The 50,179-nt window shown below is 67.9% G+C and carries 42 protein-coding genes and 1 tRNA gene; 17 read left to right on the forward strand and 26 right to left on the reverse strand.

The window, feature by feature from the left end; translation table 11 throughout:
- Positions 1-524 precede the first annotated feature (524 nt).
- The 6 genes from FMQ63_RS25130 to FMQ63_RS25155 all read right to left on the reverse strand — a co-directional run bounded on the left by FMQ63_RS25130 (position 525) and on the right by FMQ63_RS25155 (position 8,230).
- Positions 525-3,518, reverse strand: a complete 2,994-nt coding sequence (locus FMQ63_RS25130) for a CHAT domain-containing protein (protein WP_026114023.1) — start codon at positions 3,516-3,518, stop codon at positions 525-527.
- Positions 3,518-4,120 (reverse strand): RNA polymerase sigma factor, encoded by a 603-nt coding sequence (locus tag FMQ63_RS25135; protein ID WP_011554965.1) that lies wholly within the window; start codon positions 4,118-4,120, stop codon positions 3,518-3,520. The genes FMQ63_RS25130 and FMQ63_RS25135 overlap by 1 nt, the downstream gene beginning before the upstream one ends.
- A gap of 140 nt (positions 4,121-4,260) precedes the next feature.
- Positions 4,261-5,868 carry a sensor histidine kinase gene (locus tag FMQ63_RS25140; protein ID WP_011554966.1) on the reverse strand — a complete coding sequence of 536 codons (1,608 nt, stop codon included), beginning with the start codon at positions 5,866-5,868 and terminating at the stop codon, positions 4,261-4,263.
- Between the two features lie 17 nt (positions 5,869-5,885).
- Positions 5,886-6,758 (reverse strand): alpha/beta fold hydrolase, encoded by an 873-nt coding sequence (locus FMQ63_RS25145; RefSeq protein WP_011554967.1) that lies wholly within the window; start codon positions 6,756-6,758, stop codon positions 5,886-5,888.
- Between the two features lie 111 nt (positions 6,759-6,869).
- On the reverse strand, positions 6,870-7,436 hold the full coding sequence (locus FMQ63_RS25150) for a TetR/AcrR family transcriptional regulator (RefSeq protein WP_011554968.1): 567 nt from the start codon (positions 7,434-7,436) through the stop codon (positions 6,870-6,872).
- A 35-nt stretch (positions 7,437-7,471) separates the two neighbouring features.
- Positions 7,472-8,230: an alpha/beta fold hydrolase gene (locus FMQ63_RS25155; RefSeq protein WP_011554969.1), complete on the reverse strand. Its 759-nt coding sequence runs from the start codon at positions 8,228-8,230 to the stop codon at positions 7,472-7,474.
- Positions 8,231-8,317: 87 nt separating this feature from the next.
- Here FMQ63_RS25155 and FMQ63_RS25160 point away from each other — a divergent pair, with 87 nt between their 5' ends.
- The 4 genes from FMQ63_RS25160 (at position 8,318) to FMQ63_RS25175 (ending at position 11,205) form a co-directional block, all read left to right on the forward strand.
- Positions 8,318-9,049, forward strand: a complete 732-nt coding sequence (locus FMQ63_RS25160) for a YafY family protein (RefSeq protein WP_011554970.1) — start codon at positions 8,318-8,320, stop codon at positions 9,047-9,049.
- Positions 9,050-9,107: 58 nt separating this feature from the next.
- Positions 9,108-9,974 carry a DMT family transporter gene (locus FMQ63_RS25165; RefSeq protein WP_171452320.1) on the forward strand — a complete coding sequence of 289 codons (867 nt, stop codon included), beginning with the start codon at positions 9,108-9,110 and terminating at the stop codon, positions 9,972-9,974.
- A 101-nt stretch (positions 9,975-10,075) separates the two neighbouring features.
- Positions 10,076-10,624 (forward strand): hypothetical protein, encoded by a 549-nt coding sequence (locus tag FMQ63_RS25170; protein ID WP_020478680.1) that lies wholly within the window; start codon positions 10,076-10,078, stop codon positions 10,622-10,624.
- A complete protein-coding gene (locus FMQ63_RS25175) occupies positions 10,621-11,205 on the forward strand; it encodes a tRNA-uridine aminocarboxypropyltransferase (RefSeq protein ID WP_011554973.1) in 585 nt (194 codons plus the stop codon). The genes FMQ63_RS25170 and FMQ63_RS25175 overlap by 4 nt, the downstream gene beginning before the upstream one ends.
- Positions 11,206-11,303: 98 nt before the next feature.
- Here FMQ63_RS25175 and FMQ63_RS25180 read toward each other — a convergent pair whose 3' ends face one another.
- Entirely contained in the window at positions 11,304-12,353 is a 1,050-nt protein-coding gene (locus tag FMQ63_RS25180) for a hypothetical protein (protein WP_020478679.1), read from the reverse strand.
- Positions 12,350-13,249, reverse strand: coding sequence for a VanW family protein (locus tag FMQ63_RS25185; protein ID WP_225909382.1), 900 nt, complete (start codon positions 13,247-13,249; stop codon positions 12,350-12,352). Before FMQ63_RS25185 ends, FMQ63_RS25180 begins: the two co-directional genes overlap by 4 nt.
- A 150-nt stretch (positions 13,250-13,399) precedes the next feature.
- Between FMQ63_RS25185 and FMQ63_RS25190 the strand changes: the two genes are divergently transcribed.
- Positions 13,400-13,828, forward strand: a complete 429-nt coding sequence (locus FMQ63_RS25190) for a thiol-disulfide oxidoreductase DCC family protein (RefSeq protein WP_011554976.1) — start codon at positions 13,400-13,402, stop codon at positions 13,826-13,828.
- 19 nt (positions 13,829-13,847) lie between these two features.
- Here FMQ63_RS25190 and FMQ63_RS25195 read toward each other — a convergent pair whose 3' ends face one another.
- Complete coding sequence (locus FMQ63_RS25195) at positions 13,848-15,290, reverse strand: protein-disulfide reductase DsbD (RefSeq protein WP_026114024.1); 1,443 nt, start codon at positions 15,288-15,290, stop codon at positions 13,848-13,850.
- 58 nt (positions 15,291-15,348) lie between these two features.
- Positions 15,349-17,250 carry an SPFH domain-containing protein gene (locus tag FMQ63_RS25200; protein ID WP_216609211.1) on the reverse strand — a complete coding sequence of 634 codons (1,902 nt, stop codon included), beginning with the start codon at positions 17,248-17,250 and terminating at the stop codon, positions 15,349-15,351.
- A gap of 347 nt (positions 17,251-17,597) precedes the next feature.
- On the opposite strand from FMQ63_RS25200, the gene FMQ63_RS25205 reads away from it, so the two are divergent.
- From FMQ63_RS25205 to FMQ63_RS25235, 7 genes are all read left to right on the forward strand, one after another.
- On the forward strand, positions 17,598-18,959 hold the full coding sequence (locus FMQ63_RS25205; RefSeq protein ID WP_225909986.1) for an IscS subfamily cysteine desulfurase: 1,362 nt from the start codon (positions 17,598-17,600) through the stop codon (positions 18,957-18,959).
- Positions 18,960-19,055: 96 nt separating this feature from the next.
- Positions 19,056-19,457: a Fe-S cluster assembly scaffold IscU gene (gene iscU / locus FMQ63_RS25210; protein WP_002634235.1), complete on the forward strand. Its 402-nt coding sequence runs from the start codon at positions 19,056-19,058 to the stop codon at positions 19,455-19,457.
- Between the two features lie 25 nt (positions 19,458-19,482).
- Positions 19,483-19,881 carry an iron-sulfur cluster assembly accessory protein gene (locus tag FMQ63_RS25215; RefSeq protein ID WP_020478678.1) on the forward strand — a complete coding sequence of 133 codons (399 nt, stop codon included), beginning with the start codon at positions 19,483-19,485 and terminating at the stop codon, positions 19,879-19,881.
- 108 nt (positions 19,882-19,989) lie between these two features.
- Positions 19,990-20,547, forward strand: coding sequence for a Fe-S protein assembly co-chaperone HscB (gene hscB, locus FMQ63_RS25220; RefSeq protein ID WP_026114026.1), 558 nt, complete (start codon positions 19,990-19,992; stop codon positions 20,545-20,547).
- On the forward strand, positions 20,544-22,391 hold the full coding sequence (gene hscA, locus FMQ63_RS25225; protein ID WP_011554982.1) for a Fe-S protein assembly chaperone HscA: 1,848 nt from the start codon (positions 20,544-20,546) through the stop codon (positions 22,389-22,391). Before hscB ends, hscA begins: the two co-directional genes overlap by 4 nt.
- A 1-nt stretch (position 22,392) precedes the next feature.
- Positions 22,393-22,770, forward strand: coding sequence for a 2Fe-2S iron-sulfur cluster-binding protein (locus FMQ63_RS25230; protein WP_011554983.1), 378 nt, complete (start codon positions 22,393-22,395; stop codon positions 22,768-22,770).
- 83 nt (positions 22,771-22,853) lie between these two features.
- Positions 22,854-22,937: transfer RNA gene (locus FMQ63_RS25235), tRNA-Leu, on the forward strand.
- Between the two features lie 56 nt (positions 22,938-22,993).
- Here the strand turns inward: FMQ63_RS25235 and FMQ63_RS25240 are convergent.
- From FMQ63_RS25240 to FMQ63_RS25255, 4 genes are all read right to left on the reverse strand, one after another.
- Positions 22,994-24,082, reverse strand: a complete 1,089-nt coding sequence (locus tag FMQ63_RS25240) for a lysylphosphatidylglycerol synthase transmembrane domain-containing protein (protein WP_011554984.1) — start codon at positions 24,080-24,082, stop codon at positions 22,994-22,996.
- On the reverse strand, positions 24,079-25,926 hold the full coding sequence (locus FMQ63_RS25245; protein ID WP_011554985.1) for an alkaline phosphatase family protein: 1,848 nt from the start codon (positions 25,924-25,926) through the stop codon (positions 24,079-24,081). The genes FMQ63_RS25240 and FMQ63_RS25245 overlap by 4 nt, the downstream gene beginning before the upstream one ends.
- Positions 25,927-25,947: 21 nt before the next feature.
- Positions 25,948-27,636, reverse strand: a complete 1,689-nt coding sequence (locus tag FMQ63_RS25250; protein WP_011554986.1) for an FG-GAP-like repeat-containing protein — start codon at positions 27,634-27,636, stop codon at positions 25,948-25,950.
- 164 nt (positions 27,637-27,800) lie between these two features.
- Positions 27,801-29,162 (reverse strand): serine protease, encoded by a 1,362-nt coding sequence (locus FMQ63_RS25255; RefSeq protein WP_026114028.1) that lies wholly within the window; start codon positions 29,160-29,162, stop codon positions 27,801-27,803.
- Between the two features lie 532 nt (positions 29,163-29,694).
- Between FMQ63_RS25255 and FMQ63_RS25260 the strand changes: the two genes are divergently transcribed.
- Positions 29,695-31,965 carry a pyridoxal-dependent decarboxylase gene (locus FMQ63_RS25260; protein ID WP_225909383.1) on the forward strand — a complete coding sequence of 757 codons (2,271 nt, stop codon included), beginning with the start codon at positions 29,695-29,697 and terminating at the stop codon, positions 31,963-31,965.
- 273 nt (positions 31,966-32,238) lie between these two features.
- Here FMQ63_RS25260 and FMQ63_RS25265 read toward each other — a convergent pair whose 3' ends face one another.
- The 3 genes from FMQ63_RS25265 to FMQ63_RS25275 all read right to left on the reverse strand — a co-directional run bounded on the left by FMQ63_RS25265 (position 32,239) and on the right by FMQ63_RS25275 (position 34,733).
- Entirely contained in the window at positions 32,239-33,843 is a 1,605-nt protein-coding gene (locus FMQ63_RS25265) for a hypothetical protein (protein ID WP_225909384.1), read from the reverse strand.
- Positions 33,844-34,182: 339 nt separating this feature from the next.
- Positions 34,183-34,572, reverse strand: a complete 390-nt coding sequence (locus FMQ63_RS25270; RefSeq protein WP_020478675.1) for a hypothetical protein — start codon at positions 34,570-34,572, stop codon at positions 34,183-34,185.
- Positions 34,569-34,733 (reverse strand): hypothetical protein, encoded by a 165-nt coding sequence (locus tag FMQ63_RS25275; protein WP_225909385.1) that lies wholly within the window; start codon positions 34,731-34,733, stop codon positions 34,569-34,571. Before FMQ63_RS25275 ends, FMQ63_RS25270 begins: the two co-directional genes overlap by 4 nt.
- A 299-nt stretch (positions 34,734-35,032) precedes the next feature.
- Here FMQ63_RS25275 and FMQ63_RS25280 point away from each other — a divergent pair, with 299 nt between their 5' ends.
- Positions 35,033-35,368 carry a hypothetical protein gene (locus FMQ63_RS25280; protein ID WP_141276754.1) on the forward strand — a complete coding sequence of 112 codons (336 nt, stop codon included), beginning with the start codon at positions 35,033-35,035 and terminating at the stop codon, positions 35,366-35,368.
- Positions 35,369-35,652: 284 nt separating this feature from the next.
- Here the strand turns inward: FMQ63_RS25280 and FMQ63_RS25285 are convergent, their stop codons facing one another.
- The 7 genes from FMQ63_RS25285 to fni form a co-directional block, all read right to left on the reverse strand.
- Complete coding sequence (locus tag FMQ63_RS25285; protein WP_020478673.1) at positions 35,653-36,141, reverse strand: DUF2247 family protein; 489 nt, start codon at positions 36,139-36,141, stop codon at positions 35,653-35,655.
- Between the two features lie 282 nt (positions 36,142-36,423).
- Positions 36,424-37,071, reverse strand: a complete 648-nt coding sequence (locus tag FMQ63_RS25290) for a hypothetical protein (RefSeq protein WP_194866447.1) — start codon at positions 37,069-37,071, stop codon at positions 36,424-36,426.
- 85 nt (positions 37,072-37,156) lie between these two features.
- Positions 37,157-38,236, reverse strand: coding sequence for a mevalonate kinase (locus FMQ63_RS25295; RefSeq protein WP_011554993.1), 1,080 nt, complete (start codon positions 38,234-38,236; stop codon positions 37,157-37,159).
- Entirely contained in the window at positions 38,236-39,222 is a 987-nt protein-coding gene (mvaD, locus tag FMQ63_RS25300; protein WP_026114029.1) for a diphosphomevalonate decarboxylase, read from the reverse strand. Before mvaD ends, FMQ63_RS25295 begins: the two co-directional genes overlap by 1 nt.
- Before the next feature lie 8 nt (positions 39,223-39,230).
- Entirely contained in the window at positions 39,231-40,163 is a 933-nt protein-coding gene (gene mvk / locus FMQ63_RS25305; RefSeq protein ID WP_011554995.1) for a mevalonate kinase, read from the reverse strand.
- A 4-nt stretch (positions 40,164-40,167) separates the two neighbouring features.
- Complete coding sequence (locus FMQ63_RS25310; protein WP_011554996.1) at positions 40,168-41,496, reverse strand: hydroxymethylglutaryl-CoA reductase, degradative; 1,329 nt, start codon at positions 41,494-41,496, stop codon at positions 40,168-40,170.
- Positions 41,497-41,529: 33 nt separating this feature from the next.
- A complete protein-coding gene (gene fni / locus FMQ63_RS25315; protein WP_011554997.1) occupies positions 41,530-42,588 on the reverse strand; it encodes a type 2 isopentenyl-diphosphate Delta-isomerase in 1,059 nt (352 codons plus the stop codon).
- Between the two features lie 161 nt (positions 42,589-42,749).
- Here fni and FMQ63_RS25320 point away from each other — a divergent pair, with 161 nt between their 5' ends.
- Positions 42,750-43,157, forward strand: a complete 408-nt coding sequence (locus tag FMQ63_RS25320; RefSeq protein WP_225887899.1) for a hypothetical protein — start codon at positions 42,750-42,752, stop codon at positions 43,155-43,157.
- Positions 43,158-43,190: 33 nt separating this feature from the next.
- Here FMQ63_RS25320 and FMQ63_RS25325 read toward each other — a convergent pair whose 3' ends face one another.
- Both FMQ63_RS25325 and FMQ63_RS25330 read right to left on the reverse strand, forming a co-directional pair.
- On the reverse strand, positions 43,191-45,623 hold the full coding sequence (locus FMQ63_RS25325; protein WP_020478671.1) for a TonB-dependent receptor: 2,433 nt from the start codon (positions 45,621-45,623) through the stop codon (positions 43,191-43,193).
- Positions 45,624-45,746: 123 nt separating this feature from the next.
- Positions 45,747-47,228, reverse strand: a complete 1,482-nt coding sequence (locus FMQ63_RS25330; RefSeq protein ID WP_011555000.1) for a hypothetical protein — start codon at positions 47,226-47,228, stop codon at positions 45,747-45,749.
- Between the two features lie 187 nt (positions 47,229-47,415).
- Here FMQ63_RS25330 and FMQ63_RS25335 point away from each other — a divergent pair, with 187 nt between their 5' ends.
- Positions 47,416-48,654, forward strand: coding sequence for an imelysin family protein (locus tag FMQ63_RS25335; RefSeq protein ID WP_216609213.1), 1,239 nt, complete (start codon positions 47,416-47,418; stop codon positions 48,652-48,654).
- Entirely contained in the window at positions 48,647-50,101 is a 1,455-nt protein-coding gene (locus FMQ63_RS25340; protein ID WP_020478670.1) for an HTTM domain-containing protein, read from the forward strand. Before FMQ63_RS25335 ends, FMQ63_RS25340 begins: the two co-directional genes overlap by 8 nt.
- The last annotated feature ends 78 nt before the right edge of the window (positions 50,102-50,179 follow it).

Below are 50,179 nucleotides of genomic sequence, written 5' to 3' on the forward strand. Positions count from 1 at the left end.
CCCCACGCCCCTCCTCAGGTGCCCAGAAACCGCTCGCATCCCCTTGGCCCCGCGCGTCACCACGAAACATCTCTCCCCCTCTTCTCGGGGGCTCGCGACCAACGCCCCCTCAATCTCAGATACGGACCCAGCCTTTTTTATTGTGCATTCTGTTCAAAAAAATCCGGGGCGCCCCGAGCGGAGGCGCCCCGTAAAACCTGTATCGCCAGCGCGATTCAGGACAATCCGGAAAACTGTCACTTATTTACGACATGCATTGTCCGAGCCGTCCGGATGAGACGCCGTATTCACGGACGGGACGACGGACATCCTCGCCGAGAACGGCGGGTGCGCCGTCAGACCCGGGGTGGGCTCCGGCGGTGGGTCATGCGGGTTGATGCTCACCACCGTCCCATCGCGCTTCGACTTTTTCGAAAGCTTCTTCACCATCGCATCCCCCTGTGCGCGGCACCGGCGGGGCCCAGCGGCATGCCATCTCCCCGCCTCCGCCTTGGTACTACGCACCAGGTCGGATTCCTTGGCCATCATTCGAAGAGGAGGATGCCGTGAACCCAGTCCGAGGAGGGATGGGCCGCCAGCCACGTGCGCCGCGCGTCGCGGAGCGCGAGGGCCGCCGGCGCGCCGCTCCGGATGCGCTCACGCACCGCTTCGAAGAAGCGCCCCGCCGAGTCGGGGATTTCCACCGTGGAGGCCAGCACCGTGGCCGCGCCTGCTTCGATGAAGGCCACCGGCAGGCTGAAGGACTCATGAAGGAAAGGCGTGGCTCGGGCCGCACTGCACGTGGCCAGAAGCACGAGCGGCGCGCGCTCCAGCTTCAGCGCGCGGACCTGAGGGGCGGACAGCGCGTATCGGCCATCGGGTTCAGGCGCCAGCACCACCAGCGAGGCGTCTGACATCTCGGGGCTGAAGGCGCCGTGCGCGTGGATTTCCACCTCACTGGCCTGCGCCATGGCCGCCAGCACCCGGGTTGGCGTGGCTTGCATGCCCGACAGCTCGATTCGCTGCGGGTCCGGTGCGAGCGGTGGCTCCAGTGGAAGCAACCGCGGGAGGCCCAGCGCCGCGGGAGCCTCAACCCCATTGACGACCAGGTGCGGCCCGCTGCCACGAGCCGGCACGGGAGACGCGCCTCCGGGCCGCCCCACGCGGTAGCTCCAGGCGAGCTCCGCGGGCAGCAGCCCCCGCAGGCCATGCACCGGCGGCAGCGCGAGCACGTCCACCCGCTCGCAGCCCTTCAAGGCGGCCTGGAGCGACGGCGGAACCAGCCCGGAGGCGTCCCGCCCCAGGGGCTCCGCGCGGCTGGCGTCGAAGTGTCCCTGCAGTTCACCCGTAGCGCCCCGCAGCGCGACCACCGAGCGCTCGTAGTCCACGGCGACGCCCAGCACACATCGCGCAGGGACCTCGACCTGAAGCGCGGCGCCCATGAGCGCCAGGGCCTCACCTGGGGCGTCCGTGCGGCCTGCCTCGTGCGCCAGGACGTTGTAGGCCCCCATGCGCGTCTTGCGCGCGTCCACATCGTTGGGAAGGGACTCCGCCAGTTGGATGGCGCCGCGAAGCAGCTCCAGCCCAGCCACGCGGTCGCGCTCCAGCACGAACTGCCCCTCGGCGAAGCGCATCTGCGCGAGCTTGCCCGGGGAGGGCTGCCCCCGGTGCAGCTCGGCCAGGGTGCGGCGCAACAGGTCCGCGTCCTGGCTGTCCGCGCCGAAGCGCGCCAGGTATGACAACAACAGCGCGCCGGGCAACCCCAGTGGCCGGCCACACTCCTGCGCCAGCTCCAGCTCGTTCCGCGCCTCGTGCGCGTCGAACTCCAGCCACGACAGGTAGGCCAGGTTGCGGTGCACGTAGGTGCGCTGCTCACAGGCATCGGGCGTTCGCGCCAGGGACTCGCGCAGGTAGGCGCGCGCGCTGGTGACGTCCAAGCGGTAGCGCGCGATGTGCGCCAGTTCCTGGAGGAACTGTTGCTCCAGCTCCCATTCCTCCTGCTCCCGGGACGCCAGCCAGCCACTCCAGGCCTGCTCGAAAGCCTCCGCCGGGCGGTTGAGCGCGAGATAGAGGTCCGACAGCCGCTTCTTCAGCGTGGCGCAGCGGTAGGACAGCCCCTTGCCCTGACAGGCCCCCACGGCCGCGCGAAGCCGCGCCTCCGCCTTCCACCATTCGCCCGCGCGCTCCTCGGCGCCCGCCAACTCCCGCTCGGCCAGCAGCGACAACCAGGGGTCCTCGGCCGCACGGGCCAGCCGCGTGAAATCCTCCAGGTGGCGCGCGCCTGCCGTCTGATTGATGAGCCCGCCCAGGTACAGGTCGTCCTCGCCCGAACGCCGCAGCGTCTCCAGGAAGCGCGCTGGCGAGGACAGCTCGCCCCGCACGAGCTTCGCGTAGTCCGCCGCCAGGGGTGCACGGCGGCTGAAGTCCCGCTCCGCCACACGCAGCACGTAGCCGCGAAGCACCTCGCCGCCCTGGACGCCGTCCAACACGTCCGCCAACGGAAGCAGGCGCAGGGTCCACTCCCGCGACGGCGCGGCCCTCACCGCGTCGTAGAACGCCAGCCGGACGATGCCAGGAAAGCGCTTCGCCTCCTCCAGCGGGAGCCTCGCCTGCGCGTCCACCATCAGGTCCCGCACCGCCGCGCGAGCCCCCTTCCAGGCCCGCCCACGCGCCTGCGTCTGCTGCCGGAGCGCTCGCGCGCGGATCCGCGCCTCCTCGCTCCAGCCCGGCTCCCCGCGCTTCACCACCGCGTCGAACGCCTCCGCGGCCAGCAGCGTCAGCCCCATCTCCCGCAGCACCAGCGCCCGGTTCCACTGCGCCTGGGCGTGCTCGGGCGCTTGTCGTAATACCCCGTCCAGCAGCGCCAGCGCCTGTTCCGGATGCCCCTGCTCCAACGCGACGATGGCCAGGTCGCTGTCCCGGTCCGGTGACGGCGACATCCGATGGAGGAAGTCGGAGGCTTGCCGCAGGTCCTTGCGGACCAGGTACGCGGCGGCAATGCCATGCAGGTCCCCCTGGTCCTCCAGATCCGCCAACGCCCGGAGCGGCAATGCCGAGCCAGCCCCGCCCGGAGGGCCACTGACACCCGCACGTAGGGGCTCATAGGGCCGGTGTCCGTCGGCGCGTGCATAGGCAACCCTCGCCTCGATGAGGCGCGACGACGTCTGCGCGAGCCAGACCTCCTGCTGGGAACCCCGCACACCGGCGCTCTTGACGACGAGCACCAGGACGATGGCCGCCGCCACCGCGCCCACCGCGAACGGGGCCCAGCGCCAATAAGGGCGCCGCGGCACTTCGGCCGTGTCACGTGTCGTGGGCGCATCGGACGCCATCCAGGTTTCGGGCGCGTCCTCCTGCTCGTGCGCCAACACCCGCGGGTCCCCCATCACATGGAAGCCCAGCAGCTCCAACTGCATGGCTTCGTGCAGGCCGGACGCGCAGGGGTCACAGCGAGCGAGGTGATGCCGGAAGTTCTCCTCGTCCACGGGCGGCAGCTCGCCATCGAGGAAGAGGGACAGCCTGTTACAGAGCGTCCCCATCACGCGCTGCCTCCTCCGTCGCTCCCGGTGAGCGGCAGCAGAAGCGCCTTCAACTCCTTGCGGGCCTGATAGAGCCAGCTCCCCACGGTGCCTTCGGGGACGCCCATGCGCAGGGCGATGGCGCGGTAGCGCAGCCCCGAGGCATGCAGCGAATACGCCTCACGCACCCTGGGATTCGACAACTGGGCGATGGCCGCCTTGAAGTCCTTCGCCGAGATGTGCTCCCAGACCTCCATGGCCTCCGGCTCGGGGGCCGCCACTCCCTCGCGCACCAGCCGCAGCTCCGGACGGTCCTGCTCCAGCAACTCCGAGCGCCGCTTGCGGCACTGGTCGAGGAAATGATTGGTCATCGCCCGACACAACCACGCCCTGTAGACGGGCTCCGGCTGCGCAGCGAGTGCCCCGTGATGCAGCAGTCCGCGCGTGAGCGCCTCCTGCACCAGGTCTTCCGGATCGATGCCCCCCTGACCGCACAACCGTCTCGCCAGGGCCAACAGCATGGGCCTGACACGATGCGCGAACTCCTCGAACCCGTCGGGATGCACATCCGTACTGTAGGCCACAGGAATGCGAATGACTGTGGCAATGCGTTGGCCGCTCATCGACCCGGACTCCTTCCACGCCTATCGAAACGAAGTCCGGGGCAATCCTTGGAAGGCCGTCGTGAAGCAGACTCAATCGCATCAAATTGCGCCCGCTCACCGACATCCCTGCCGTCCCGCGGGCCAGGGACAGGCCGGCGTCAGGCCAGCGCGGCGGAAATCGAGGCAGGCTGCGCCACGGGTAATTCCAACGTCAACGCCGCGCCCCCCAGGGCTTCCGAGCGTCCCGCACTCAAACGTCCGCCATGCCGTTCGACGATGCCTCGTGCGATGGCCAGCCCCAAGCCTGTCCCCGGCCGAGGTCCCTCGCGCTTGCGGCCCGTCACGAAAGGCTGGAAGAGCCGGGGCAGCAGTTCCGGTGGAATGCCAGGCCCGCTGTCCTCCACCCGGACGAGCAACCGGCCGCTCGCCTGCTCAATGGATGTCCTCAACCGCGGTGCGGGCACGTCTCTCAGGGCGAGCAAGGCATTCTCCAACAGGATGACCATTACCTGTGAGAGCTGGGACTGGTCGGCCTCCACGGTGAGCGACGCGTCCTCCTCGGACTCGAAGGCGACATCGGGCGCGAGCGAGCCAAGTCCCTGCCGCGCGGTGGAGTACGCCAGCGCGACGGTGGCTGAGACATCCACGCGGCGCAGGTCCAGCGGGCGCGGGCGTCCATAGCGCAGCAGTTCGTCCACGAAGTGACTGGCGCGGTCGATCTGCTCCCGCATGGCCGCCACCGTGTCCGGGTCCCCGCCCCTTCGCTCCAGCAGCTTGAGGTGCGCGGCGAGCACGCCCAACGGATTGCGGACCTCGTGGGCCACTGCGGACGTGAATTGTCCCAACTCCGCCAACCGCGCGGATTGGTCCGCGCGCGCCTCCTCGCGAGCGAGCGCCACGGCCAGTTCGTCACTGGTGGCCCGGCCCTTGAGGAGCCGGCGCCCCAGCCAGGCCTGAAGCGCCTGACGCACGGGCTCGAACGCGAGCGCGGCCAGGGCCAGGAGGAAGAAGGCACCTACGCGGTACTCGGTGAGGAACGGCTGCCCGCTGCCCGACAGCAGCGTCAATACGCCAAAGAGGAAGCCCGCGGACAACACCGCCGCCACCGCGGAGTAGACGAGGCTGCGTTCGAGCAGCCGTCGGTCCGCGGCTGGCTGATGGGCATTGATGACATGCACCAGCACCAGCAGCGCCGCCAGCACCAGGTACATCCCGAACGGCAACGCGTACCCGCCCGACAGCAACAGGGCGTTGCCGATACTGCCCAGGTACGCGAGCAGCCCGGCGATGCCCAGACTGAGGAGGATGGGCCGTCGCTCGGGAGCTTCGCCCCGGTACGCGCGCGACAGATGCACCAGCGGCACGCCCGCCGCCGCCACGGCGAGCATCATGGTGGGCCAGAACAGGGGGCCTCGCCCCATCGCCAGCGGCCCGTGCAGGACGTTGGGAAGGAACGCGCCAATGCCCGTCACCACCACCGCCACGCAGTACGCGAGCACCACCAGCCGATAGGAGCGCTGCCGGGTCACGTCATAGGCGGAGTGCAGGTATGCCGCCGCGACGAAGGCCCCACCCGCCACGAAGCGCTCCCCCACCCACGCCATGGACGGGATGCAGAGCAGCAGCAGCGCGCCCGTCCACCCTGCGGTCGCCAGACAGTAGAGCGTCAGGCCTCGCGCGTTGTGCCCCCGAAGCACGGCCGTGAAGAACAGCAGCAGCGACACGGAGAGGACAGGCACGAGGCTGTAGGCGAACAAGGGCCCCATGCCCGTACTGTGACAGATCAGCGAGCGCCGTGAGGCGGACTCGCCGCCGAGGTATGGGCGGTGATGGCCCGGGTCATCGTCTCCCAGTCATCCGGGTGCAGGTCATGCCCCGCGTCGTGCAGTGTCACCAGGCACGCGCCCTTGACGGCACGGCTCAAGGCCACGCCATGCGCATGGTCGATGACCGGGTCCACCGAGCCGTGGATGACCAGCAGCGGCGCTTCAATCTCACGCGTCCGGCCGTACCACTCCAGGCCACCGGACAGCCCCGCGTGGTTCAACGCGCATTGAGGCGCGAGCGCGCGCCGGTAGTCCTGTACTGCTCGCGCCCGCACCCGAGCCTCGTCGAACGACCTTCGCGCACGGCCCACGCACAACCGTGAGAGTTCGACCTGGAAACCGATGGCCTCGGCCTCGTCGGACCAGTTCAGCGTGGCGGCCCGCTGGAAGTGCGCGAGCACCGCCGGGTCCATACCCGGGTCCTCGAAATCAGGCTCCGAGAAAATCTGGGCGCTGATGAGCGTCAGCGAGAGGACGCGCTCCGGGTACTTCAACGCCACGAGCTGGCAGAGCAGGCCCCCCAATGACATCCCCACGAGGTGCGCGCGCTCGATGCCGTATCCATCCAGCACGGAGATGACATCGGCGGCGAGGTCGTCCAGCGTGTAGGGCGTGGCTCCTGGCACACCGTGCGAGGAGCGCCCCGTGTCGCGGTGGTCGTAGCGGATGACGAAGCGCCCCGCCCTCGCGAGCTGCTCCATGAGCCCATCAGGCCACCCCAGCATCGAGCTGGCCGCCCCCATCAACATCAGCACGGGGGCGTCGCCCTCACGCCCGAAGCCCTCGGTACAGAGCCGAATGTCGCCCGATTCGATGATGCGCTCGGACATCCAGGAACCCCTTTCGACAGCCAGGAACTGGCGCGGATGACGAATTAATAACCGACGCGTCGGTTATATTCAACCCACACATCTTGGTTGCCCCTCCAAGCGACACAACCTTCAGTCGAAGGACTCTCGTGGGAACACGCACCCGAGCAACGTGCGCAAGCGAGCGAGGACGTACTCCGTCAACGGCGGCGTCCGCTCCACCAACCACTGCATCGTCGCACCCGCGATGACGTCTTGAAGCAGGGCGGACACCGCGCCACGGTCGACGCTGGGAGGAAGCCGGACGGCGATGGCGTCGCGCACGAGCAGATTCCGCTCATGTGCCATCCGCCTCAACGTGGGGTCTCTCACGTCCTCCCAGGCCAGGAGCAGGTGTGCGTCGAGCGCCTCGCCCTCCCCCATCACCGAGACCAGGGTCTTCAGGAAACGCCAGAGACCCTGTGCTCCGACTTCCACGGGCAGACCGGCGAAATACTCGCGCTTCTGCTCGGCGGTCCGCTCCATGAGCCGGAAGTAGAGGTGCTCCTTGTTCTTGAAGCGCTGGATGAGCGCCGCGCGGGACATGCCCACCGCGACGGCCACGTCATTCAGCGTGAATGCGCCCGGCCCGTTCCGAAGCAACACGAACATGGCGGCGTCGAGGATGGCTTCGTCGCTGTGCAGCTTGGGCCGGGGCACGGGCCGTAGATAACACGCGCGGCGAACGCGCGCGCTCAGCGCACCGTGGCGAGAAAGCCGTCCAGCAGCCGGTTCACCTCGTCCGGAGCGTCGAGCTGCACCCAGTGCCCCGTGCCCTCCACCTTCGCGTGCGGCAGCTCCGGCACCAGGTGGTGATACGAGCCCGGTTCCTCATTGAAGGCCGTCACGACCGACAGACGCGGCCCCGAGTAGCGCCGCAGCGGCGTCACGGGGTCGAAGTCCAGCAGGGCCCCCAGTCCGCCCCGGACGCCCTCTTGGGACGTGGCGCGCATCTCGGAGAGAATGCGCTCGCGCACCTCCGGCCGGGACGGCGCCAACATGGGGGACCAGGCCTCCTCCACCACCGCGCTCCAGGCCTCGGTCGCCAGCACCGCCATCAAGCCCCGGGCCTGCTCCGCTGGCATCGAGCGTCCATCCGAGGCCGGGTCGAGGAGGAACAACCCCGCGACGCGGTCCGGCTGCGCCCCCGCGTAGGCCACGCAGACGGCCCCGCCCAGGCTGTGCCCCACCAGCACGAAGCGCTGAAGCCCCAGCCCATCCACCACCGTCCCCACGTCCCGCGCGAAGTCCTCCACGGCGAAGCCGCCGTCCCGTGGCAGCTCGGACTTCCCGTGGCCACGCAGGTCCAGTGCCAAGGCCCGGCGGCGCTCGCGCAGGTACGACAGCTGCGCGGCCCAGTGCGTGGTGTTGCCGGCGCTGGAATGGACGAACACCACCGGCAGTCCACCCACGCCCCCATCGTCGACATTCAGCATTCCCGTGGACCCCATCATGACGGCCTCCTCTGGCCTCGAAGCGCGCAGTCGTGCGCGACGTGATGCTTGTGGAGTACGGCCCATCCCTGACAGAAACTGTCAGCAATGGCACGAGTCGACCGGGTAATGCGGCTGCTGGACTTCCTGCGGGGACGGGATGGGACGACGGTGGCGGAGATCTCCGAGGCGCTCGAAGTGAGCGCACGCACTGTCCACCGGGACCTGGCGACGCTGCGGGAACAGGGCATTCCCCTGAGCAGCGACACAGGCCCTGGGGGCGGCGTCCGGCTGGAACGGGACCGGGGCGTGGCGGCCGTCCACCTGTCGCAGGAGGAAGTAGTGGCGCTCTGGCTGGCCGCCAACCTGTCCGCGACGGGCAGCACGTTGCCCTGGGGCGGCGCGGCGCGCTCGGGGCTCCAGAAGCTCTTCGCCAGTGTCCCCAAGGAGCGGGCCCGGGGAATGCGCGAGCTCTGCCGCCGCGTGGTCGTGGGACGACCCGCGAGCGCCCGCGTGCTGAAGGACGTCGGCACACCGCCCGAGGAGCTGCTCGCCGTCTTCGAGCGGGCCTTCCGCGAGCAGGTCTGCCTCTCCTTCGAGTACCGCGACCGGCACGGCAAGGCGACTCGCCGCATCGTGGAGCCGCACGGGCTGCTGGTGGAGTCGCCCGTCTGGTACGTGCTGGCCCGGGACGTGGAGAAGGCCGCGGCGCGCATGTTCCGCATGGATCGCATCCGCCGGGCCCGCCTCGTCCCCGACCGCCCCTTCACGCCCGACATGGAGGGCTTGCGAGCCCAGGCCGATGCCCAGCGCGCGAACGGTACGCGAGCCCCAGGCTGAGGTAGGCTGCGCGCCCGCCGGAGCCGGAGTGCGCGCCGGAGTCACCAGGAGTCACACGGTGCGGTACTTCGCCATGGTCGCGGCCGGGGCCACCCTCTGGGGGTGCTGGGCGCTCTTCTTCCGTCCAGCGGGGCTCGCCGGGCCGCAGAACGCATTCCTCGTGCTCCTGGCCATGTCGCTCCCGGCGCCCTTCCTGTTCCGGCGCGATGCCCTGCGCGACCGCCGGGCCACCCTGGCGATGCTCGTCGTGGCGCTGGCGGACGCTGCGAACACGGCCCTCTTCTTCGCCGCCATGGAGCGCGGGCCGGTGTCCATCGCCGTGCTGACGCACTACCTGGCGCCCTTGCTGCTGGCGCTGCTGGCCCCCTGGGTGCTGGGCGAGGAGCGCTCCACCCGGGCCCTGATAGGCGGCCCCGTGACGCTGGTGGGCCTGGCCCTGCTCATCGGCCGGCCCGACGGCGACTTCTCAGGGCTGACGGCGCTGCTGGGCGCGGGCAGCGCCTGCTTCTACGCCATCATCGTCCTGGCCGCGAAACAGGCGGCGCGGGCCTATTCACCCATGGCCGTGACATCACTGCATGCCCCCATCTCCGCGGGCGTGCTGCTGCTCTGTTTCGGAGACCGGGTACTGCCACCCACGGTGGATGGAGGCACGCTCCTCGTGCTCGTGGGCGGCATCGTTTGCGGCCTCATTGGAAACATCCTCTTCCATACCGGTCTGCGGCACGTTCCCACGGCGGCCACGGCGGCGCTCACGTACCTGGAACCGCTCACCGCTTCACTGGTGGGCTGGGCCTTCTTCTCGGAGACGCTGACGCCCGTTGCCCTGGGCGGAGGCCTGTTGGTGCTGGTGGCCGGCGCATGGGTGGCGGCCGAGCGACGCGCCACCCTCCAGGCCGTGCCGCTGCGCGCCGCGGCACGTTGAACGCGTGCGCCAAATCACCCCTTGCATGCTTGGGGAGTCCTTTGGTCCTCTTGGGCCCCCGCACACACTCTTCCCTCCGTTCCTGGCGACGCCGTATGCCTATGGAAACCGCAGCCGACAGCCGTGAGTATCGCGTCGTCTTCTTCTGTCCCGCGTCGAGCGCCCGGCTCGAGCGGATGGAAGTGCCCGTGCGACGGCTGCTCACGCGCATCCACGCGCCGCCCGCGGAGCTGGCGCCGCTCCAGGAAGCCGGCGCGATTACCGAAGCCGGCTGGCAGGTGTTCCTGGTCCGCTCGCTGACGGAGCGCTCCGCGGCGCAGGCCATGGCCGCCTACGTCAGCGAGGCCACGTGCGCGCTGGCCGCGGAGCTGGACGCGGAGGTGCTGGGGCTCTACGTGGACGTGTCCGGTGACACGGCGCGCATCTGCCGCTGCGGCCCCGAAGACGGGCCGGAGACATTCGCGGGCCGCCGTCAGGCCGCGCTCAACCGCACCGCCGAATGGTTGGAAGTGACGCCCGTCAGCCTCTCCGCCCTCTTCCACCTCGACCTGCCCGACGCGGAGTACGAGCCGGACGCGGATGACCGCTTCGTCGAGGAGAAGCTGCGCGAGGCCCGGACCCTCATGGAGCGATACCGCCAGGGCAAATGAGGTCTCGAACGCCCGAGGACCTCGCGGGTCGCTGCCCGCGCTGCTTCCTCCCCGCTGCCCTGTGTCTATGCGCCGAGGTGCCGTGCGTCTCCACGCGCACGGAGTTGCTCATCGTCCGGCACCACAAGGAGACGCTCAAATCCACCAACACCGCGCGCATGGCGGCGCTCGCCATTCCCCGGTGCAACATCGTCTCCTATGGCTCGCCGGGCGTCCCCTTCGACGCCTCCATCCTGGAGGGCGATGACACGTGGCTGCTGTTCCCGGACGCACACCACGAGCCCGCGCCCGGTGCGGCCTTTCCCAGCAGGCTCATCATCCTGGATGGGAGCTGGGGACAAGCACGCCGCATGGTTCAGCGAGTCCCCGCGCTGCGGCGGCTGCCCGGCTTGAAGCTGCCACCGCCCGCGCCGGACTCGCGGCGCCTGCGTCGCCCACCCCACCCGGATGGCATGTCCACGCTGGAGGCCATCGCCGGTGCGCTTGCGTATCTGGAGGGCGAACACATCGCCCAACCGCTCCATGCACTGCACGAGCAGATGATTGACCGCGTCCTCGCGAGCCGGGGACGGAACACCTAGCGCGCTCGACGCCGTCCAGGGGCCGCGCCCCGGCCGGTGCTTCGCGATGGCCACGAACAGCCCACTCAGGAGGGAGTTGGCGCCAACAGGCGTGGGCTTCAGCGCGCGGTCAGCGCGTCCAGTTCGGCGATGAGGGCGGGCACATCGCCGCGAGGAATCGCCCGACAGGGCCAGAAGCCCGCGGCGCGATCCGTGGCGATGATGGGGATGCCTTGCTCCCGCGCCTGCGCCAGCTCGCCCAGATGGCTCTCACACCATGCTGGCGCGAGCACCACGTCCACCTGCTGGAGCGTGCGCTGGACCTGAGCCGTCACCCTCCGCACTCGCGGGTGGTTCAGGTGTCGTGGGTCCGTGCCTTCTGCGGGGCGCACCCAGAGGTTCCACTGGGGCCGCTCGTCGAGCACCGCCAAGGCTTCTCGCAGTCCGCCGCGCGCGAGAGCGGGCCCGGCGAGGAGGGCCACGTGCGGGCCGTGGCCCTGGGGCAAACGGGGCGCCGGGGGCGATTCGCGGTCCGATGGAAAATGCAGCCTGCGGAGCTTCTCCGGGGCGTGTCCGGCCAGCCGCAGCCGCTCGAGGGCGAGCTCGCCTCGCACCCAGATTTCATCCGCGAGGACGCGCTCCGCATCCTGCCGCGCGACGTCCTCCGCGGAGGCGCGGTGGTTGCGAAGGAAGGCCTCCTCCGGGTGTCTCGCGGCCGCGGCGTCCAGGTCCGCGTGCAGTGCCCTCAAGGAGGGCAGGTCCTCCACCAGCACGCAGCGCGCGCCCCGGCGGCGGGCCATCGCGAAGACCTCCCGGGCACCGAGCGCTGGCGCGAGCACCGTCTCCACCGACGCCGGAAGCAGCGCCGAGGCTGCCTGCGCCCACCGCTTGCGCAGGGTGAAGCGGGCCTGGAGTGTCGCCGCCGTCGAGCGCGCCGCGACTCGCATCCCGGCCTCCACGGCCCCCCAGCCTGGCAGGCCCCAGACGCGGAAGCCCTCGGGCACCGGCAACGTCCGGCGGGTCCAGGCCTGACGCAGGCGGGTGGGGAGTGGTCCCCAATCGGGCAGCCTCGGCAGCGCCCAGGGGGCCAGCACCTCCGCCTCGCGCGTGAGCAGCGACGCGAGATGGGAGAGCCAGGGGGCGGGCTCCGGTGCGAGAACCAGGTTCATGGCGCCCGGACCTCCGACCGTGGGACTTCGACGCGGGCGTGGCATGCGGTCTCCCCGCACGTCAGGCACGTCCGCTTCCGCGCCTCGGGGTTCAGCAGGCGGCGCCGGTTCTCGGCGATGGTGCGCTCCTCGAGCACGGCGCCAGAACTGGTGTCTTCGACTCGGCGCACGACGCGGTTGATGCGCAGGGTTCCCTCGGCGAGCTCGAGAAGGGACTCGTCCTCGGACCACAGCCGTGAGCGTGTCCGGGGGGCCTCCGCCCCATGGATGGAGAGCCGCAGCTTCCCGTCCGAGACGCGGGCTCCGAGCCGCACCGCTCCCTCACGAGGCGCCATCACCAGGTCCACATAGGGCCAGGCCACCGTGGCATCCATTCCCCACAGCGCGCCTGGCGGCGGGGGTACCGCCTCCATCGTGTGCCCCCAGCGCTCCAGGATGTGCCAGCCCTGGCGTGCGCCGAACTCGAAGAGCGCATTGGCCAGAAGGCAGATGCCGCCCCCGATGGACGGGGTGAGACAGCCACCGCTCAGCGCCAGCCCATGCCGGTAGCCCTTGCGCTCCGTCAGCCGGCCCAGCGTGCGCCAGAAAGAGAGGGGCCTGTCCGGAGCGAGGAGGAGGCCATCGAATGCCGGCGCCGCCAGACGCACGTTGTGCTGCTTGCCCGCTTCGAGCACGGGGTCCGCGTCCGAGTCCGAGCGCTCCAGATTCACGGTGTGCGAGCCGAGGAGCACGCCCTTCTCGTGAGTGGGTGCCAGGAGCGGGCGCGGCCAGCGCTCGGGGGTCGCGGACCACCGCACCAGCCGGTTCGCCTGGAGCATCCACTGCTTGCTTCGCCTCCACAGCAGGGCGTGGGCGGATAACTCCAGGAGTCGGGGAGCGATGGGCGGCGAGGGCATGTCCGAACATTCTGCAAGGGCGGCGCCAGGGAAGGAAACACCAGGGTCTGACACCACTCATGCACGGGCGCGGCCGCGGGGACACCCGTCTGGAGTTCCCCCGCCGCTTCGGCGTCACCCGGCGGAGTGGGCTGTTAGACTTGCCGCATCATGTCCCGCGCCCAGCCCCCGGACACCGTGGTCCTCTTCGACGGCGTGTGCAACCTGTGCAACGGCACGGTCCTCTTCATCATCGACCGGGACCCCGAGGCGCGCATCCGCTTCACCGCCCTGCAGTCCCAGCGAGCCGCCGCGCTGCTGGCGCCCCATGGCGTCGTGCCCAAGGAGGAACCGGACAGCTTCGTCCTCCTGCAGGACGGCAAGCTGTACGAGCGGTCCACGGCCGCGCTCCGCGTCGCGCGGATGCTGAAGGGGCCGTGGCGGTTTCTCTACGCTTTCATCGTGGTGCCCCGGCCGCTGCGCGACCTCGTCTACCGAATCATCGCGCGCAACCGCTACCGCTGGTTCGGCCGGGAAGCTCAGTGCCGCATCCCCACGCCCGAGCTGCGAGCCCGCTTCCTCCCGGAGACCACTCCGTAGCCAGGCGTCGCCCACCGAATCAGCAGGCGTTGGCGTCCGTGCAGCGCGCCTTCTTCATCTCCGTGGCGAAGGGGCTGGGCGCCAGGAAGCCGGTGACACGTGGCTGGGTGAGCACCTTGCCCTCCGGCGAGATGAACGCCACGGTGGGCAAGCCCTCCACCCCGAAGCGCTCCAGCAGCGCGTCCAGCGAGTCCTCGCTGTTCGTCGCGTCAATCTTGATGTTGAGGAAGCGCCCCTCGTCGGACTCGGAGATGACCTGCTGCGCCGGGTAGGTGTCGCGGTCCAGTTCCTTGCAGGCCGCACACCAGTCCGCGAAGAAGTCGATGAGCACCGGCCGGCCCTCCGCCTTCGCCTGTGCGAGCACCTGGTCGAAGGCCTCCGGGGAGAAGGTGGCCTGCTTCGCCGGCATGACGTGGTGCCACTGCCAGGCCGGTGCGCGCGCCGGCTCGGCGAGCCCCAGGCTCACCCACAACGTGCCCACCGGGCCCCCGTCCAGCGCCCCGCCGCGCAGCACCAGCGCCGCGACGACGAGCGCCACGCCCAGCGCCTTGAACGAGAACTCCCGCGCGCCTTCCTTGAACGAGCGGTGCACCGCGCCCAGGGCCACGCCCACCGCCACCAGCAGCGCGGCGATGACGGCTCCCGGCACCCGGCCCACGTGGAGGCCCAGCCCCTTCACCACGTCCCGCGCCCAGGGGAAGGCGTCCTTGAGGTAGCTGAAGGCCAGGGCCACTAGCATGATGCCCAGCACGCTCTTCACCCACTCCATCCACACGCCGCCGCGCGGCAGCCGGACGGTGAAGACGCCGATGAGGAAGAACGGCACGCCGATGCCCAGCGCGTAGACGAACAGCAGCGACGCGCCCAGCGTGGTGTTGGCCGACTTCGCCACGAAGGCCAGGAGGCCCGTCAGCACCGGGCCGGTGCACGGCGCCGCCAGGAAGCCGGACACGCTGCCCATCAGGAACGCGCCCGCCACACCCGCGCCCCCCACCGCGTTGAGCTTCGTCTGGAACGACGACGGCAGCGCCAGTTCGAACGCGCCGAACATGGACGTGGCCAGCAGTAGCAGAAACACCGCCAGGCCCGTCACCACCGCCGGGTGCCCCAGCATCGACCCGAACGCCTGGCCCGTCTTCGCCGCCAGCACGCCCAGTGCGCTGAACACCACGCCCATGCCCACGATGTAGGAGGACGTCAGGAGCAGCGCGCGGCCCCGGCCCTCCGTCTTGCGCGCGCCGAAGACGGACACGGTGATGGGGATGAGCGGATAGACACACGGCGTCAGCGCGGTGAGCAACCCACCCGCGAACACCACCGCCGCGCCCACCGCGAGGCTGCCGGCTTCGAGGAACCGGGCCGCATCCAGATTGGCGTTGGGACCCGTGGGCAGCAGCCATGGCACCACGGCCACCGCCACTCCGGCCAGCACCGCCATCACTCCGAGTTTCTTCGCATCCATGCGCGCGTGACTCCGTGCTCCCAGGCCCCCCTTGTATACGCAGGCCGGGGGCCACGGGCTACTGCGCTGGAGGGGCAAGCGGGGAAGCAGGCGTCTTCAGTCCGGCGGAACGTGCCAGCCCCATGACGCCCTCCACCGCGGCGGCGATGTAACCAAACGGATTGGCCCCATCCACCGCGGTGACGTGCACCTCGCCCATCTTCTGCTGGAAGGCCGCGGCCACCTGCGGGAGCTGCTGCGCCAGGGCCATCTGGATGACCTCCGGGCTAACGCTGTTCTCGATGTCGCGCAGCGCGCGCGCCTTGCCCAGCTCCAGGTCCTGCTGCGCCCGGTCCTTGCGCACACTCAGCTCGGCGATGACTACCTCTGTCTCCACGATGGACCGCCGGGCCTGCACCACCTGGAGCTCCGCGTGGAGCCGTTCGGCCTCCTGCTGGTGCGCGGCCATCTGCACCTCGTGCCACACGGTGGCCTGTTCGTGCTCGCGGCGCAGGCGCTCCAGCTCCAGCTGCGCCTTGGCGCCGGCCTCCTCCTGCTCGCGGCGCAGCTTCGCCAGCTCCACCTCCTGCTCGTGCCGCTGGCGTGACAGCTCCAGCGCCTGTTCACGCTGCTGCCGCGCCAGCTCCATCTGCGCCTTGGCGTTCTCCGCCTCCTGCGCGCGCTGGAGCCGCACCAGCTCGATTTTCGCCTGCGCGGCCTCGGACTCCTGCGCCAGCTTCAGCTTCTCCAGCTCCAGTTTCGCGCGACCGGCCTCCGTGTCCTGCTCGCGCTTGAGCTTCTCCAGGGCCACGCGCTGGCGCGCGACCTCCGCGTCCTGTTCGCGCTGGAGCTTCTCCATCTCCACCTGAGCGCGGCTGACGGCCAGCGCCCGCTCGGAGACGATTTTCGCGTCGGCCAGGCGGGACTCCGCGGCCAGCGCATCCAACTTCGCCTGTTCGTCGGCCACCTGCTTCTTCTGGCGGACCTCCTGCTCAGCGGCCATCTTCGCCAGCGCCACCTCGCGCTCCACGGTGGCCTGCTCCTGCTTCAGCGTGCGCTCCTGGGCGAGCTTCGCCTCGGCCACGCGCGCCTCCACCGCCAGCGCCTCCAGCCGGGCCTGCTCCTCCGCTGTCTGCTTCTTCTGGCGCACCTCCTCCTCGGCCGCCAGCCGCTGGAGGCTCAGCTGACGCTCGGCTTCCGTCTCCTCGCGGTGGACGAAGCGCTCCTTGGCCAGCTCCGCCTCACGCGCCTGCCGCTCCTGTTCATGGCGGAAGCGCGCCTGCATGTTGGCGAAGACGGTGGAGGACAGGACGCGCACGTCCTGGATTTCAATCGTGTCCAGGATGACGCCCCAGCCCGCGTCCGTCTGGTCCTCCAGGCGGCCTCGGCCGGAGAGCACGGGCGCGATTTCGCGCACCAGCTCCGCGGCGATGCCCTCCTTGCGCTTGGAGAGGCACTCCTCCACGGACATGTTCGCCACCAGCCGCCGCGCGGCGCCGACGAACATCTCCCGCAGCAGCTCGGCCAGCTTCTCCTGCGCGCGCTCCGGGAAGGAGAAGTTGAGCATGCGGAAGGCCACCAGCGGGTCTGAAATCCGGTACACCGCCAGCCCCGTCACCTGCACGCCCACCTTCTCGTGCGTCACCTGGTCCGCGGTGAACTGAAGTCGCTGGATGCTGGTGGGGACAATGGCCACCGAGTCCCCCGGCAGCTTGAAACAACTGGCGCCCTGGCCGCTGACCTCCCGCACCCGGCCGCGCCGCATGTGGACCAGGAACTCACTGGGCCGCGCGGTGACGAGCCCCCAGCGCTTCATCTTCTCCGGGTCCTCCGCGGGCTTGCCGGCACGCCACCCGTCCACATAGCGCGGCTGTTCCAGCTTGCCTCCGCCCCCGCCGTCCATCCGGACCAGGTGCGTCCTCCCGCCGCCCTCCCCCGTCTCCTGCGCCTCCTTCGTGCGGGCCGTCTGCTTCGCGCTCATGTGCGTGCCTCCCTGTGGTGGCCCCCACCCGTGCAGGCGGCCGGCCAGCGAGGGGCCTGCCGGGAAATCAAGCGGTTGGCCGGAGGGTGTGCGCCATTCTGGGGCGCCTCGTCCCAGGACGGCGCGCCCGGACTGATCCACGATGGCGCGGCGTTCACTTAAGACGTCCTATTGGGAGCACGCACCCACACCCGCGGCGCGCCTGATGTTCGCTTGACCCGAAGGCGCCCCTTTTTATATTTGACCAGTCCGGTCCACATTCAGGTGTGACGGTGTAGGTTCCCCTGCGGCAAAGGCGCTCCGAGGCGCCGGTCGACGTCCCCTCCAGGAAGGTGTTGGAAGCAATGGTGAAGCTGCCGATCTACATGGACAACCACGCCACCACCCCGCTGGACCCGCGGGTGCTGGAGGCGATGCTGCCCTACCTGCGAGAGGACTTCGGTAACGCGGCCAGCCGCAATCACGTGTTCGGCTGGAAGGCCGAGGCGGCGGTGAACAAGGCCCGGCAGCAGGTGGCCGAGCTCATCGGCGCGGCCGAGCAGGAGATCGTCTTCACCTCGGGCGCCACCGAGTCCGACAACCTGGCCATCAAGGGCGTCATCGAGTTCTACAAGTCCAAGGGTGACCACATCATCACCCTCAAGACGGAGCACAAGGCCATCCTGGACACCTGCAAGCGCCTGGAGCGCGTGCGGCAGGAGCGGTTGGACGAGCTGAAGCTGCTGCGGCTGGCGCAGTTGGCGGGCCAGGACGTCACCGAGGACAACCAGTCGGAGCTGCTGTCGAAGTACGACGTGGACTCCGACGAGACGTACCGTAAGTGGGCCGAGCTGCCCACCGGCGGCGCGCGCGTCACCTACCTGGACGTGGAGCCCGACGGCCGGGTGAGCCTGGAGAAGCTGGCCGCGGCGATGACGCCGAAGACGGTGCTGGTCTCCATCATGTTCGCCAACAACGAGATTGGTGTGGTGCAGCCCATCGCGGAGATTGGCGCGCTGTGCCGCTCCAAGGGCGTGCTCTTCCACTGCGACGCGGTGCAGGGCATCGGCAAGGTGCCCTTCGACGTGGAGGCCATGAAGGTGGACCTGGCCTCCATCACCTCGCACAAGATGTACGGCCCCAAGGGCATTGGCGCGCTGTACGTGCGCCGCCGGCCGCGCGTGCGCATCGCGCCCAGCATCGACGGCGGCGGTCATGAGCGCGGCATGCGCTCCGGCACGCTGAACGTGGCGGCCATCGTCGGCTTTGGCGTGGCTGCCGAGCTGGCTCGCAAGGAGCTGCCCGAGGAGTCGGCGCGCCTCCTTCGCTTGCGTGAAAAGCTGCGCAAGGGCCTCACGGACGCGCTGGACATGACCGTCATCAACGGCTCGCTGGAGCACCGGCTGCCCGGCAACCTCAACATCTCCTTCGCCCACGCGGAGGGAGAGTCCCTGATGATGGGCATCAAGGACGTGGCGGTGTCCTCCGGCTCGGCGTGTACGTCCGCCTCCCTGGAGCCCTCCTACGTGCTGCGCGCGCTGGGCGTGGACGAGGAGCTGGCGCACAGCTCCATCCGCTTCGGCCTGGGCCGCTTCACCACGGAAGAGGAAGTCGACTACGTGGTGAACCTCGTAGTGGACAAGGTCCGCAAGCTGCGCGACATGAGCCCGCTCTACGAGATGGCCAAGGAAGGCATCGACCTCAAGAGCATCGAGTGGACGGCGCACTAGCGCCTTCTCAGGTAGACAGGGGGGCGCGAGCCCCCTCGCCCGGAGGGTGTTGCCCGCCGGAACCTTTGGTGAGAAGCATCCGTTGAAGGAGCAGGCATGGCTTACAGCGACAAGGTCATCGAGCACTACGAGAACCCCCGGAACGTCGGGACGCTCGACAAGGAAGACCCGAACGTGGGCACCGGCCTGGTGGGCGCGCCCGCCTGCGGCGACGTGATGCGCCTGCAGCTCAAGATTTCCGAGGACGGGCTCATCGAGGACGCCCGCTTCAAGACGTTCGGCTGCGGGTCGGCCATTGCCTCGTCGTCGCTCGTCACCGAATGGGTGAAGGGCAAGACGGTGGACCAGGCGATGACCATCTCCAACAAGGACGTGGCCCGCGAGCTGTCGCTGCCGCCGGTGAAGATTCACTGCTCCGTGCTGGCCGAGGACGCCATCAAGGCGGCCATCGAGGACTTCAAGAAGAAGCGCGCCGCGCGTCAGGCCAAGGCGTCCTGACGTTCGGGAAAGGGAGAGGCGAACCATGAGCGAACAGGCGACCCAGGAGACGACGCAGCGCCAGGCGCCTGCCACCGCGCCCGTGGCCAAGCCCCCCAAGGGCATCACCATTGCCGACAGCGCGGTGGCCCGGCTGAAGGAGCTGCTGGAGCAGCGGCAGACGCCCGAGGCGGGCTTGCGGCTGGCCGTGAAGGGCGGCGGGTGCTCGGGCCTCCAGTACTCCATGGAGTGGTCGGAGAAGTCCCGCGAGCGCGACAAGATTTTCGAGAAGGACGGCGTGCGCGTCTTCGTGGACCCAAAGAGCTACCTGTACCTCATCGGTACCGAGCTGGTGTTCGAGCAGACGCTCATGGCCTCCGGCTTCAAGCTGGACAACCCCAACATCAAGGCGGCCTGCGGCTGCGGAGAGAGCTTCTCCGTCTGACGCGGCAGCACGCGCTCCGCCCCCTTCTGGGCGGAGCCGCCGCCACGCGGGCCCGGCCAGCCGCCGGGCCCTTTTCGTTTGTCCCCTCCCCGCATTGGAGAGCCCCCTTTGAGGACCCACTTCGACGTCTTCGGCCTGAAGCGCGCCTATGACGTGGACGTGCCGGCGCTGGAGAAGCAGTACCGCGAGCTGTCGTTGCAGCTCCACCCGGACCGCGTGGCACAGGCCAGCGCGCGCGAGCGCCTGCAGGCCCTGGAGGGCACCACCGCCCTCAACGAGGCCTTCAAGACGTTGAAGGACCCGGTGCGCCGCGCCTTCTACCTGCTCAAGCTGCACGGCATCGACCTGGACCGCGAGGACGCGGGCGCGCAGAAGGACATGCCCCTTGCCTTCCTGGAGGAGGTCATGGACCTGCGCGAGTCGCTGGACACCGCCATGGCGAAGAAGGACCTGGGCCGCGCCCGGGCCATGGCGGACGACGTGGAGGCCCGGAAGAAGGCGGCCCTCACCGAGGCGGCGGAGTCGCTTCGCACCCTGGAGGCAGGCGAGCCGGGGGACGGCGGGCAGGAACAAGTGAGAAAGGCATCGCACGCGCTGGGGCGGGTGCGCTACTTCACGCGCTTCCTCGAGCAGGTGGACGCGTTCGAGGAGGAGATTCAGGCGTGAGCAAGAACGGCTACCTTCAGATTCACGACCCGCTGAAGCCCAAGGGGCAGGCGGTGGGCATCGACCTGGGCACGACGAACTCGCTGGTGGCGGCGGTGGTGAAGGACCAGCCCGTCTGCGTCCCAGTGGACGAAGGCGACGCGCTGTTCCTCCCCTCCGTGGTGCACTACGCGAAGGACGGCGGTGTGGTGGTGGGCGCCCGGGCTCGGAAGCTGGCGTCCGAGCACGCCACCGACACCATCGCCTCCGTGAAGCGCTTCATGGGGCGCAGCCCAGACGACGCGGAGACGCGCAAGCTGGGGCACTACAAGTTCGCGCCCGGCGCCAAGGTGGTGCGCTTCGACGTGGCGGGCGGCACGCCGGTCACGCCCATCGAAGTCTCCGGTGAGGTGCTGCGCGCCCTCAAGCGCCGCGCGGAAGCGCACTTCTCCACCAAGGTGGAGCAGGCCGTCATCACCGTGCCCGCCTACTTCGACGACGCCCAGCGGCAGGCCACCAAGGACGCGGGCCGGCTGGCCGGGCTGGAGGTGCTGCGGCTGCTCAACGAGCCCACCGCCGCCGCGCTGGCCTACGGTCTGGACAAGGGCAGCCAGGGCACCTTCGTCGTCTACGATTTGGGCGGCGGCACCTTCGACATCTCCATCCTCAAGCTGGTGGACGGTGTGTTCGAGGTGAAGTCCACCGGCGGCGACTCCGCGCTGGGTGGCGATGACTTCGACCGGGCGATTGCCCAGCGCGTGCTGGAGACGCTGGGCGCGTCCGAGGCGCCGGCTCCCGCCCTGGTAGCGGAGGTGCTGGCGGCCTCGCGCAAGGCCAAGGAAGCGCTCACCGACGCGGCTTCGGTGGAGTTCTCCGCGGGCGGGCAGACGCACTCAGTGAAGCGCGAGGACTTCGACGCCTGGGTTCAGCCCTTCGTGCAGAAGACGGGCACGGTGTGCCGGCGGGCGATGAAGGACGCGGGCGTGACGGCCGGGGAGCTGGACGGCGTCATCCTGGTCGGCGGCGCCACGCGCGTGCCGGCGGTGCGCCGCTACGTGGCGGAGCTGTTCGGCCGTGAGCCGCTGGGCGACATCGACCCGGACCAGGTGGTGGCGCTGGGCGCCGCGGTGCTGGCCAACCTGCTCACCACGGCGGACCGGCAGGACGACGTGCTGCTGCTGGACGTGATTCCCCTCTCCCTGGGTTTGGAGACGATGGGCGGCATCGTGGAGAAGCTGATTCAGCGCAACTCCACCATCCCCACCACCGCGGGCCAGGTGTTCACCACCTTCAAGGATGGGCAGACGGGCCTGGACGTCCACGTGCTCCAGGGCGAGCGCGAGCTGGTGGAGGACAACCGCAGCCTGGCGCGCTTCACCCTGTCCGGCATTCCGCCCATGGCCGCTGGCATGGCCCGGGTGGAGGTCCGCTTCCAGGTGGACGCCGACGGCATCCTCTCCGTCAGCGCGCAGGAGCAGAGCACCGGCGTCAGCCAGTCGATTACCGTGAAGCCCAGCCACGGCCTCACGGACGAGGAGATTGAGCAGATGCTGCTCGACTCCATCGACTACGCCGAGGACGACATCCAGGCCCGGCAGGTCCGCGAGCAGCGGGTGGACGCCGAGCGCGTCCTGGCCGAGGCGGACCGGCAGTTGGGCGAGCACGGCTCGCTGCTCCAGGAGGGGGAGCGCGCCACCATTGATTCCGCCATCGCCCGCGTGCGCGAGCTGATGAAGGGCGAGGACCACCTGAAGCTGAAGGAGGCCGTGCACGCGCTGGACGAGGCGTCCCGCCCCTTCATCGAACGGGTGATGAATCAGGCCATCACCCAGGTGGTGGCTGGCCACTCCGTGGAGGACTACTGACATGCCCAAGGTGACTTTCAAGAGCCCCCTGGCCGAGGTCAGCGCCGACGTGCCCACCGGCACCACCCTGCTGGACGCCGCCGAGGCCTGCGGCGCCCAGGTGGGGCATAGCTGTGGCGGGGTCTGCGGCTGCTCCACCTGCCACATCTGGGTCCGCAAGGGCCTCGACTCGCTGAGCGAGCAGACGGACGCGGAGGCGGACCGCTTGGACATGGGCTTCGACGTCCGCCCCTATTCCCGGTTGAGCTGCCAGACGGAGCTGGGCGCCGAGGACATCCTGGTCGAAATCACCGAGGAGTCCCTCACCGCCTTCATGGACGAGAACCCCGTCCTGCGCCGTTCGCTCGAGGCCGAAGGAAAATGGCCGCTGAAGAAGTGAGGCTGTTACGTAGTGCTTGACGGGGCCGGGCAGTAGCTCTATACGTCCGGCCCATCGCAGCGCCGCACCGCGATGCCCCACCTGCCCAGGTGGTGGAATTGGTAGACACACTAGATTCAGGGTCTAGCGCCTGCAAGGGCATGGAGGTTCGAGTCCTCTCCTGGGCACAAAGTTGAGAAGGGGCCCCGGTTTCAAACCGGGGCCCCTTTTCGCTTTTCAGGGGTCAGGAACGCGCGGGCTCCACGGCATCGTGCGCCACGTGGCTCGCGGCCTCCCGCGCGAGGCTCCCGCCCTTGCGCAAGTCGCGGATGCGAATCTTCCGCAGATGGACGGAGACGGCTCCCACGGCCACCTGGCTGATGACGGTGCCCAGGTGCGTGAGCGTGGCGAAGGCCGCCGCGTCCTCCGGCGAGGCCCCGAGGCTGCGGGCCGCCCAGCTCGTCACGAAGTAGTAGATGCCCATGCCCGCGGGGACACCCGGGAGCGACTGCCCCAGGGAGATGGCCCCCAGCACCACCGCCCCGGCGAAGAGTCCGCCGGAGATGCCGATGCCGTGGAGTGCCAGGCCGTAGGCCAGCGCGGAGGCCAGCACTGGCGCCACCGAGAAGACGAACACCTTCGCCATGCCCGTGAAGGAGCGCGCGGTGCCCAGGCCCTCGCTGACGTGGTGGAGGAAGCCCTCCACCCTCGGGAGCTTGTGGCGACGGTGGAGGGCGAAGGCGAGCGGACCGGACCAGTGCGCTAGAAACACCACCAGCGCAACAAGCCCCACACAGAGTAACACGGCAACTTTCAGCTCCCCCTCGAAGCGGGACAGCGTCCGGCCGAAGGGGCCCAGCAACGACAGCATGACAAGCAGCATCAGCGCTGCGAACTCCATCAGCTTGCAGACGCCCACGGTGCCCAGGCACCGGAGAAAGGGGATGCGCTGCGTCCTCGACAGGAGGAACGAGCGCATGACGTCGCCCAGCTTTCCCGGCAGCGCGTTGTGGACGAAGGCGCCAATGGCCACCAGGTGGTAGCGCTCCTTGAGGGGCACATGCCGACGGAGGGTGCGCTGCCACTGCACCGCGCGCAGCGGGATGATGGAGGCCTGGAGCAGCATGAAGGGCACCAGCCACACGAGGTGGCGGGGCAAGTCCCTTACGAAGTCCCCCAGCGGGAAGCGCGGCTGGAGCAGCGGCCCCGTGCCGCTCAGGTTCCACTTGAAGAAGGCAGTGGACAGCAGGACGACGGACAGCACGAGCCCGAAGACGGCGAGCAGCGCCTTGAGCAGCGCCCGGCCTCCGGCGTGCCTCGCCCTCCCCTTCACGGCACCAACCGGAGTCGTGGGGTGTTGTCGAGAAAGACCGCCGCGAGCCGCTCATGGAGCTGTACGCAGTGAGAAAGGCCGGACAGGTCCACGGGCGCCTTCGCGGGCCAGCACACCAGGCTGTTGGCCTCCGTGCGAGTCAGTCCTCCGTGCGAGCCGAACTCCCAGGCGAAGCCCACGGTGCCACCGCGCTGCACGGCTTCGCCGAAGAGGACCAGGTCGCCCGCGGTGGACATGGTCGGGAGTACGCGGAGGAAGTCTGCCACCGCGCGCTTGCTGAATTCGGCGGACAGTGGGGCACGGTCCAGCGTGTCCACGGTGTAGACGCCGTCGCGCACGAGCGCGACCGCGCTGTTGCCTCGTCTCAGTGTGACAAGGCCAATGTCTGGACTCCGCGTCACCCGGGCCAGTACCTCGGGGTGGCGCTCGAGCAGGGCCATGGCTTCCAGCGGCTTGGACTCACCAGACAGGTACACATGGGCGAAGTTGCCGCAGTCGATGGCCACGGGCGTGAATGGCGCTCGAGGCTGGGTGTCCAGCTCCGGGTGAGCCCTCCCGTCGCATAGTCCGCGGACTGCGTCGTCGGAGAGAGGTCCGTCACCGTGGGGCGCCGTCAACCACTGCGCCAGGGGCTGGCCCTTCCGCTGCTCCCAGGGCAGACAGTCCACGTGTCCGTGGTCGGAGAGGAAGACGACGTCGTAGGGCTGCTCCACCGCGCCCGCCACAGCGTATAGCTCCGCGAGGTACGAATCCACGCGGTGCAGCTCGGCGCGAGCCTGTTCGGAGCGCGGCCCCCGGCGGTGGGCCACCTCATCATAGTTGCCGTAGACCAGATAGATGACGGGGACACCCCGCGCCATGTCCACCAAGGACTTGGTGAAGGCGAAGCTCCAACCCAGCCGCTGGAGGAAGACGTGGCTGAAGAGGAAGGCCGGCTCGTGGCGCCAATCGTGAAGCGCACGAGCCCAGTGGGCGACTTCGCGCGCTGCGGCCCAGGTGTCCATGCCCAGCGAGCGCAGGTAGTCCCAGATGCCGCGAGTGCGCGCGGTGAGCAACCCCAGCATCTCGTAGGAGAACGCGCGCGACATCTGCTCGAAGCTGGCCAGCGTGCTCATGCTCAGCGCGTTCTCTGCTCCCGCTCGGAACAGGGAGAAATACCCGTGGCCCCCACCCTCGAGCAGACTGGTGCGGCCCGCACCGCGCAGGCGCTGATCGATGGCCAGCGCATCCGCCGGGGTGTTCATCTGGACCTTGCGGCCCAGCTCACGGTCGAACCACGAGTAGGCCGGCAGGTTGGAATGGCGCATGCCGTAGAGCAGGCCTGCCTGGAAGAAAGGCGTTGACGTGGGCGCTCCCCAAAAGGCCTCGTCCAGATGGAAGGCCCCCGAGCGGACGAGCCGCGATAGAAAGGGCATGCGCCCCGCGACGAGCGCTTCATCCAGCAGGCTCTTGGGGACGCCATCCAGGTGGACGAGGAGCAGCTTCCTCGCCCTGCGTCCCGGCGCGGGTGGCACCTTCTCCCGGACCCGGCGCACGAGGCTGTGAGCCCATAGATGCATCGCTGGTGGAAGCACAGCGCTCACGGGTGTCGCCTCCCCTCCTCCGGCAGCCAAGATGAGCACTTGAGAGAACAGCCGCCCCGGGGTGTGAGCCGCCTTCCAGGAGAGCGGGCGGGCAGCCGCCGACGTTTCCTGGGAGAGGCCGCCCCTGGACAAGAACGGAAGCAAGCGGGCGGGCGCCGTGAGCCCCCCCCTACTGTCGCGTAAACCTACACGCGGCAGCCACCCGGCCATGGTTGTGACTGGACGTGTGGCGCAGCGCCGCATCCCCCGCGTCAGGAGCACGAAGCACGCGGATCATCTGGCTCAGCGCAGCTTCACGTACTCACCCAGGTCGCCAAAACCGATGAGGTCGGCTCGGTCATCGTTGTTGATGTCCACGGCGAAGCGAGGGTGCCTGTTCACGCGCCAGTCTCCGACACCGTAGACAAAATCCGGCGACATGAGCGTGGACGCAGAGAAGCTGGAGCCCGTCGACAGGGCGGCGCGGGTCTCTTTCTCTCCAAACCCAACAATGTCGGCCTTGCCATCACCATCGACGTCCGCGACGGTGCGCACATGGCGATCCACACGCCATCCCTGGTCCCAGGTGAACTCAGAAGTCCATTGCTGGGTGGGATTGAAGCCAGTGCCCGTGTTGTTGGCCAGCGCGACGTATACGCCACTCTTGGAGAAGCCAACGATGTCCGCCCTGCCATCGCCGTTGACGTCCGCGACGGCGCGCACGGTATAGGGCACAAACCACTGCTGGTTTACGCCAAAATCTCCCAACCAGAGCCTCGAAGCACCGAACGAAGAGCCCGTGGAAAGAGAAACATATACACCCGCATCACCAAACCCAACGACATCTGCCTTACCATCACCATTGACATCCGCGACGGTGCGCACATGGCTCTCCACTCGCCATTGACCGACATTGTAGCCAAAATCCCCCACCCAGAACTGGGGCGAACCAAAGCCGAAGCCATTCGACAGCGCGACGTGTACGCCAGCGTCATGGAAGCCAATGAGATCCGCCTTGCCATCGCCATTGACGTCCGCGACGGTACGTGGGTGCCGGTCCACGCGCCAGTTCTGAGCATAGCCGAAAGCTTGAAGATGGAGCAGCGAGGGAGCGAAGTAACCGGCATCTAAAGATGGGGGCACGTACACGGTCCGGGAGACAAACACGCCCGCATAGCCGAAGCCGACGATGTCAGGGAGTCCATCCCCAGTGACATCCCCCATGACACGCTCGTGGTAGCCCACCTCCCACCCCCCAGCGCTTTGGTCAGCTCCAAACTGGCGCCCCCACATCGAGTCACCGTAGAGCAGGGTGGCACCCTTGATATCATACTGACTCAACCGACCGCCCCGACGCCAGCGACTGTCGCCACATTCATACATGACCGAATCGGAATCTACTTCTTCCCCGAACACCGTGTCGGCGTCGTCAGCCCCCCTCCCCCGACAACTGGACGAACTGATTCTCGCCTCCTCATTAGCGAAGCCGAGCGCATGACCGAATTCGTGAACCGCCATGGCACGAATGCAGCGCTCTCGCGTGTCCTGACAGTTCTGCATCCAATGCTGGAAAGTGAGGTTGAGCACCATGGCATCAGAGAGCGCCTCATTGTTCCACCCCAAGCCATACGTAAAGGAGCCATCGGAGGTATCTTCGATGAGGATGCGGATGCTCCCCGGATTCCAGAGACACGCCCCCCAGCCAGTGAAGTCGAGCGGCGTGATCAGGCCCCAGGTGCCCTCGACCGCGCTCCGCACCCATTCTCGTTCGACATCGCCAGCGGCCGATGGGTTCTCCCAGCAGACGGAGATGGTTCGAGAATCCCAAATGTACGCCGAGGCGGCGTAAAGCCCTGCCGAGTCAGCATCGACGGTCGCCTCTTGTTCGAATGATGTCAGCGCATCGTCGGATCCACCACAACCCGTGATGAGAAGGCCACCCACGAACATCAGGATGAGAGGCAGAGCATGGAAGGTCAGGGTTCGCCGCACGAGGCTCTCACTTGTCTGGACGGGGACCGTCCGGCTCCGGAATGGGTTATCAACGGCGGAAACAATGGATAGACGGGCAGATGACCGGGACCATGATCCTGCTCATGAGCCCCCGGAATCGACATTGAAGCGCGAAGGAGGGACACACACCTGCTGCCCAACCCCTAACGGATGATATACGACACCCTTCCAGCACAGGCGCTGTCCCGAGCACAGCCAACGCGAATCCGGTACGTACCCGCGACCTTCGCCGTGTACCGGATGTAGGAGAGGCTGTCATAGGCATCGTCGTTGTTCGCGACCCCGGTATACGTATTGGTGCTGGTCTCGTATCGATCCAGGCGCAAGTACGTGTCCCCCCTGGCTGTGGCGTACATCACCATGGCGGTCCCCACATAGAGGGTCTCTCCCGCCGACAACGTGACATTCTGGGCGACAGTGTTACGCGTCGCATTGTTGGTGCCGCTGGTCGCGAAATCAAACGTCACCGGTGTCGCTGGTCCTTGACCAGGACACAGCCGCGTGTTGGTCGCCACAGCGCAATACGCATCGATGGCGGGCCGCACGTAGTTGATGGCTTCAGCGCTGCAAATGGCATCCGTGCAACTACCGATGGACGTGATGACATTGACGACATAGCATTCGCCCGCCGGTCCGATGCGCTTGACGTAGTCCTTGTTGCCACGCACGAGGATACCAGCCAGCAAATAGCTGCCGTCGATTTTCGCATAGACGCCCGACCCTGAGTTGCCTCCGAAGGTATCCGTGTCGCCGACGAAAAAGTCCAACGTGGAAGCACGCGAGGCAAGCACCTTGCCCCCCGAATCAATCTTGAAGGGGATGCCGCTACCCGAGCCGATCACAGCCAACTGGGTCGTCGTCGACAGCGCCACGCTGTCCATGCGAACAGGCGCTGGAACAGCGCGCAATGCACTGACAGGGCGGTCCAACTGGACGATGGCATAGTCCAACTGACGGCCACCCACCGTGGATGCGTTGCGCACGACGACGCGACTGCACCTGAAGACGTCTTCCGACGTCACCGGTTCCAGGGTGGTCGCTCCCGTTCGGTAATATTTGAAGACGAAGCGCGTGGATGCACACGACAGCGGCCCCTTCACACAGTGGCCCGCGGTGAGCACCAGGTCGTTATCAATGAGCGTGCCCGAACAAAAAGCAGCCGTCGGGTCATTCAAGAACCTCTGGTCGGAACAAAGGCCCTGGGCTTCCTGTAGCGTCTGCGAGAAGAAGCCGATACTCGAGGGGTTGCTCGTGTCGAGGTCCGCGACGTCCACCAACGCCACGGTCGATTCCCGGGTGAACTTCTTCAGAGTCGCATCGGAGTGCGCGTAATAGTCCTTGCGGTCATCAACACCGTAAACCACGCCCTGTCGCAGCGTGTCCGTGGGGGCGGACGTGTCGCCTCCCTTTGTCACGGGGCCGGAGTCCTGCACGCACGCTACTGAAAGGGAACAGAGCAGCACGCCGAAAAGCTTCCGTCGCACGTGAGTGAGAATGACCTGCATGGAGGGCGGCCCCTGCTGGAGTTGAGAACCTGGAATGTCGAGCAGCAAACATTTCCGGAATTACCAGCATTCACTGAGAGTCCGCAAGCAACTTTGAACGAATTTCAGCCTGAACCTGGACCTCAATTCGAGTTGCAGCACGCGGACTTCCACTACTACCAAAGAAAACAACTTGATACACGGAGCTCCCAAGCCCCCGTATGCCATCAGCGCCCGTTCAGCGAAATGTGCGCGGCGCCAGAAGTCGGCACGGAAATATGCGCGTAGAGTCATTGCATCTGGCTATCAACCGCGCCAGCAATGACGGTTGGCAGTCATCGAAGAGCGCGGATTTCTGGCCATGACCGGCCAGACGTTCCGAATGAGCGCAATTGCGGCCTGCCTGCCCTGAAGGGCAGGAAACTGTCATCTACAGACAACAGCGCAACATGCCCAAAGGGGTTGAGAACGCATCAGGTATATCTGAGCGCCCCGTGGCTGAGTACGCTCCCCGCGTCCGGCCATGGCCCGTCCCCGCCGCAAGGAGCCCCACATGGCCCACAAGTCCCAGCCGGACTACTCCAGTCATGCCCTTGATGGATTGAAACAAGCTTTGCGCGAGCGCCTGAAGACCAACCAACTCGCGCACAGAGAGTTGCTGTGGGAATCAACCCACGGCAGGGAGGCACCGCTCGAGAACGAGCGGGACGTCGAGGCCTGGTTCCTGGGCCCCCGCGCGGAGAACGCGGACATCTTCGAGCAACTGGTGCTGGAGGCCCTGAGAGACCACTCCTTCTGGCGCCGGAACTTCCACCCGATGGACCCACCGGCCATCACCCAGAGCATCAAGAGAGACCCGGGCTACCTCCGGGCGCTCGACACACTGCACACCGAGTTCGACAACCTCCTGGCCGAGCTGAAGAAGTCCGCGCCGTTCTTCAGCATGCGCTACCAGGGCCACATGACGTGGGAGCAGACGCTCCCGGGCATGGCCGGCTACTTCGCGGCCATGCTCTACAATCAGAACAACGTCGCGCTGGAGGCCTCACCGCTGACGACGGTCCTGGAGGTCCGTGCTGGCGAGGACCTGTGCCGGATGGTGGGCTACACCCAGCAGAACGGCATCCGGCCCTGGAGCCATCTGACCAGCGGTGGCACCACCGCCAACATCGAGGCGATGTGGGCCGCGCGAAACTTGAAGTTCTATCCCCTGTCCCTGCGCGAGGCCCTTCAGCGGGAGTCCACGCTTTCCGCCGCGAAGGCCCTCAAGGTAACGCTGCCCTCGGGAACCCAGGCACGTCTGGTTGACCTGGATGCGTGGCAAGCGTTGAACCTGGATGTGGACGAGGTGCTGGGCCTCCCCACCCGCATCCATGAGGAGTTCAAAATCCCGCCGGAGACCCTGACGGCGAACGTGAGCAACTACATGCTCCAGGATTTAGGGCTCGTGGAGTTCACCCGCCGCTACCTGGGAGACCTCCCGGCGCCCGTGTTCATGGTCCCAGGCTCGAAGCACTACTCGCTGCCCAAGGCGGCGGCGATTCTGGGCATCGGCGCGGACCACATGTTCAGCATTCCTCTGGATGAAGAGGGGCGCATGGACGTGTCGGCCCTGGAGGCGCGGCTGGACCAATGCATGAAGGACAAGCAGCCCGTCATCGCGGTGACGGCCGTGATGGGGACGACGGAGGAAGGGTTGGTGGACCCGCTCGCGTCCGTGCTGGCGCTTCGCCGGCAGAAGTACCATCCGCAGGGGATGTCGTTCTGCGTGCACGCCGACGCGGCCTGGGGCGGGTACTTCGCCTCACTCCTCCGCGCGCCGCCGAGTTCAAACAAGCGCCTCGCGGGGCCTCCCGCCCCCGTGCTGTCACTGAGCCGCTATGTCACGGAGCAGTTCGAGGCCCTCCCGGAGGCGGACACCATCACCGTGGATCCGCACAAGACGGGCTATCTGCCCTACCCCGCCGGTGCGCTGTGCTACCGCAATCAGTCCATGCGCAGCTTGGTGGCCTTCGAGGCGCCCTACATCAACACAGCGGGGAGCCAGGAGGACCTCACCGTGGGCAAGTACGGCATCGAGGGATCCAAGCCCGGTGCCGCGGCGGCGGGCGTGTACCTCAGTCATGCCGTCGTGCCACCCGACCAACGTGGCTACGGGAAGATCCTCGGAAGGGCGCTCTACAACTGCAAGCTCTTCCATGCCCGGCTACTGACGATGAACACCGTGGCGAGCGACTTCGTCGTGGTACCGGGTCCGCGATTCAAGCTCTCCGATTCCCTCAAGCGCAAGTACGGCGGAGAGAAGCAGGCGCTGGAGTTCCTGCGTCAGCAAATCCAGGGCATGCGTCAGGAGCAGCTCCTTAGCGCCTCGAGTGAGGAGGAACTGGAGCTGCTGCGCGAAACGGGCGCGGACCTCAACATCCTCACCTACGCCTTCAACTTCAAGACCGAGCAGGGACTCAACACGAGCCTGGAGGAGGCAAACACCTTCAACCGTATGATCTACGAGCGCCTGGGCGTCAAAGCCGATGGCCGTGACATCTACGGCTACCGGCTGCTGGTGAGCACCACGGACTTCATCGAGGAGGACTACGGCAAGAAGTTCTTCGACGACTACAAGACGCGCTTGTTGGGGAGTGGCACGGCGTCGGGACGTGGCGAGGAGGGCCGCATCACCGTGCTGCGCTCCGTCATCATGGACCCCTGGATTACCGAAGACCTCCAGGGTCGGCCGTTCCTCGACACCATCATCGAGGAGCTGCGAGCGGCCGTGATGGACGCGCTCAACGAGATGCGCGGCACCTCATCGAAGTGCTCGCGCTGACGCGCTTCAGGGAGCTCTGTCAGCGACGAGGTTGTTGAGCCCGTGAGGCATTGGATTTCTCAAGGCCTGGCAACCTCGTCGTCTTCGGAAAACCCCATCTGCATCCGTGATTGGGGGCGCACCGGCCCAGGCGGGAGGTGACCATGGCGCTCGAGGCGCTGACCGGGGAGAGCAGGTGAGGGGAAAAGCGCCCCGCTCTCGCGGCGCAGCATACCGCCGCGAGAGACGAGGTGCTGGTGCTCAGCACGCACCGGTTTCAGTCACGGACTGCCCCTACCGCCTGATGCGCAGCGTGACGGAGGAGAACACCTCGATGCGCTTTCCGTCTTCCTGGATGAAATGGCTGGTGTAGGCCACCGGCTTGACGAAGATGCCGGTCGCTTCGTGTTCGTTGTTCGATTTGGCGCTGAACCGCGCCAACTGAAGCGTTCCCAGGCAGATGCCCGTGCAGCCCACGGCCCTGGAGCCGCGGTACACGAACACCGTGCCGCCCTCAATCTCGTTCGAGCTGTTGGTCCGCGCCTTTGGCACGGCGATGAACAGCCGCTGCTCGGTGTCGGGAACTTCCCAGACCGCGCCTAGAGGGAGGCTGCTGGTGCTGTGGGCATTGGCGCCCACCGGACGGAGCGTGACGTCAATGGAACCACCGTTGTCGATGGCCGAGTTGACCTTGACGAGCTCCTCCTTCTGGGTCCACCCCAACCAGTGGAGCTGTGGGAGGTTGTAGTTGTCTGACGCAAACTTGCCCATGTACGTGCTCGAGTCGGCAGACCTCACCTGCTTGCCCGTCGTGGAATCGCGCCGGTTGCCGTGCCCGAGCCCGAGGACGTGCCCCACCTCGTGGGCGTAGTCCCGGAACAGGTTGCCTTTGATGTAGACGCTGCGCCCCCCGCCGTTCGAGGTATCGCACATCCCGCCAGGCAGTACATACACGGTCAGGTCTGCGTTCGAATTGGACTTCTGTCTGGCCTGCTGCTTGGCAATCTTGCAGTTCTGGGAAGTCACGCTCACGGTCTGCGAACCGATGAGGTCCAGGCGGACCTGACCACGAGACGCGACGGAGAAGTGGTCGCTCAGGTTACCGATGGTTCTCTTGATGGCGTCCATCGAGGGAGTTGCCCTGCCAGCGAGGGTCATCCGGACGGCGCGGACGGTGAGCTTCTTGTTGATGCCTCCCAGTCTGCTGTTGAAGTTCTGGACGCACGTCGGCTCATCGTCGGCGCAGGTATATCGGTACGGCGACGAGGGTGCCTCGATGTCGCTGATTCGGAACGCGCGCACGTTATCGTTCGCGATTGCACCACTGTCGAACGAAGTCTCACAGAGGCTCGCGTCGGTCTCGACGGCGACCGAGTCTCCAGTGCAGTGCGCGCCAGAATGGAGCGTCACGCTCTTGCCGATCGGTACGTCAAAAAAGGATGCGCCCGCGGCTGCATCCAACGAGTGGCAGCCGTTGGACGCGGCCTCGTAGATCATCTGGGACTCCCCATTGCAACTGTCGCGCACGCTGACGAAAGGCGTGCGCGGTGCGAGAAGCTGTGCGCGCAACGTAGACCAGTTGGCCACCGTGCAGTCTTCTACCTGCACTGCCTCAAGGAAGACTCCGTCCTCAAGTTCGGGGTGCTCGTAGGTCTCGCAGGTCTCCCACATCTCACTCCAGTGCGCCCAGTCGCAGGTCCCCGCATTGACGTACGTCTCGACACACGAGAGCGATGCCGCGAGGGCCGGAGAGACGACCGCCTGACTTGAGGACGCGACAGACGCCGCGATACCGGGGCCACCTGACTGTTCGAGGGCCGGCTGCTCCTCCTCTCCTCCCTGGCACCCTGACACGAGCGTTCCGCACAGCATCACGACAGTCATTGACAGCTTTTGCATGAGCCCCACCGCGCAGCCCGCAGCTGCGTGCCACTGTGCAACATATGCAGCAGAACGACTGTCGCAATTCAATCAATAGGCCAACCCATGGGTGATGCCAGCGGGGCTGGTTTGTCAGTGGGTTACGCGGCCGACGCTCTTCGAGGTGCGAAGTGTTTTACGCGTTTTGCCTACCAATAGCGACCAATAGTGAGAGAAACCTTACGCACAGCGCACCGCAACTATCGGACATTGAGAATATAATACTTCTGACACATCAAACCAGCCCTGCCATGACAGAGCAGGAACAAGGCACTCACAGGAGCATTGAAAGAAATTGCCAATCAGCGCCCACGCCTCTCACCCGGGCCAAGAGGGCTTCATCACGAACTCAGCAAGGATCCCGCGCGCCTCAATGACGCTGGCATCTCTCGGATCGATTGCTGCGACTGTATCATCGTAAGGGTCGAGGGAGAGATAGACCATGCCCGACGGCTGAACGAGCGCCTTGTACCCAGGAACGAAATAGAATGCCTGTTCCTCAGACCATCGGAATTCGATCCGGGTCACACCCGTAAAGCGGATGCGCAACTCTGCCACGGGGCTTTCCGGCCTCGGGGAGCACACGAGCTCCAATAGCACTCCGCAGTGCTCTGCGGCACGCGCCGCTATCGACAGAATCCTCCCGTCGTGCAGCGCCCACCGTCTTGCAATCTCATCGAGCGCTCGCGCACCCTCGAAAGTACTCATGTGTTCCACCTGAGACCGGTGACGGCGCTGTACTTCACGCGGTCCTCCTCGGGCACCAGCACCCCCGCCATGAAGCTCATCTTACCTGCCGCCGACATGGACTGCACGATGATGGCCAACAGTTCGTCAAGCATCCGGATAACCGCCGCCATGGAGCCCACGAGCTCGTTCGACTCCTCCCCGACGATGTAGCACCTTGAGCTGCTCGAAGCCGGCATTCTTGCCCAGGGCATGGCTCCGGTAGCGCCAGTCTCCGAAGTGGAGCGCACCTCGTCCTTGCGGACCTCGGCCTGAAGGCCGAGGAGAGAGGACGCTGAGGCTGGCGTTCATGCGGATCTCCTCGATGCTCTGGATGCAGAGGCACTGGAAACGGACGACGGCCAAGAGTTGAGCTACCCTGTACGGGTGCTTTCAGCCATCGGCGGCACATCTCCCCATCAGGCATCCGTAGGTGAACGCCATGCAGGTCGCAAACATCGGATGGGACCGCCTTCACGATGCAACTCTGGTTTCCGTGACCACTGAGTGGGCATCGGGCGAGACCCACGTTCGGGTGCGGCTGAGCGAGGAGGCTGCACGCCACGCCGAAATTCATGTCACGGGTTCGACGCTGCTTCGCTGTTCCCGAGAGCAACCTTGGGGCCCAAGCGTGTCGATCAACGAAGTCCGCCACCTGTCCATTCAAGACGGGTGGCAGCGACTTGAAATCGAGATTCAGAGCGGAGACGTGATCGAGATCGAGGGTGACGCTGTTGAACTCAACGTCGATGTCTGCCCCCAAGCTGATGCAAGGTAACCGTTCAGCAGAGGTGTTGAGGAGCCCGTCGCGGCGTGCGCCCCGTGGCTGATGACGACGAAGTCCCGCGAGACGCTGGAATCAAATCCTCTGCGCGCCGAAGTTCCGCTTGCGCCACAGGACGACGCCCCGCAGCGCGCGCTCAGGAAGCCCCGCCCCCAAGTGCCATCCCATCGCGAGAGTGCTACCCAGCAGCTCTCACACTCAGACGGGAAAATGCGCGTGGACTCGCTCACCGGCCATGGCCCTCCAGTTTCCGCCCCAGCCTCCGCACCGAGCGCGACTCATCGGGGAGCGTACTCTGAAGACAGTTCGTCCAAGTAGCTCTTCCACTGGCTGTAGAGCCTCCGCTCATTCATCTCGCGACTACCAAGATCGGGCTCGTCAGAAGGCATGTATCGGATGAACCGGGCGACACGCTCTGGGTACCCAAAATCGGCATAAATCTTCTCACCCATCTCAAGTGGATCGGAGAAGTGCTCCCTGTTGATGAACACCCAGGCCAACACGAGGTAGAGCCACTTGCTTTTTATCGCCTCTGCGTCCTGACTTGCTTCGGTTCCCGCGAGTGCCTCCACGCAACTACGAGGCGACTTCCACGGCTCCAGGTCCGCCAGTTCGGCGAGCGCCCGCACAGGCCAATCCTCGATGCCGAGTTGCTCGACAGCCATTTCGACCGGCACCTCGGAGGACAAGAGTTCGTTGTCGACGCCGAAGAGAACCTCGCGCCAAGTAAGCCGCGTCCTCACCGTACGACCTGATTCGGCGTGCATGTGACAACTCCGCCCGAAACGAACCGCTGCCGAGACACGACACCGTTGGGACCAAGGATGCACTCGAAGTTTCCGGACCGTGCGATCATCTCGCCATCTGAATTCTCAGACACACCGGCACGAGCGAGTGGCATCCCCCAGGCAACAGCACTTGCCATACCGGCCGCGACATTTACCTGCGACTCGCCCCGCGATCGAAAAAGCCCTCCCTTCGTGCAGCGCTCCCGTCTTGAACCCTCTTCAAGTGCTCGCCCCCCCCCCAAGCCAACTCGTCCGGGCGTCCTACCCTGGCTGCCTCCATTTCATTACAACAAGACCATCAACCGAGACTCTCTCAACATTCGATGGAGCGTTCTTCAACCGAAACTGAACTGACTCGCGAACCACCAAGACGTCTGGGAAACCAACGTCAGGCCGGCGCCAGTCGAGAATCTCTCCTCGTACGAAGTGGGCGTCCATGTCGCAATCCTCGGTCACCCCCTCGGGGTCATAGACGAACGCAACGACATGCTCACGCTCGCTTCGGACGTACTCCAGCAGTGCCTCTCCGATAAGCGACCGCTCCCGTGACGTCAGCCCCTCAAGCCCAAACTCCACCACAATGACATCACCAATGGCTCGGACACGGCAGTAGACACTCGGCATAGCGTCCAGCCACCATTGAAAACTCACCTCCCCCTGTTCATGCAAGAGCTGAAACAAGGCTGCCTCGGTTGAGAGAACCTGGTCCCCCTCTGCATCAAGTACAAAGATGTATCCATGCTGCGGATGCACCAAAGAGGCGCCTGCGCAATGAAGTACGTTCCTGAGTTCCGAAACGACCAATTCGGAAGCTCCGAAACGATACAGTGCAGCGATCCGGTGGCTCATTTCTTTCTGGAAAACCAAACCGCAGAGAGACTGCCCATGCCAAGTATATTCACCGCCCAAGCAGTGCGGAGAAAGCAACCGGGTTCCAGGGCGTAGACTCCCGGGGTAGCGCGCCAGATAGCCGACAAGCCCAGGAGAAACGCACTCAGCTCAGCGCGCGCACCCAGGTCCGGAGACGGACCTCCGCCTGAGCCTCGCCGCGCACGCCAGACTCGGCGTCCAGCGGCAGGGTGTGGAAGCCCCGGGCTTCCAATCCCTTGCACATCTCCGCACGGACCTGCGCATCCGGCGCGAACAGGATGCAGCCGTCCCCTCCGCCCGCACCGGACAGCTTGCCTGCGGCGCCGTACGTGGCCGCCAGCGCCAGCACGCGGCGCATGCCTTCCGTCTCCAGCGGCCCCAACTCCAGCAGCAGGGCGTGCTGCGCCTTCACGGCCTCCGAGAAGGCCCGGAAGTCTCCGCCGCTCAGCCCGTCCTCAATCGCATGGCCCAGTGTGTCCGAGCGCTCCACGAAGCTCCGGCGGCCCGCCTCCTCCAGCCGAGCCTCCACCTGGCCAATCAACACCCGCGTCGAGGCGCTCTCGCCGGTGAAGGCATACGCCATCGACACCCGAGGCGAAGGCAGCCGCCACACGTCCACCGACGGAGACTCCGCCAGCGCCGCGCGCAACCGCCCGGTGTTGCTCGCCTCAATCAAGGGCGCCACGTCGTAGCGCCGGTAGCGCAGCACGCCACCGGCGAAGCTCGTCGCCACGTCCCCGCCACTGCCCTTCCCGCCCTGCCCCTGCGTGTGCGCCAGCAGCGCCAGCTTCAGGGCGTCGTAGCGCTCTTCCAGCACATAGCGCGCACCTTCCGCCGCCAGCACCGTCGCGCACGCACTGCCGCCCATGCCCAGCTTCTGCCCGTTCGGCCCCACTGCGGACGGCGCCACCGCCAGGTCGAACCCCTGGCTCGCGCGCCCATGTGCGCGCAGGGCCTCGTCCAGCGCCCGCGCCACGAAGGCGAACCCCGCGGGGACTTCACGCTCCCAGCGCACGCCCAGCGGCGTCGTGCTTCCCGCCAGCGTCCCCTCTTCCAGGCACACGTGCACCCGGGCATCCGCGCGGCGGCGGACATACGCGGCGGTGCGCGGCGCCACCGCGGCCAACCGCGCCACGCCGCCCCACAGCACGGCGTACTCCCCGGAGAGGAACAGCTTCCCCGGCGCGGAGAGGGCGCGCTCCATCAGAAGAGGTGCTCCGCCTTCAGCTCCGCGTCACCGCCGGGCACGCAGCGAATCACATCCAGCGCGCCGCACGCGCGGGCCAGCGCCTCCGCGGCCACCTCGTGCGCGGCGTCCGTCAGCAGCACCGGGTTTGGCCCCGCGTCCAGCGTGAACCACACCGGGATGCCCTTCTTGCGCTGCTCCTTCAGGTGCAGGATGAGCGCCAGCGTGCCGGGGCTCATGTAGCTCAGCGGCGGATTCGCGGCGAACGACGTCGCGTGCATCCGCCACGCGTTGCGCTCACACAGCTCACCCAGGGCCTGCAGGTCGCGCCTGGCGATGTGCTCGCGCACCTGCACGACCTCCACCTCGGCGTCCTTCACCCACGCCGGGTAGTACGGGCTGGTGTCCACCGTGAGCTTCATCCCGTCCCGCGACTTCACCTCTTTCTCGCCGCGGTCGAGAATCGCCACCACCATGCGCACGTCCGGCCAGTGGGCCGCGTCGAAGCGCTGCACCGCGAAGCTGTCCTCTCCATCCGGACGTTCGCCGCGCTGCCACTCGCAGAACCCACCCTGCACGCTCCGGCACGCCGAGCCGCTGCCCATGCGCGCCAGGATGCTGGCCGCGCGGGGCTCCGACGGCAACCCCGCCGCTGCGCGTCCCGCCACCGCCAGCGCCGCGAAGCCCGCCGCGCTGCTGGCCAACCCCGCCGCCATGGGGAAGTCCCCGCGAGACACCACCTTCGCGGGGCCCAGGTCGGCCTTCGCCTGGGCGCGCACCAACTCCAGAAGCCGCAGCACGCGGTCGCGCTCGCTGCCCTTCGCGGTGTGCCCGTTGAGCTCCACCTGGTCGCTCGCGGCGCCGAACTCCACCGTGGTCGTCACCGACAGCGGTGACAGCGTGAGGGACAGGCTGGACTGGTGCGGCAGAATCAACGCGTCATCCCGCTTCCCCCAGTACTTCACCAGGGCGATGTTGGGATGCGCCAGAGCTGTGGCTTTCATGGGAAGACTCACGACGCCCGCGGTCCCGCGAGCTGGCTGCTGAAGCAGCGCACGCCCATCCGGGTGAGCTTCGTCACCACGGGCTTGGGCTCCAGGAACAGGCCAATGACGGCCCCACCATCTCCACCAGCTCCGGTCAGCTTGGCGCCCAGCGCCCCCAGCTCCCGCAACCGGTAGACCATCTCTTCCAACGGCGGCGACGACAGGCCCAGCGCCGCGAGCAGGCCCTGGTTGACGTTCATCGCGTCGCCCAGTGCCTCCAAATCTCCCGCCGCCACCGCCTTCGCGCCCTCCGAGGACACCCGTCCAATCTCCGCGAACAGGCGCTCGTAGCGCGACGGCCAGCGAGCCTGCCGCTCCCGCAGCGCGCCCACCGTCTTCTTCGTGGGGCTGCGCTCACCCGCGAGCGTCACCACCACGTGCAAGGGCCTGGGGCTCTCCACGACCTGCCCCGTCCCCTTGGCGGCCCCCGGCTTGCGCCAGTAGAGGACCAGTTGCTCCGCGGCGCTGGTGGTGTGGTCCACGCCGGACGGCGTGCCGTGGAACTCCTGCTCCATCGCCCACGCCACACGCGCCGCGTCCTTCGGTGTGGGCACCTTCCCCGCCGCCTGGAGCAGCAACCGCGCGCACGCCACCGACAGCGCCGCCGAGCTTCCCAGGCCCACCGCCAGCGGCAGGTCCGCCTCCAGCGACACCTTCACCGGCGGCGCGCCCGTCACCTCCGCCGCACGGGCGAACGCCGCCGTGAGCTGCGCCCGCTGCGGGCGGCTGAGCGTGGAGGGCAACGCGAGCTGACACGCCTTCGCGGGCACGGCGCGCGCCGTCACGCCCTGCGACAACGGCCCGGCCAGGGCCGGGTGCCCGTACACGACGCTGTGCTCACCCAACAGGATGACCTTGCCGGCGCCAAAGGCCGACAAGGATTCAGGACGAGGAGCCACGGCGTCAGACCGTGGTGCCGGTCGCGGCCGCGGCATCCTCGGCGGGGAGGCTGGCCAGCAGCTCGCGGGCCTTCTCCACCTTCACGTGGCCCGCCTTCACCAGCAGGTTGGCGATCTTCTCCACCCAGTCGCCTCGCGCGCCCGCCGTCACCGCCACGCAGCGCGCGTGCATCGCCATGTGGCCCTTCTGGATGCCCACGCTGCCCAGCGCCCGGAGCGCCGCGAAGTTCTGCGCCAGGCCCACCGCCGCGAACACCATGGCGAGCTCTCGCACCGACGTGGTCTGCATCAGCTTGAGCGCCATCTGCACGCCCGGGTGGATCTTGATGGGCCCGCCCACCGTCCCCAGCGCCATGGGCAGCTCGATGCGGCCCACCAGGTGGCCCTCTTCCAGGTACCAGGTGGACAGCGGCCGGTACTGCCCGTTGCGGCAGGCGAACGCGTGCGCGCCCGCTTCAATGGCGCGCCAGTCCTGCCCCGTGGCGATGGCCACCGAGTCAATGCCGTTCATCACGCCCTTGTTGTGCGTGGCCGCGCGGTACGGGTCCGCCTCCGCGAAGCGGCTGGCCTGGGCGATGCCCTCGGCGATCTCCTCGGCCGGCATCTCGAAGTCCGCCAGCAGCGGGATGGGGATGCGGCACATGGCGCGCGCCAGCCGGCGGTCCGCCAGGTTGGAGAGGATGCGCAGGTACACCTTGCCGCCCGTCACCTGCTCGATGAGCGGCGCCACGCCCTCCGCCATGGTGTTGATGAGGTTGGCCCCCATCGCCTCCTGGGCGTCAATGATGAGGTGGACGATGAGCAGCGGCTCGCCGCGCGGCCCTTCCGGGGCCGGCAGCACGCGAACCTCGACGTCCTTCGCCCCGCCGCCACGCGCCACCATGGCCGGGTGGAAGCTGTTGGCCAGCGCGAGAATCTGCTCCTTGTGCTCCAGGATGCGCTCGGTGGCCACCGTCGGGTCGCCGTAGCGCGACACCTGCACCTGGCCAATCATCAGCGACGGGTCCGCCTCGCCGATGAAGCCGCCCGCCTCCCGGACAATCTTCGCCGCGAAGGACACCGCCGCCACGACGGACGGCTCCTCCACCGCCATGGGCACCAGGTAGTCACGTCCGTTGACCTGGAGGTTGAGGCCCAGGCCCAGCGGGAGGGAGAAGGTCCCCACCGCGTTCTCAATCATCTGGTTCGCCAGGACAGGCTGGAGCGCCTCCGAGCCCAGCAGCTGCTGCAGGTCCTCGGGCGTGAGCCGGAACATGCGGGAGAGGTGCGCGTGGCGCTCCTCCATCGGCAGCTTGTGGAACCCGGGAAGCCGGGACGTCACGGTGTCAGACATGTTCTTCCTTCCAGACTTCGGCGCGGCCACCCTCTACAGCGCCGCCAACCAATCCTTCAACTCTCCGGTGACCACCCGGGGCCGCTGTCTCAGTTCAGCGCAGCTTCTGCTTCCCGTCAGCACGAGCGCCTGCCGCAGACTCGCCAGGATGACCTCCAGCGCCGCCTCCGCCGCCTCGAGCCCACCCGCCTGCTGCGCCCGGAACAACGGCAGCGCCATGCCAGCCAGGTTCGCCCCCAGCGCCAGCACCTTGGCCGCGTCCAGCCCCGTGCGCAGGCCACCGCTCGCCACCAGGTGGACGTCCGGGCCCACGGCCCGGCGCACGGAGGCCAACGCCGCCGCCGTGGGAATGCCCCACGCGCTGAACTCCGCCCCCAACTGTGCCTGTACGCCCGACGCGCGAAGTTGTTCCACGCGCACCCAGGACGTCCCGCCCAGACCGGACACGTCGATGTTCCGCACGCCCAGGTCCACCAACCGCCGCGCGACGTCCGGGCCAATGCCGCAGCCCGTCTCCTTCACCAGCAGCCGGTCGCCAAAGGCCTTCACCAGCAGCTCCACCACGCGGTAGCCGCCCTGGAAGTCCCGGTCGCCTTCCGGCTGCGTCAGCTCCTGGCCCGCGTTGAGGTGCAGCGCCAGCCCGTCCGCGCCAATGCCGTCCACCAGCCGGCGCGTCCCATCCACGCCCAGCCCGATGGCCTGGAACATGCCGATGTTGCCCAGGAGCGCCACCGTGGGCGCCACCTGCCGCACCTGGAAGGACGCGGCCCGCGAGGCGTCCTCCGACATGGCGCGCTGGCTGCCCACGCCGAAGGCCAGGCCGTGGCGCTCGGCGAGCAGCGCCAGGTCGCGATTCACCGCACCCGCACGCTCCGTCCCACCCGTCATGCCGGTGACGAGCAGCGGGTAGCGCAGCCGCTTGCCCAGGAAGGCCGTGGACAGGTCCACGTCCTCCACGGACATTTCCGGCATCGCGCAGTGGACCAGCTTGACGCACTCCAGCAGGGTGCTGTTTCCGCTGGGTTCGACGTCCCCCGTCGAGCAAAGGTCGAGATGCGCGTCCTTGCGTCTGGCAGTGATGTCGTCGCCCATCTCGTTGAAGTCCGGTCCGCCTGGGTGCCACGGCGCGTAAGTGCCCGAATGACCGAGGTTTCCTAGCAAGCCCGGCGGCCAAGGCGCAAGCCAAAGGGCCCGGGCGGTCAGTCCCGGCGTGTGGGTGGACGCTGGCGCCTTGTGGGCGGTATGAGCGCCGCGTGAGCGCCCCCCCGACCCACGTGGTTGTCTTCCTGCACAGCGGCGACTACGACCGCGTGCACCAAGGCCTGTCCATCGCCGCCGCCGCAGTGGCCTCTGGCCGCAAGGCGGAGGTGTACCTCTTCTGGTGGGCCCTGGAGCGCTTCCTCGATGGGGCGCTCGACGACCCGGACTTCATGGGTCGCGATGACGTCACCAACCGCTTCGAGTCGCGTGGGATGCCCACGTTGCGTGCCCTCCTCACACACCTGACCGATTCAGGACGCTTCACGCTGGCCGGGTGCACGGGCTCGCTGGGCGCCCTGGGAGCGGAAGCGCGGGCGGATGCCAGTGGCATCGCCCTGTGGCTGGGCTGGAGCGCCATCCTCCAGCGCACCGCGGGCGTGACGGACCGCTTCTATCTCTAGAAGCGAGACGCCGCCCGCGGTGGTGTCCGGGCTTCAGATGCCCAGCTTGACGCCCACGATGACGGCCCGAGGCGCGTTGGGCCGGGCACCGTAGGGACGGCGCGACACGACGGCCTGCTCGTCCAGGATGTTGCGCGCGCTCAGGTACAGCTGCCCCCAGCGGGAGAAGTTCCAACTCGCGTTGACGTCGAACGTCAGCAGCGCGTCCGTCAGCAGCTCCGGAGACACCTCGCCCTGCCCCGCCTGCTCGCGCATGGCGTCCACATAGAAGGCGCTCAGGGCCAGGCCGCCCCAGGACGTCTCCACGCCCGCGGTGGCGTAGAGCTGGTGCTGGGGCACGTAGGGCAGCTCGTCGCCCGCACGCACGTTGCCGAACTGCGGGTCCGCCGACTGGAAGTCCTCACGCAGCCGCGTGCGCGTGAAGGTGTAGGACAGCGAGACGGGGAACGTCACGCCCCCGCCCGGACGGAAGGTCTTCTCACCGAAGACTTCCAGGCCGTAGATGTAGGCCTTGCCCGCGTCCGTCTGCCGGTCGAGGGCGTCGTTGAGACAGCCGCTGGAGAACGTGCAGATGTCGGTGAGGTTCGAGTAGTCGTTGAAGAAGCCCACCGCCTCCAGCCGCTCGCCACGGCGGGTCCACCGCGCGCCGGCCTCGTAGTTGATGCTCTTCTCCGGCAGCACCGCGTCCGGCTGTCCGGGCGCCGGGGGCGAGAAGCCGCGATAGGCGCCCGCGAACAGGCCCAGCTCGCGCGTCAGTGCACCGTAGATGCCCATGCCCGGCATGAGCACCTCCAGCGCGCCGCTCGACTCGGTGCCCGTCATGTGGTTCCGCGACGCCGAGCGGATGATTTCCATGCGCACGCCCGGCGTCAGCACCAGGGGCCCCCAGCCGATGGCGTCCGTCGCGTGCAGGGCGAGGGCGTGCGTGGAGTCCTTGTTGTCGGCCGTCGTGTACGTGGGCTCGCTGGTCCACACGAGCTGGCCGCCCTGCATCAGGAAGGCATCCTCGGTATGGAGGCGGCGGATGCTGTCGTAGTGGAAGCGCGCGCCCAGCTCGAGGTTGTGGCTCAGCGGCCCGGTGGTGGCCGTCCAACGCGCGATGCTCTGGAGTCCCTGGGACACGTACGTGCGGTCGTTGGGGCCGATGAGCAGCGCGTCCTGGGACGACGACGTGTCCAGCTCGCCCGTGAGCACGCCGTAGTAGATGGAGTTGCGCGCGCTCGCGGGGTCCGCCAACACGCTGGCGATGGAGGCGCCGCGGAAGCGGTTCACCTTGCGCCACACCCGGCTCAGGTCATGCCGGTAGACGGACGTCGTCACGGCCAGCCCGCCCGCTTCGAGCTCGTGGCTGAGCACCACCTGCGTGCGGTGCCACTTCATGTGGTCCAGGGCGCTCGCGACGTAGCGGCGCAGCGGCGCGGCGGCGAAGTCCGCGCTGCTCAGGCCCAGGTACGTCTCGTTCGAGTCCTCGTCCGAGTAGCCCAGCTTGAGCTGGAGCGTCTGGCGCACGGGGCCCTCGGGGACGAGCAGGTAGCTGCCCTTGGCCATCCACTCGTTGCGGGTGAAGCCCGTGTTGCCGCCAACGGTGTCCAGCTCCTTGAAGCCGTCACTGCGCAGGTGGACGCCTTCGAGCAGGAAGCCCGCGCGCTCGGTGCTGGCGCCGAAGACGCCGTGGGCCTTGCCGTAGAGGTACTCGCCGCCCGCCACGTCCAGCCAGGCGGACTCGGACGCGGGGATGTCCCGGGTGATGAACTCCACGGAGCCGCCCACCGTCTGCGGTCCCTGCTGGATGGCCGAGGGCCCCTTGAGCACGCGGATGCTCTGCATGCGCGTGGCCAGCGGGAAGTAGTAGGCCGCCGGCGCGGAGTACGGCGCGGGGCCGAAGAGGACACCGTCCTCCAAAAGGGTGACCTTCTTGCTGCGGTCCGGATTGACGCCGCGCAAGCCCACGTTCGGCCGCAGGCCAAAGCCGTCCTCGCCGCGGGAGTACACACCGGGCACCGTCTGGAGGATGGCGGCCGGGTCATCGCGCTCGAAGCGCTCCAACTGCGCGGGCTTGAGCACGTGGATGGAGCCGCTCGTGCGCGCCTCCGAGGTGCCCACCACCACGCTCTCGAATCTCTTCTCCACCGCCTCGGGTGAAGGCTCCAGCACCAGTGGCTCGCCCGCGGGGGGCTCGATGGCCAGCGGCGCGTCGCCCACGGGCGCCTGCGCCGGCTCGGCCTGCTGCGCCTCCTCGGCGGCGGTGTCCTGCGCCTGCGGCGCTTCAGGGACGACGACGGTGTCCTGCGCCTGCGGCGCTTCAGGAACGGCGGCGGCGTCCTGCACCTGCGACGGCTCGGGAGCCACGGCGGCGGCGTCCTGGGGCGGCTCGGACTGCGCCGCGGCCGGGGAGGCCCATGCCAGCAAGAGCGCAGGAAGTGTCCAGCTCCGCGCCCACATCAGCTTCTGCTCGAACAGTGCCATCTGAAGCGTTTCGACCTTGTCTGACCGGGATGTCCGACGACTCAAAAGCCAGGAGCCAGGGCTGGAGGCCCGCCCGCGCGCGGACCGCCCTCCCCGGCTCCTGCTTCTACACTGCGTCAGCGATTACCGCTTCTCAATGGGACCGCCGATGACGATCTTTCCATCCGACTGGATGGCGATGCCGCGAGCGGCCTCCTCGGTGCCCGCGGTCGCGACGTTGATCTTCGCGATGCCGCCGGTGCCGAAGGTCGTGTCGAGGTTGCCCTCGGTGGTGAAGCGCGCCACCACCATCTGGTTGTCCCCGTTGTCGCCACCCTCGGTCACGAAGCCCGCCGCGTAGATGCGGTTGGTCGAGTCGAAGGCAACGGACCAGAAGCGGTCGTTCTCCGTGGTGGAGATCGGCGTGGCCTTGATGATGACCTCCTCCGCCGAACCGTTCGTGGGGATGATGGCGAGGATGCCGTCGGCGTTCTGGTTGCCACCCGCGCGGTAACCCACCGCGGCGGCCCAGTTGCCGTCAGACGACTTGGCCACGCCGAAGAAGGCCTGCTCCGGGCGGTCGAGGCTGAAGGTCTTGTAGCCTTCCGGCGCGAAGGTCGTGTCCGGCTGGCCGTCCTGCGTCTGCATCAGGAGGAGGGCCTGGATGTTCTGCGCGCCCAGGGAGCCGCTGCCCACGTGCAGGACGCGGTCGTCGTTCAGGACCACCAGGTTGCGGCCGCGGTCGTCGTCACCTACCAGGTCCAGCACCACGGCGCCGCCGGTGCCCCACGTCGGGTCGAGCGCGCCCGTCGAGGTGTAGCGGAAGGACACCAGGTCCACCTTGCCAGAGGACGCGGAGCGGCCGTAGCCGGTCGTCACGTAGCTGCCGTTGGACTGCATGCCCGCGGCGTAGGCCTCGGCCATGCCCCACTCGGGGTTGGTCTCGCTCTGGGCCTGGAACGGCGCGGACGTCACGACGCCCTTCCAGCCGAACGAGTCGTCCGCCTTGCCGTTGTCGTTCAGGCGCTGCAGCACGATGCGGTTGGCCGCCTGCGCACCCACGCCCGTGGGCATGGAGGTGTAGCCGGACGTCATGATCTTGCCGTCCGGCTGGATGAAGCCGTAGCGCATGCCGTCGTTCAGGTTGGACAGGTTGAGGACGCTGAACCCGTTGGGCGTCTCGGTCGAGCCGAACGTCGTGTCCAGCGCGCCCGTCGCCGTCAGGCGGGCCACCACGCGGTCGGTGTCCACGCGCGTACCGTCCGCGCGCTTGTTGCCGAACAGCACGATGCGGTCCGTGCCGTCCACGCGCACGTCCCACAGCGAGTCACGCGTGCCGTCGCGGCCGGTGCCAAAGTCCACGTGCGTCACGCCGCCCGCACCGAACGTCGTGTCGTGCGTACCGTCCTCGTTGAAGCGGACCACCGCGATGTCGCTGTCCAGCGCGCCGGTGCCGGCGTCAGGCGTCGGGTTCGTGCCCGCGTCCGTACCGGCGTCCGTGTTGGTGCCCGCGTCAGGCGTCGGAGTGGGCTCGTCGTCGTCGCCACAACCCGTCATGCACGCCAGCGTGAGCGCCAACGCGGCTCCACGCACCAGGAAGCTACGGTGCTTCACCGTCTTCAACATGATGTTTCCCCTCGCTCAGGAACTTGTCGAACTGCAAACGATAATCGTTATCAGTTTCTTCGTGTCCGCCTCGTACTCCGGAAGACCGCGACGGGTCAACACCCAACCTGTGGAAACTCGCACGTTTCCCCGGCAAACTTTGAAGTTGATTGTCATTAACAACATCGGCGTGTTAGCGAGCCCGGACATGAACACCGAGTCATCGCGCCCCCTCTCCGTCCTGCGTGCGCGCGCCATCGCGCTCGCGGTGCCCGCCCTCCTCTCGCTGTCCGCGTGCAAGTCGGACAAGGTGACCCCGCCGGACGCAGGGACGGACAATCCGGGCGACACGGTGGCCGCGACGCGCGCCGCGCTGCTGGAGTCGTCCGGAGCCTGTGTGCTGCAGACGGCACGTGAGTTCCAGACCGCGGCCACCGCGCTGGAGAGCGCCGTCGCGGCCCACGCGGCCACGCCGGATGCCACCACGCGAGACACCGCGCGCGAGGCCTACCACCAGGCCATGGACGTGTGGCAGATGGCGGAGGTGATGCAGTTCGGTCCCGCCGCGCCCCGCAGCCTCCCGGGCGGCGCGGAGATTCGCGACAACATCTACTCGTGGCCCCTGGTCAGCCGGTGCGCCATCGAGGAGCAGCTCGTCAACCGAAGCTATGAGTCGGAGAGCTTCGACAGCTCACTGGTGAGCCGCCGCGGCCTGTACGCGCTGGAGTACCTGCTCTTCTTCGAGGGCAACGACACCGCCTGCCCTGGCACCTCCGTCATCGTGTCCCAGGGCACGTGGGCGGCGCTGTCCGCGGACGAGCGGGCCGCGCGCAAGCGGGCGTACGCCGCCGTGGTGGCCGCCGACGTCCACCGCCGCGCGGACGCGCTGGTGAACGCGTGGGCCCCGGACCAGGAGAATTTCGGCCGGACGTTGACGACGGCGGGCTCCGGCAATGCCGTGTACCCCTCCACGCAGGCGGCGCTGAACTCCGTGAGCGACGCCATCTTCTACTTCGAGCGCGAGGTGAAGGACCTCAAGGTGGCACGGCCGCTGGCGCTGCGTGACTGCGCCACGTCGACGTGCCCCGAACACCTGGAGTCACAGTTCGCCGCGCGCTCGAAGGCGAACATCCGGGCCAACCTGGTGGGCTACCGGCGCATCACGGAAGGCTGCGGCGAGAACTTCTCCGGCACGGGCTTCGACGACCTGCTGGAGGCCTCGGGCGCCGACGCGCTGGCGGCGAAGCTGCGCGAGCGCAACGCGGCGGCGGCAGCGGGCATCGACGCTGTTCCGGGTGAAGACCTGGCGACGGTCCTGGCTCAGGACAAGGCCGCGATGCGTACGATGTACGACGTCATCAAGAGCGTGACGGACGTGCTCAAGACGGAGCTCGTCACCGTGCTGGACCTGGAGCTGCCCCAGTCCGTCGAGGGGGACAATGACTGAGGTGGCGTCCGGCGAGCGCCCCGCTTCCGGGCGCATCTGGAAGGTGCTGCTGGCGCCGCGAGACATCGCGGCGCTGGTGGCGTTCCGCGTGGCGCTGGGGCTGCTCATCTTCGTCTCGGCGGTCCGGTTCCTCGCATATGGCTGGGTGGACGTGCTGTTCACCGGCCCCCGCTTCCACTTCACCTACTGGGGCTTCGGCTGGGTGCCCGCGCTGCCGGCGCCGTGGATGCACACTGTCTTCGCGGCGCTCGCGATACTCGGGCTCTGCATGGCGGCGGGCCTCTTCTACCGCGTGACAGTGGGCCTGCTGTTCGTCGCCTTCTCCTACGTCCAGCTCGTGGACGTCAGCAACTACCTCAATCACTACTACCTGGTGAGCCTGCTCCTCGGGCTGATGCTCATCGTGCCGGCGCACCGGGCCTTCTCGGTGGATGCCTGGCGCAAGCCCGCGCTGCGCAGTGACTGGCTGCCCTCGTGGTGCACGCTGCTGCTGCGCTTCCAGGTGGGCGTGGTCTACGTCTTCGCGGGGCTGGCGAAGCTGACCGGTGACTGGCTGCTCCATGCCCAGCCGCTCAGCATCTGGCTGTCGGCTCGGACGAGCCTGCCCGTCATCGGTCCCATGCTCGACGAGCCCTGGGTCGCCTACGTCGCGGCCTGGTCGGGATTCCTCTTCGACACCACCATCGTCGTCTTCCTCCTCACCCGGAAGCTGCGGCCCTTCGCCTATGTGGTGGTGCTCGGGTTCCACGCGGCCACCTCCGCGCTGTTTCCCATTGGCATGTTCCCCTTCATCATGGTCACCGGGGCCCTGGTCTTCTTCGAAGCCTCCTGGCCACGGCGGCTGTTCCACGGGCTGCGCGCCCGCCTCGCGCGGACGTCCGTCGCGACTTCGGCCGCCTCGGAAACGCCCGCGACGCCCGCCCCGAGCGCTCCCGGCTGGAAGGGACAGGTGGCGCTCGGACTGGCCCTGACCTACGCCGTCGTGCAGGTCGCCATTCCGCTGCGCACCCACCTCTACGGCGGCAACGTCCTGTGGCACGAGCAGGGCATGCGCTTCTCCTGGCGAGTGATGGCGCGCGAGAAGAACGGCAGCGTGACATTCATCGTCCGCGACCCGGCGTCGGACCGGGAATGGCACGTCGCGCCCAGCCAGTACCTCACCCGCCTCCAGGAGCGGGAGATGTCGGTGCAGCCGGACCTCATCCTCCAGTTGGCGCGGCACATCGCCCGGGACTTCGAGGCGCAGGGCAAGGGCCGCGTCCAGGTCCACGTCGACGCCCAGGTGTCCCTCAATGGCCGCCCCGCGGAGCTGCTGGTGGACCCGGACGTGGACCTCGCTCGAGAGGTGGACAGCCTCGCGCCCAAGCGGTGGATCCGCCCCGCGCCGGAGTCGCCGCCCATCCGCTTGCGCGCTCCGCTGCGCGGCGCGACGGCCGAGCGCCCGTAGGAGCGGGGCGCGGTAATGGGCAAGGGGCTGGGTGGAGGGTGCGCCGTTGCAGCCAGGCCCCCTGCCCCCTGCCCCCTC

Origin of the sequence: Myxococcus sp. CA005, from assembly GCF_006518205.1 — a bacterium.
In the GTDB taxonomy this organism is placed as follows: domain Bacteria; phylum Myxococcota; class Myxococcia; order Myxococcales; family Myxococcaceae; genus Myxococcus; species Myxococcus xanthus.

Bases quoted from the DNA above. Each gene is read 5' to 3' on its own strand.
- FMQ63_RS25130 (WP_026114023.1), bottom strand. From the start codon at position 3,518: ATGGGGACGCTCTGTAACAGGCTGTCCCTCTTCCTCGATGGCGAGCTG.
- FMQ63_RS25135 (WP_011554965.1), bottom strand. From the start codon at position 4,120: ATGAGCGGCCAACGCATTGCCACAGTCATTCGCATTCCTGTGGCCTAC.
- FMQ63_RS25140 (WP_011554966.1), bottom strand. From the start codon at position 5,868: ATGGGGCCCTTGTTCGCCTACAGCCTCGTGCCTGTCCTCTCCGTGTCG.
- FMQ63_RS25145 (WP_011554967.1), bottom strand. From the start codon at position 6,758: ATGTCCGAGCGCATCATCGAATCGGGCGACATTCGGCTCTGTACCGAG.
- FMQ63_RS25155 (WP_011554969.1), bottom strand. From the start codon at position 8,230: ATGATGGGGTCCACGGGAATGCTGAATGTCGACGATGGGGGCGTGGGT.
- FMQ63_RS25160 (WP_011554970.1), top strand. From the start codon at position 8,318: ATGGCACGAGTCGACCGGGTAATGCGGCTGCTGGACTTCCTGCGGGGA.
- FMQ63_RS25170 (WP_020478680.1), top strand. From the start codon at position 10,076: ATGGAAACCGCAGCCGACAGCCGTGAGTATCGCGTCGTCTTCTTCTGT.
- FMQ63_RS25175 (WP_011554973.1), top strand. From the start codon at position 10,621: ATGAGGTCTCGAACGCCCGAGGACCTCGCGGGTCGCTGCCCGCGCTGC.
- FMQ63_RS25180 (WP_020478679.1), bottom strand. From the start codon at position 12,353: ATGAACCTGGTTCTCGCACCGGAGCCCGCCCCCTGGCTCTCCCATCTC.
- FMQ63_RS25185 (WP_225909382.1), bottom strand. From the start codon at position 13,249: ATGCCCTCGCCGCCCATCGCTCCCCGACTCCTGGAGTTATCCGCCCAC.
- FMQ63_RS25190 (WP_011554976.1), top strand. From the start codon at position 13,400: ATGTCCCGCGCCCAGCCCCCGGACACCGTGGTCCTCTTCGACGGCGTG.
- FMQ63_RS25195 (WP_026114024.1), bottom strand. From the start codon at position 15,290: ATGGATGCGAAGAAACTCGGAGTGATGGCGGTGCTGGCCGGAGTGGCG.
- FMQ63_RS25200 (WP_216609211.1), bottom strand. From the start codon at position 17,250: ATGAGCGCGAAGCAGACGGCCCGCACGAAGGAGGCGCAGGAGACGGGG.
- iscU (WP_002634235.1), top strand. From the start codon at position 19,056: ATGGCTTACAGCGACAAGGTCATCGAGCACTACGAGAACCCCCGGAAC.
- FMQ63_RS25215 (WP_020478678.1), top strand. From the start codon at position 19,483: ATGAGCGAACAGGCGACCCAGGAGACGACGCAGCGCCAGGCGCCTGCC.
- FMQ63_RS25230 (WP_011554983.1), top strand. From the start codon at position 22,393: ATGCCCAAGGTGACTTTCAAGAGCCCCCTGGCCGAGGTCAGCGCCGAC.
- FMQ63_RS25255 (WP_026114028.1), bottom strand. From the start codon at position 29,162: ATGCAGGTCATTCTCACTCACGTGCGACGGAAGCTTTTCGGCGTGCTG.
- FMQ63_RS25260 (WP_225909383.1), top strand. From the start codon at position 29,695: ATGGCCCACAAGTCCCAGCCGGACTACTCCAGTCATGCCCTTGATGGA.
- FMQ63_RS25265 (WP_225909384.1), bottom strand. From the start codon at position 33,843: ATGCAAAAGCTGTCAATGACTGTCGTGATGCTGTGCGGAACGCTCGTG.
- FMQ63_RS25270 (WP_020478675.1), bottom strand. From the start codon at position 34,572: ATGAGTACTTTCGAGGGTGCGCGAGCGCTCGATGAGATTGCAAGACGG.
- FMQ63_RS25280 (WP_141276754.1), top strand. From the start codon at position 35,033: ATGCAGGTCGCAAACATCGGATGGGACCGCCTTCACGATGCAACTCTG.
- FMQ63_RS25285 (WP_020478673.1), bottom strand. From the start codon at position 36,141: ATGCACGCCGAATCAGGTCGTACGGTGAGGACGCGGCTTACTTGGCGC.
- FMQ63_RS25295 (WP_011554993.1), bottom strand. From the start codon at position 38,236: ATGGAGCGCGCCCTCTCCGCGCCGGGGAAGCTGTTCCTCTCCGGGGAG.
- mvaD (WP_026114029.1), bottom strand. From the start codon at position 39,222: ATGAAAGCCACAGCTCTGGCGCATCCCAACATCGCCCTGGTGAAGTAC.
- FMQ63_RS25310 (WP_011554996.1), bottom strand. From the start codon at position 41,496: ATGTCTGACACCGTGACGTCCCGGCTTCCCGGGTTCCACAAGCTGCCG.
- fni (WP_011554997.1), bottom strand. From the start codon at position 42,588: ATGGGCGACGACATCACTGCCAGACGCAAGGACGCGCATCTCGACCTT.
- FMQ63_RS25325 (WP_020478671.1), bottom strand. From the start codon at position 45,623: ATGGCACTGTTCGAGCAGAAGCTGATGTGGGCGCGGAGCTGGACACTT.
- FMQ63_RS25330 (WP_011555000.1), bottom strand. From the start codon at position 47,228: ATGTTGAAGACGGTGAAGCACCGTAGCTTCCTGGTGCGTGGAGCCGCG.
- FMQ63_RS25335 (WP_216609213.1), top strand. From the start codon at position 47,416: ATGAACACCGAGTCATCGCGCCCCCTCTCCGTCCTGCGTGCGCGCGCC.
- FMQ63_RS25340 (WP_020478670.1), top strand. From the start codon at position 48,647: ATGACTGAGGTGGCGTCCGGCGAGCGCCCCGCTTCCGGGCGCATCTGG.